The sequence below is a fragment of the Methanomassiliicoccales archaeon genome (genome assembly GCA_026394375.1).
GTDB lineage: Archaea > Thermoplasmatota > Thermoplasmata > Methanomassiliicoccales > UBA472 > JAJRAL01.
In genome coordinates, this window is the sequence record JAPKYJ010000013.1 from 114,457 (window position 1) to 172,127 (window position 57,671).

54 protein-coding genes and 1 tRNA gene (1 of these 55 running past the window's edge) are annotated in these 57,671 nt (G+C 59.5%); 28 read left to right on the forward strand and 27 right to left on the reverse strand.

Annotated elements, in window-relative coordinates; all coding sequences use genetic code 11:
- Positions 1-797 precede the first annotated feature (797 nt).
- Positions 798-1,196 (forward strand): hypothetical protein, encoded by a 399-nt coding sequence (locus NT137_02465; GenBank protein MCX6652200.1) that lies wholly within the window; start codon positions 798-800, stop codon positions 1,194-1,196.
- Here NT137_02465 and NT137_02470 read toward each other — a convergent pair.
- Genes NT137_02470 through NT137_02485 form a run of 4 tightly spaced genes read right to left on the reverse strand, consistent with a single transcriptional unit; the run spans position 1,193 to position 3,639 of the window.
- A complete protein-coding gene (locus tag NT137_02470; protein MCX6652201.1) occupies positions 1,193-1,477 on the reverse strand; it encodes a hypothetical protein in 285 nt (94 codons plus the stop codon). The two genes, NT137_02465 and NT137_02470, sit on opposite strands and share 4 nt — an antisense overlap.
- 1 nt (position 1,478) lies before the next feature.
- Positions 1,479-2,012, reverse strand: coding sequence for an AAA family ATPase (locus NT137_02475; GenBank protein MCX6652202.1), 534 nt, complete (start codon positions 2,010-2,012; stop codon positions 1,479-1,481).
- A gap of 13 nt (positions 2,013-2,025) precedes the next feature.
- Positions 2,026-3,297 carry a hypothetical protein gene (locus NT137_02480; GenBank protein MCX6652203.1) on the reverse strand — a complete coding sequence of 424 codons (1,272 nt, stop codon included), beginning with the start codon at positions 3,295-3,297 and terminating at the stop codon, positions 2,026-2,028.
- Positions 3,298-3,639, reverse strand: coding sequence for a 4Fe-4S binding protein (locus NT137_02485; protein ID MCX6652204.1), 342 nt, complete (start codon positions 3,637-3,639; stop codon positions 3,298-3,300).
- A gap of 231 nt (positions 3,640-3,870) precedes the next feature.
- On the opposite strand from NT137_02485, the gene NT137_02490 reads away from it, so the two are divergent.
- Positions 3,871-4,242: a roadblock/LC7 domain-containing protein gene (locus NT137_02490; protein ID MCX6652205.1), complete on the forward strand. Its 372-nt coding sequence runs from the start codon at positions 3,871-3,873 to the stop codon at positions 4,240-4,242.
- 3 nt (positions 4,243-4,245) lie between these two features.
- Here NT137_02490 and pyrI read toward each other — a convergent pair whose 3' ends face one another.
- The 3 genes from pyrI to NT137_02505 all read right to left on the reverse strand — a co-directional run bounded on the left by pyrI (position 4,246) and on the right by NT137_02505 (position 6,068).
- Positions 4,246-4,704, reverse strand: a complete 459-nt coding sequence (gene pyrI, locus NT137_02495) for an aspartate carbamoyltransferase regulatory subunit (protein ID MCX6652206.1) — start codon at positions 4,702-4,704, stop codon at positions 4,246-4,248.
- On the reverse strand, positions 4,701-5,633 hold the full coding sequence (gene pyrB / locus NT137_02500; GenBank protein MCX6652207.1) for an aspartate carbamoyltransferase: 933 nt from the start codon (positions 5,631-5,633) through the stop codon (positions 4,701-4,703). Before pyrB ends, pyrI begins: the two co-directional genes overlap by 4 nt.
- A gap of 63 nt (positions 5,634-5,696) precedes the next feature.
- Positions 5,697-6,068 (reverse strand): helix-turn-helix domain-containing protein, encoded by a 372-nt coding sequence (locus tag NT137_02505; protein MCX6652208.1) that lies wholly within the window; start codon positions 6,066-6,068, stop codon positions 5,697-5,699.
- 106 nt (positions 6,069-6,174) lie between these two features.
- Here NT137_02505 and NT137_02510 point away from each other — a divergent pair, with 106 nt between their 5' ends.
- From NT137_02510 to NT137_02535, 6 genes are all read left to right on the forward strand, one after another.
- Positions 6,175-6,408, forward strand: coding sequence for a sulfurtransferase TusA family protein (locus NT137_02510; GenBank protein MCX6652209.1), 234 nt, complete (start codon positions 6,175-6,177; stop codon positions 6,406-6,408).
- 39 nt (positions 6,409-6,447) lie between these two features.
- Positions 6,448-6,858, forward strand: a complete 411-nt coding sequence (locus NT137_02515) for a DsrE/DsrF/DrsH-like family protein (protein MCX6652210.1) — start codon at positions 6,448-6,450, stop codon at positions 6,856-6,858.
- A gap of 25 nt (positions 6,859-6,883) precedes the next feature.
- Entirely contained in the window at positions 6,884-7,165 is a 282-nt protein-coding gene (gene tusB, locus NT137_02520) for a sulfurtransferase complex subunit TusB (GenBank protein MCX6652211.1), read from the forward strand.
- Positions 7,166-7,175: 10 nt separating this feature from the next.
- Positions 7,176-7,535 (forward strand): DsrE family protein, encoded by a 360-nt coding sequence (locus tag NT137_02525; GenBank protein MCX6652212.1) that lies wholly within the window; start codon positions 7,176-7,178, stop codon positions 7,533-7,535.
- 5 nt (positions 7,536-7,540) lie between these two features.
- Positions 7,541-7,900 carry a DsrE family protein gene (locus NT137_02530; GenBank protein MCX6652213.1) on the forward strand — a complete coding sequence of 120 codons (360 nt, stop codon included), beginning with the start codon at positions 7,541-7,543 and terminating at the stop codon, positions 7,898-7,900.
- Between the two features lie 88 nt (positions 7,901-7,988).
- Positions 7,989-9,722 carry a DUF5591 domain-containing protein gene (locus tag NT137_02535; GenBank protein ID MCX6652214.1) on the forward strand — a complete coding sequence of 578 codons (1,734 nt, stop codon included), beginning with the start codon at positions 7,989-7,991 and terminating at the stop codon, positions 9,720-9,722.
- 330 nt (positions 9,723-10,052) lie between these two features.
- Here NT137_02535 and NT137_02540 read toward each other — a convergent pair.
- A tRNA-Gly gene (locus NT137_02540) sits at positions 10,053-10,124 on the reverse strand.
- A 204-nt stretch (positions 10,125-10,328) separates the two neighbouring features.
- Between NT137_02540 and NT137_02545 the strand changes: the two genes are divergently transcribed.
- On the forward strand, positions 10,329-12,188 hold the full coding sequence (locus tag NT137_02545) for a GNAT family N-acetyltransferase (GenBank protein MCX6652215.1): 1,860 nt from the start codon (positions 10,329-10,331) through the stop codon (positions 12,186-12,188).
- Here NT137_02545 and acs read toward each other — a convergent pair whose 3' ends face one another.
- The gene (acs, locus tag NT137_02550) at positions 12,189-14,180 is read right to left on the reverse strand and encodes an acetate--CoA ligase (protein MCX6652216.1); all 1,992 of its coding nucleotides are present in this window, start codon (positions 14,178-14,180) and stop codon (positions 12,189-12,191) included. It abuts the gene before it with no gap.
- Positions 14,181-14,407: 227 nt separating this feature from the next.
- The gene (locus tag NT137_02555) at positions 14,408-14,650 is read right to left on the reverse strand and encodes a hypothetical protein (GenBank protein ID MCX6652217.1); all 243 of its coding nucleotides are present in this window, start codon (positions 14,648-14,650) and stop codon (positions 14,408-14,410) included.
- 303 nt (positions 14,651-14,953) lie between these two features.
- Between NT137_02555 and NT137_02560 the strand changes: the two genes are divergently transcribed.
- Complete coding sequence (locus NT137_02560; GenBank protein MCX6652218.1) at positions 14,954-19,249, forward strand: tetratricopeptide repeat protein; 4,296 nt, start codon at positions 14,954-14,956, stop codon at positions 19,247-19,249.
- A gap of 9 nt (positions 19,250-19,258) precedes the next feature.
- Here the strand turns inward: NT137_02560 and truD are convergent, their stop codons facing one another.
- From truD to NT137_02590, 6 genes are all read right to left on the reverse strand, one after another.
- Positions 19,259-20,611, reverse strand: a complete 1,353-nt coding sequence (truD, locus tag NT137_02565; GenBank protein ID MCX6652219.1) for a tRNA pseudouridine(13) synthase TruD — start codon at positions 20,609-20,611, stop codon at positions 19,259-19,261.
- 3 nt (positions 20,612-20,614) lie between these two features.
- A complete protein-coding gene (locus tag NT137_02570) occupies positions 20,615-20,890 on the reverse strand; it encodes a DNA-directed RNA polymerase subunit L (GenBank protein MCX6652220.1) in 276 nt (91 codons plus the stop codon).
- A 91-nt stretch (positions 20,891-20,981) separates the two neighbouring features.
- Positions 20,982-21,617: an acetate uptake transporter gene (locus NT137_02575; GenBank protein MCX6652221.1), complete on the reverse strand. Its 636-nt coding sequence runs from the start codon at positions 21,615-21,617 to the stop codon at positions 20,982-20,984.
- An 86-nt stretch (positions 21,618-21,703) separates the two neighbouring features.
- The gene (locus NT137_02580; protein ID MCX6652222.1) at positions 21,704-23,464 is read right to left on the reverse strand and encodes an ATP-dependent DNA ligase; all 1,761 of its coding nucleotides are present in this window, start codon (positions 23,462-23,464) and stop codon (positions 21,704-21,706) included.
- Between the two features lie 225 nt (positions 23,465-23,689).
- The gene (locus NT137_02585) at positions 23,690-25,291 is read right to left on the reverse strand and encodes a helicase-related protein (protein ID MCX6652223.1); all 1,602 of its coding nucleotides are present in this window, start codon (positions 25,289-25,291) and stop codon (positions 23,690-23,692) included.
- A gap of 51 nt (positions 25,292-25,342) precedes the next feature.
- Positions 25,343-25,675, reverse strand: coding sequence for an iron-sulfur cluster assembly accessory protein (locus tag NT137_02590; protein ID MCX6652224.1), 333 nt, complete (start codon positions 25,673-25,675; stop codon positions 25,343-25,345).
- Between the two features lie 136 nt (positions 25,676-25,811).
- Between NT137_02590 and NT137_02595 the strand changes: the two genes are divergently transcribed.
- Together NT137_02595 and NT137_02600 are read left to right on the forward strand one after the other, a co-directional pair.
- Positions 25,812-26,306, forward strand: coding sequence for a GNAT family N-acetyltransferase (locus NT137_02595; GenBank protein MCX6652225.1), 495 nt, complete (start codon positions 25,812-25,814; stop codon positions 26,304-26,306).
- 82 nt (positions 26,307-26,388) lie between these two features.
- On the forward strand, positions 26,389-28,722 hold the full coding sequence (locus NT137_02600; protein ID MCX6652226.1) for an amino acid permease: 2,334 nt from the start codon (positions 26,389-26,391) through the stop codon (positions 28,720-28,722).
- Here the strand turns inward: NT137_02600 and NT137_02605 are convergent.
- Positions 28,706-29,680, reverse strand: coding sequence for a DHH family phosphoesterase (locus NT137_02605; protein ID MCX6652227.1), 975 nt, complete (start codon positions 29,678-29,680; stop codon positions 28,706-28,708). The genes NT137_02600 and NT137_02605 overlap by 17 nt on opposite strands.
- 63 nt (positions 29,681-29,743) lie before the next feature.
- Between NT137_02605 and NT137_02610 the strand changes: the two genes are divergently transcribed.
- Together NT137_02610 and NT137_02615 are read left to right on the forward strand one after the other, a co-directional pair.
- Entirely contained in the window at positions 29,744-30,598 is an 855-nt protein-coding gene (locus tag NT137_02610) for a DUF45 domain-containing protein (protein MCX6652228.1), read from the forward strand.
- A 12-nt stretch (positions 30,599-30,610) separates the two neighbouring features.
- Entirely contained in the window at positions 30,611-31,654 is a 1,044-nt protein-coding gene (locus NT137_02615; protein MCX6652229.1) for an HD domain-containing protein, read from the forward strand.
- Here the strand turns inward: NT137_02615 and NT137_02620 are convergent.
- Positions 31,651-31,920: a YkgJ family cysteine cluster protein gene (locus tag NT137_02620; GenBank protein ID MCX6652230.1), complete on the reverse strand. Its 270-nt coding sequence runs from the start codon at positions 31,918-31,920 to the stop codon at positions 31,651-31,653. The genes NT137_02615 and NT137_02620 overlap by 4 nt on opposite strands.
- 690 nt (positions 31,921-32,610) lie before the next feature.
- Between NT137_02620 and NT137_02625 the strand changes: the two genes are divergently transcribed.
- The 3 genes from NT137_02625 to NT137_02635 are packed head-to-tail and all read left to right on the forward strand — an operon-like array spanning position 32,611 to position 36,641.
- Positions 32,611-33,495 (forward strand): DUF72 domain-containing protein, encoded by an 885-nt coding sequence (locus NT137_02625; GenBank protein ID MCX6652231.1) that lies wholly within the window; start codon positions 32,611-32,613, stop codon positions 33,493-33,495.
- Positions 33,496-33,549: 54 nt separating this feature from the next.
- The gene (locus NT137_02630; protein MCX6652232.1) at positions 33,550-35,649 is read left to right on the forward strand and encodes an acetate--CoA ligase family protein; all 2,100 of its coding nucleotides are present in this window, start codon (positions 33,550-33,552) and stop codon (positions 35,647-35,649) included.
- Positions 35,646-36,641 carry an AAA family ATPase gene (locus tag NT137_02635; protein MCX6652233.1) on the forward strand — a complete coding sequence of 332 codons (996 nt, stop codon included), beginning with the start codon at positions 35,646-35,648 and terminating at the stop codon, positions 36,639-36,641. Before NT137_02630 ends, NT137_02635 begins: the two co-directional genes overlap by 4 nt.
- A 6-nt stretch (positions 36,642-36,647) precedes the next feature.
- On the opposite strand, the gene NT137_02640 is transcribed toward NT137_02635, so the two are convergent.
- The 3 genes from NT137_02640 to NT137_02650 form a co-directional block, all read right to left on the reverse strand.
- The gene (locus NT137_02640) at positions 36,648-39,053 is read right to left on the reverse strand and encodes an SMC family ATPase (GenBank protein MCX6652234.1); all 2,406 of its coding nucleotides are present in this window, start codon (positions 39,051-39,053) and stop codon (positions 36,648-36,650) included.
- A 5-nt stretch (positions 39,054-39,058) separates the two neighbouring features.
- On the reverse strand, positions 39,059-40,177 hold the full coding sequence (locus NT137_02645) for an exonuclease SbcCD subunit D (protein MCX6652235.1): 1,119 nt from the start codon (positions 40,175-40,177) through the stop codon (positions 39,059-39,061).
- Positions 40,178-40,246: 69 nt separating this feature from the next.
- Positions 40,247-42,022 (reverse strand): cation:proton antiporter, encoded by a 1,776-nt coding sequence (locus tag NT137_02650; protein MCX6652236.1) that lies wholly within the window; start codon positions 42,020-42,022, stop codon positions 40,247-40,249.
- 275 nt (positions 42,023-42,297) lie between these two features.
- Between NT137_02650 and NT137_02655 the strand changes: the two genes are divergently transcribed.
- Positions 42,298-43,227, forward strand: coding sequence for a hypothetical protein (locus tag NT137_02655; protein MCX6652237.1), 930 nt, complete (start codon positions 42,298-42,300; stop codon positions 43,225-43,227).
- A gap of 5 nt (positions 43,228-43,232) precedes the next feature.
- On the opposite strand, the gene dph5 is transcribed toward NT137_02655, so the two are convergent.
- Entirely contained in the window at positions 43,233-44,063 is an 831-nt protein-coding gene (gene dph5 / locus NT137_02660) for a diphthine synthase (protein MCX6652238.1), read from the reverse strand.
- Here dph5 and NT137_02665 point away from each other — a divergent pair.
- Positions 44,050-45,054: a class I SAM-dependent methyltransferase family protein gene (locus tag NT137_02665; protein ID MCX6652239.1), complete on the forward strand. Its 1,005-nt coding sequence runs from the start codon at positions 44,050-44,052 to the stop codon at positions 45,052-45,054. The genes dph5 and NT137_02665 overlap by 14 nt on opposite strands.
- On the opposite strand, the gene dcd is transcribed toward NT137_02665, so the two are convergent.
- Positions 45,022-45,522: a dCTP deaminase gene (gene dcd, locus NT137_02670; protein ID MCX6652240.1), complete on the reverse strand. Its 501-nt coding sequence runs from the start codon at positions 45,520-45,522 to the stop codon at positions 45,022-45,024. The two genes, NT137_02665 and dcd, sit on opposite strands and share 33 nt — an antisense overlap.
- Before the next feature lie 327 nt (positions 45,523-45,849).
- Here dcd and NT137_02675 point away from each other — a divergent pair, with 327 nt between their 5' ends.
- Genes NT137_02675 through NT137_02710 form a run of 8 tightly spaced genes read left to right on the forward strand, consistent with a single transcriptional unit; the run spans position 45,850 to position 53,467 of the window.
- Complete coding sequence (locus NT137_02675; protein MCX6652241.1) at positions 45,850-46,944, forward strand: ABC transporter substrate-binding protein; 1,095 nt, start codon at positions 45,850-45,852, stop codon at positions 46,942-46,944.
- Positions 46,945-46,971: 27 nt separating this feature from the next.
- Positions 46,972-48,018, forward strand: coding sequence for an iron ABC transporter permease (locus NT137_02680; GenBank protein ID MCX6652242.1), 1,047 nt, complete (start codon positions 46,972-46,974; stop codon positions 48,016-48,018).
- Positions 48,008-48,796: an ABC transporter ATP-binding protein gene (locus NT137_02685; protein ID MCX6652243.1), complete on the forward strand. Its 789-nt coding sequence runs from the start codon at positions 48,008-48,010 to the stop codon at positions 48,794-48,796. Before NT137_02680 ends, NT137_02685 begins: the two co-directional genes overlap by 11 nt.
- Positions 48,797-48,839: 43 nt before the next feature.
- On the forward strand, positions 48,840-49,925 hold the full coding sequence (locus NT137_02690) for a histidinol-phosphate transaminase (GenBank protein ID MCX6652244.1): 1,086 nt from the start codon (positions 48,840-48,842) through the stop codon (positions 49,923-49,925).
- Entirely contained in the window at positions 49,922-50,926 is a 1,005-nt protein-coding gene (locus tag NT137_02695) for a cobalamin biosynthesis protein (protein MCX6652245.1), read from the forward strand. The genes NT137_02690 and NT137_02695 overlap by 4 nt, the downstream gene beginning before the upstream one ends.
- 5 nt (positions 50,927-50,931) lie before the next feature.
- Entirely contained in the window at positions 50,932-52,059 is a 1,128-nt protein-coding gene (gene cbiS / locus NT137_02700; GenBank protein ID MCX6652246.1) for a bifunctional adenosylcobinamide hydrolase/alpha-ribazole phosphatase CbiS, read from the forward strand.
- A gap of 2 nt (positions 52,060-52,061) precedes the next feature.
- Positions 52,062-52,865, forward strand: a complete 804-nt coding sequence (gene cobS / locus NT137_02705) for an adenosylcobinamide-GDP ribazoletransferase (GenBank protein MCX6652247.1) — start codon at positions 52,062-52,064, stop codon at positions 52,863-52,865.
- Entirely contained in the window at positions 52,841-53,467 is a 627-nt protein-coding gene (locus tag NT137_02710) for an NTP transferase domain-containing protein (protein MCX6652248.1), read from the forward strand. Before cobS ends, NT137_02710 begins: the two co-directional genes overlap by 25 nt.
- On the opposite strand, the gene NT137_02715 is transcribed toward NT137_02710, so the two are convergent.
- Together NT137_02715 and NT137_02720 are read right to left on the reverse strand one after the other, a co-directional pair.
- Positions 53,464-54,573 (reverse strand): TIGR00303 family protein, encoded by a 1,110-nt coding sequence (locus NT137_02715; protein MCX6652249.1) that lies wholly within the window; start codon positions 54,571-54,573, stop codon positions 53,464-53,466. The two genes, NT137_02710 and NT137_02715, sit on opposite strands and share 4 nt — an antisense overlap.
- A 143-nt stretch (positions 54,574-54,716) precedes the next feature.
- A complete protein-coding gene (locus NT137_02720) occupies positions 54,717-55,760 on the reverse strand; it encodes a hypothetical protein (GenBank protein MCX6652250.1) in 1,044 nt (347 codons plus the stop codon).
- Positions 55,761-55,880: 120 nt separating this feature from the next.
- On the opposite strand from NT137_02720, the gene NT137_02725 reads away from it, so the two are divergent.
- Entirely contained in the window at positions 55,881-56,519 is a 639-nt protein-coding gene (locus tag NT137_02725) for a hypothetical protein (GenBank protein MCX6652251.1), read from the forward strand.
- 26 nt (positions 56,520-56,545) lie between these two features.
- Here NT137_02725 and NT137_02730 read toward each other — a convergent pair whose 3' ends face one another.
- A complete protein-coding gene (locus tag NT137_02730; protein MCX6652252.1) occupies positions 56,546-57,031 on the reverse strand; it encodes a carboxypeptidase-like regulatory domain-containing protein in 486 nt (161 codons plus the stop codon).
- Between the two features lie 82 nt (positions 57,032-57,113).
- Positions 57,114-57,671, reverse strand: partial view of a carbamoyltransferase HypF gene (gene hypF, locus NT137_02735; protein ID MCX6652253.1) — the end only. The gene runs 1,632 nt beyond the window's last position; the window shows 558 of its 2,190 coding nt (coding positions 1,633-2,190); the start codon falls outside the window, past its right edge; it ends in the stop codon at positions 57,114-57,116.

Here is a 57,671-nt window from a genome sequence, read left to right on the forward strand (position 1 = left end):
CGTTGACAAAATCATCGGTATTGGTGCTTGTCAATCCGCGGCACACCACGGCAATGTCGTCCCTGGGTTGAGATCCGTTTGTGCTCCCGCTCACTCTTACTGCCGAGAGGGCTTCGGGTTGATCATATGTGGAAACGGGATTTGGCGTATGCGACGGGTCATAATTGAACTGCTCGAATAGTATCACCACGTCCGACTGAGCCCCTTTCATTCTGCTGAGGGCGATGTCAGAGTTGCCATCGCCATCAAAATCCCCGACTGCCATGTCTCTTATGTCTGTTGAATCAGTGAGTATGGTTTTCCAGGGCCTCTTCTCGAATGATCCATTTGAATAGCCTATGAAGATCTGGACGTGATAGGTTGTCGAGTATGAAGGTGAGTAAGCAACGGCAATATCAAGGACTGAGTCTCCGTTGAAGTCGCCGAGTTCCGCGTCGACTGGGTGTGGTCCGATGGTCAGAAGGGTCGCGAAGTCATCGAACACGGTGCCGTTCTTGAACAGCAAGGTCGGATCGTACTGCAGCGATGGCTGGACCGAAGGCGCCGCAAGTCCGCTCTGTGGAACGAAGGCAGCGCCGGAGGGAAGGAGCATGGACACTACGACAAATACAATTACCACGAGCATTACTGCCCTGCCCCGCCTGTGCATTACGCCCATCCCTTGAGAGAGAATCGTCACGGGGCGATATAAATGTGCGCTCGTCTGGCTGAACTCTGGCCCCCGCTCCTCCAAAAGCCTGGCCTACCTGCTGCAGAGAAGTGATATCGATCGAGAGACTCACTTGGGGTAATCAGTCTTGAGAATCACATCTCAGGGCGTAAATAGGCACATGCGGATGGAAAGGCTGATGGGAAGACCTGGACTGGAGTTCGCCATCACCCGAATGGCCTTCGACGAACAGGTGAGGATGATCCTCACTCTAACCTCCTCAAGACCTATGACGGTGAGGCTGATCGCTGAAGGGGTGAGCCTCCCCCTCGACCGGGCCTATCATCTTGTCCGAACCATGTCCTCATTGGGGATGCTGCGGAAGGTCCGGCTGCCTAATTCCCATGTCAATACCTACACAGCCAACGTCAAGACCATCGACTTCCGCATTGAGCAGGATTGCCTGGGCATCATGGTGGTGTTCGAGGATGGAGGAAGAACGAGCATGGAGATCGGCACCTCCAAGGCCCAGGTCGATGCTCTCTAGGTTCGGTGACCGATGATGCTTTCCAGCGATGCATAGAATCGGCTGGCCATGTCCTTGGCCTCCTCCTTATCGGATGCGGGCTGGAGCATGAGCCTGCCGTTGGGGTAGAGGGTGTATTCCTTGCCCTTGGCGCGAGCGATCAGCATCACTCCCTGGTCCTCCACCTGGAATCCTAAGCTCTTCAGAAGCTCCGCAGCCTTTTCCAGGTCGACCCGAACGCTCTCCTGAGGCACCGCCGTCAGGGACTTCGATTCACAAAGGCGCAGGAGCTTGAAGCGCATCCTAGCCCTGCTCCTGCAGATAGCGTAAGGCGCTCGTCCGGAACTCATCCAGCGTGCCCTCGTTGATGATCATGCGGTCGGCCACGGCGATCAGCCCTCCCAGACCCCAGCTCAGCTCGCGCAGGTCCCGCTCCAAGAACTCCTCCCAGCTGCCAGGAGCGTCCGCCCTCCCCCTCCGCTGCAACCTCTGGAAACGTGTGCGGGGGGAGGAGTGAACGGCCATCAACTGCACTTCCTCTCCGAAGGCGTTCTTGAAGATTCTCAGCTCGTCCAATCCTCGGCTGCCGTCGATGATCGTCAGAGGTGATCTCACTCGCTCCACGCACCTCTTCGCCCAGATGTCGTAGCCGAGGCGCTTTCTCTCGTCGTTCGCGAACCTTCCAACTGCTTTGTCGTTGGGCTCCAGACCTTGCTTCGAGGCCCATTCGCGCACCACGTCGCCCATGCGCACGACCTCGTATCCGATGCTCAGGGCCACGGAGACGAACTCCTCTTTCCCTGCTCCAGGCATGCCGGTGATGACGATGACCTTCACAATATTCTCCTCCTCACCCCAGCAGCTTCCTGGCCGCCTGCAGTAGGTCCGGGCCGCGCACTTCGAGCTCCGTGGCCGTAGCCATCAATTCCGAGTAGACGTTCGCATCCAAGCCTGCCAAGGCCGCATATCGGGGGCATATGCCGAGCAAGTAAGCAAGAGCGATATCTTCTTCCCTGCCCCCATTGGGCGCGAAGGGGCTGAATATGTCGGGCCGGAGGCATCCTTTGACATCCGCCACACCTGTTACATCTGACCTTGATCGTGCCAGCTCGTCCGCTTTTGCTTTGGCAACATCGAGGTCCAGGCCGCGCAGGCGAGAAGCTAGAGCCACAGGCTCCAATCCCAGCCGGCTGGCCTTCTCCAGCAGCTTGGCCGCACCAACCGCATCGAAACCCACAGAGATGAATGCGACGTAACCGGAAGCATCGATGACGAGCATCCCTGGCTCCTTCAGTCCCTCTTTGAGCACGGTGGGAGGTTCATTGTACTTGACGAAGGTACGGCAAGGCCAAGGACAACCAGAGCAAGCTGAGTCGCGGTGTCGAATATCGGCCAGGTTCTTGAAATCTTGATCGGGCAGGAGTGAGTCGATGCCGTGCCTTCCATGCACCTTTTCCCGAGCAGAATCCATCAGCCTCAGGCAAAGTTCGTAGGTTGCATCGGGATTGGCGATCTCCAGCTCGCCCATGCCCCTGGCGCCTACCGCCTTGAGGTTCATGGCGCCCAGCCTTGCCCCGAATCCCACCTTGTCACCTTCGGACCAATAATCCACCACCGCCTGAGCCATCGTTCCCTGCCCTTCCCCGGCGGGACCGACGGAGATGACCTGGATGCGGTCCTCTCCTTGCTCTGAGCGGACGAAGTCCACCGTCTCCCAGGTGTCCTTGCCCCAGATCTTGCCCGCAGGCAGGATGTCCGCGATCTCATCGTGAAGCCATAGGTACACAGGCGAGGACGCTTTACCATGCAGGACCAGATAGTCGAACCCGGCCAGCTTGAGCTCCGCTCCGGCGAAGTTCACCAGGGGCGAGTGCATGATGCGACCGGTGATAGGTGAACGTGCGCTCACCACCGCCAAAGCGCTGCCGGGAACGGCGGTGGCGGTGAGCAGCCCGGTCCCTACCACCACCGGATCGTTCTCCCGGAACTGCTCGTGAAGTATCAGGTTAACACCAGCCCCTCCCAGCCCAGTGCGGACCCATTCGTCCTTCAGCTCGAGCTCCTTTGTCTCGCCCTTCGCAAGGTCGACCACCAGGACGTTGCCGGTGCACAGGTAGTCCATTCAATCACCCTCCGAAAGGCATCTGGTGGGGCAGATGCGGATGCAGTAGGGTTCTTCGTCCCCGCACTCGTCACAGGGCTCGCGGAGCATGATGGGCTTGGCCCCCGCGCCATCATCACCGGAGGATTGCCCGGCCCTCTGGACCTCCAACCCCTCTGGCCGCGCCAGCACCAGATCGTCGTCGGGCAGCTTGATCATCATGCCGAAGTAGTTGCGCTTGTCGTCCAGGTGCAGCATGATGCTGGATCGCATGGCGGTGAACACCCGGTCGCGGCGGAAGCTGCAGGCCAGCTCGCACAGTCCGCATCCGGTGCACTTGAGCGTGTCGACATTGATGGGCATCCAGACACCCGCGTTCGAATCCCCGTTCGGGATAATAAACAGTTGCTCAGGGTGCCAGTCAGGGAATGACCGCCATTTCCGGGGCGTGGGGCGTGCTTCCGAAACCCGGCTCTCTACGAAGCATCATCTTTCCCAAAAGGATTAAGCTACAAAATGCTTACCTGCATCGTCCGGGCCCTAGGATAGCGCGGTCATCCAGAAGGAGGGGAGCACACGCAACAGACGAAGTCCGTGGAAGCGATCCTTGAGGAGATACTCCAACAGGAGTTCACCGCCGACCCCGGGGTGCAGAGCGCCTCCATCGTGTCCAAGACCGGGCTGCTGATTGCTGGCAAGACTGCTTCCGTCTCTAAGCCAGAGACGTTCTCGGCCATGGCCGCCATCATGTACTCCAGCGCCGAGGCCACGCGCACCGACGTCCTGAAGGACAAGCTCGAATACATCGTTGGAACCTTCCGTTCCTCCAAGCTGATCATATCCGAGGTCTCTTCTTCCCTGCTCATAGTCGTCACCGCCGAGCGGACGGCCGACAACGAGAAGATCCTGGAGAACATGAACAAGGTGGTCACCAGGACGAAGCAGGAACTGGTCTGGCTACGCTGAAGCTCAGATGATGTGCTCTGCGGTGTCCTCTAGTATCCGATCGCAGTAGATGCACCTGAGCGTGGGCGGGTTCCTCGCCTCCACCATGAACTCCGGCTCCACAGGCTCCTTGAGGTTGGTGATGCAGTTGGGGTTGCCGCAGCGGACTATGCCGCGCACCACCTCGGGCAGCTTGACGGTGTACTTCTCCGCCACGTTGAAATCGCGGATGATGTTGATGGTGGCCCGGGGCGAGATGAGGGCGATCTTGTCTACCTCCCTTGGATCTAGCTCCCGATCCTCGACCTTGAGCACGTCCTTGAACTCCGTCTTCTTGGAGGGCACATGCATGAGCACGCTGATGGGCGATTGCACGTTCGTTCCAGAGACCCCGATGATGCGCAGCACCTTCAACGCCATGCCGCATTCGATGTGATCTATCACCGTGCCGTTCCGGATGGGCGTGACCTTGAACTCCTTCATGCCAGCTCGCCTCCCAGCACCAGTAGCAGGAGGGCCATCCTCACCGGCACCCCGTTGAACGCCTGCTCGAAGTATTTGGCATGGGGCGTGGAATCCACCTCCGGAGCGATCTCGTCCACCCGGGGCAGGGGGTGCATGATCGTGAGGTCCTTCTTCGCCTCCCGGAGCAGGACGTTGTCGATGCGGTAGCATCCCGCCACCTTCAGGTACTCGCTTGGGTCCGGGAACCTCTCCTTCTGGATGCGAGTGATGTAGAGCACATCCGCCTCGCGGATGACGTCCTCCAGCTTGGAGGTGAGCTTGGGCTTGCCGCCCAGCTTCTCCATCTGCTTGACCGTTTCCCGAGGCATCTGCAGACTAGCTGGCGCAACGAAGGTCACCTCCGCTCCGAAGAGGGTGAGGGCCTCGGCGAGCGAGTGCGCGGTGCGTCCATACTTGAGGTCGCCGACCAAGGCCACTTTGACGTTCTCGATATGCCCCTTCTCCCGGCGGATGGTGAACAGGTCCAGGAGCGTCTGCGTGGGATGTTGCCCGGCGCCATCTCCGGCATTTATGACCGGCTTGGAGGAGAAGTGCGCTGCCAGCCTGGCCGCCCCTTCATGCGGATGTCTGAGAACGATGACGTCGGAATAGGATTCGATCATGCGCACCGTGTCCGTAAGGGTCTCGCCCTTCACCACCGACATCATGGAGGGATGGGACATCTCCAGCGTCTTGCCTCCCAGTCGGGCCATGGCGCTCTCGAAGGACATGCGCGTGCGGGTGGAAGGCTCGAAGAACAGGTTGGAGAGGATGCGCCCCTCCAGCGCCTTGCTGTGCGCCTCGCCCTTGGCATAGGGGACCATCTTCTCCGCCAGGTCCATGACCTGCTCGATCTGCTCTCGGGAAAGGTCCCTGATGGAGACGATGTCCGACCCCTTGAAGCTCATGCTACCCTCGGCTCTGAATAACACCAAATCCTATAAGTTAGCTTCGACCTGGAAGGGAGCCAGTCAGGCTTTGGCTTGGCCGGTCTGTTCGAACTTCTCGAGCACGTCCTGCATGCGTGCGTACCAGTCGTTGACGCAACGCTCGAGCTTCTTGCGCAGCATCTCCCGGCTGATCCCCTTGTAGATATGGTAGTAGCCGCCCCGGTCAATGCTCTTCGTCTCCCTATAGGCCATGCCACAGCTCATGAGCTTCTGCAATGCCCGGTAGACGGTCGAGCGGTCCTTGCCCATCTTCTCCGCCAGCTCGTCCGCCCGGACCGAGCCCAGCTCCGTCAACTGGTAGTAGACCTCCACCTCGAAAGCTCCCAAGGAGAAGGCGCACTGCACCAGGTCGTGGCAGGTGGACACCTCACCGATTATCTTCTCAGGCAACATTGGAACATCATTCTCCGTGTCTAGTCAGCTCTTGTTCGAAAGACTTATAAGCGAAGAGGTTTTTATAGTTGTCGCACAACCGTGCAAAACCGTTAACGGTGATCACATGAACAAGGATGAGAGTTTGGACTGCAAGGGGCTGATGTGCCCCATGCCCATCGTCAAGCTAGCAAAGAAGATGAAGGAGATGCAGGTGGGCAAGGTATTGGAGCTGGTGGCGGATGATCCAGGCTCGAAGGAGGATGTGCCTGCATGGTGCAGTCGCACCGGGAACGAGCTCGTGGAAATGAGGCAAGAAGGCAAAGTCTTCTACTTCTACATCCGGAAGAAGGCGGCCTGATCTGGCAGCTCAGGCGACACATAACAGTGGTGATTGGTTATGGCAGAGAAAAAGAAGGTAGTGATCGTGGTGTCCGAGAGCACTTTCGACAAGGCGATGATGTCCCTCATGATCGGGAACACCGCCGCGAGCATGGGAATGGAAGTCCATATCTTCCACACGTTCTTCGGGCTGAGCCTGATGAAGAAGGGTGCGAACCCGAAGGCGCCGGGCATGTACCGGCTCTTCACAGGCATGTTCAACAAGAGGATGTTGGCGGTGGGCGTGGAGGGTTACGAGGCGCAGAAGAAGATGGCGTTGGAGCTAGGCGTCAATATGTACGCCTGCAGCACCACCATGTCCATCATGCACGTGAAGGAAGAGGATCTGGACAAGGGGGTCAAGCTCCTGGGAGCGGCGGCCTTCCTCAATATCGCAGCGGATAGCGACATGCAGTTCTTCATCGGGTGATCGTTTGTCCTCCGTCCTATTCATAATGACCAGGTCACCTCACGAGTCCACCGGCCTGGAGTTAATTCCGGATATCGGGGGCAGCGACAAGAAAGGCGTCATGCTCTTCGAGGACGCCGTGTACTTCGCGGTGGACAAGAAGGCGGGCAAGCATCTGTCCGAGCATGCGGACGAGGTATTCGTGCTCAAGGACGATTTGGCTGCCAGAGGGTTCAAGGGCTGCGCCACCGGCAAGTTCCAGGAGATCGACTATCAACAGGCCGTGGACGTCATCATGGAACGATACGACCGGTCGGTGACCATCTGAGGTGAGGGAGTTGCCAAAGACGCTGTTGATTCATTTGCGATCGGGCTCCATGATGAACATGGACTCGAACTGCGCGGTCAAGCTGATGTCCGCTGCCCTGGACAAAGGGTATAACGTGCGCCTCTTCGGATATGGCGAGGGAGTGACCGTCATCAAGGAGGGTCAGGACCCGAAGCGTTTCCCCAACGTGGGGAACGAGCTGAAGAAGCTTGCGGAGAGAGGGGCGACCGTCGTGGTTTGCGAGACCTGCTGCGCCGCTCGGGGCATCCACCGAGGCGAAGAGATCCAAGGCTCCAAGATAGGGAGCTTGACCAACCACCTGTCCAAATTCGTATCCGAGGCGGACCGCATGGTAACGTTCGCGAGGTGATCAAAATGGCAGACAGCATTCTCATTCTGTGCACAAGGGCGCCTTACGGAACGGAAGAAGGCTTCGCGGGGCTGAGGTTGTCGCTGGCCATGCTGGCCAGCGGTCTGGTCGGCCGTTCGAGCGTCCTGCTGGTGGGAGACGGCACCCTGAACGCCGTGGCTTCGCAGGAACCGACCGCCATCGGCATGCCTTCGAACGTGGAGGCCATCAACGACCTGGCGGACTTCGAAGGGGAGGTCTTCGTGGTCGAGGAGGACCTGAAAAGCCGGGTGGGGGACGTGCCCATCCTCGAAGGGGTGAAGAAGGTCACCTGGGACCAGGCTCGAACGATAATCAAGGACCACGCGTTGGTAACGACTTTCTGAGAACCATTCTCTCTGGCCGGCGAAGAGCTGGCCATATCCTATCCCTTTTCTGCAAAGTTATTAATCCGGAGCGGTGATTGGCGACTAGATGATCGAGAACCTTTCCCGCTCAGGTCTCGCCAGGAGAACGACCTGGACCGTGTACGATCACCGTGTCACGACCCCCAACATGGTCTTCCTGCGGAGCGAGAGCATCAAAGCGCCCGATGGTGCGGAAATCGTGGCCTTGGCCGCGAACGGGCTCCGATGGACGCTTCCTGATGGCGAGAGCACGTTGTTCGAGTTCCCGGAACGGTTCTATGCACCCCCGGCCCTCGAAGACCGGGAGGGAGAAGAGGACGCATGTCATTCCACCCAGGACGAGACCGAGAAGGGAAATGAGGGACGAGCCCATGAGGAAGGAAAGGAGCTCGTCGTCCTCGAAGGCGCATTCGAACTGCGGCGCGATGCCCGCTCCTTCGTCAGCCAGGTGACCGCCCTAAGGCAGCAGGTCGGACCGCGACCTCTGATATTCGCTCCTGGAATGGCGGACGTTTCGAACCTAGCCCTTCTAGTATATGCCGGGATCGATTTGGTCGATTCGTCCTTGCTCATGTATCAGGGCCTTAGAGGACACCTCTCCACGCCAGAGGGATGGTTGCCGGCGGACAAGGCCGCTTGGCTCGTCTCCAACGCCTCGCCCGATAAGCAGGTGGCCTTCAACCTGAGTTCGGCGTGGAAAGAGCTCCAGCTGGTCAAGCACATGATCGAGGCAGGCAGATTGAGGGAACTTGTGGAAACGCGCTCGAACGCATCCCCCTGGAACGTGGCAGCCCTCCGCCTTCTCGACCTGCAATGCTACGATCTGCAGGAGCGTTTCACCCCGGTGGTCGGCTCGAGGTTCTACGCCAACTCCAAGCAGTCACTGAACAGGCCGGATGTCGTCCGTTATCGAAAGCGCATCTGCGAGCGTTTCCGGCCCGCCCCGCACAAAAAGGTCCTTTTGCTCCTACCTTGTTCGGCGAAGAAGCCCTACTTCACCTCCAAGAGCCACCGGGCCTTCCGGTCGGTCCTCACCAGCGTTGCCAACCACTACGTGGTACAGGAGCTCATCGTGACCTCGCCGCTGGGAGTGGTACCGAGGGAACTCGAGCTCTTCTACCCCGCGGCCCAGTATGACATCCCGGTCACTGGTCACTGGGACCTGGAAGAGAAGAAGATGGTGCAGGAACTGGTGAGGCACGTCTCCTCGCTCGGCTTCGAGCAGGTCATCTCCCACCTCGGTCCAGAGAGCGAGTTCGTGCGCGAGGTCGTGGACTGCACGGAGACATCCAACGGCCGGCCTACTTCGTCCACATCCCTGGCGGCGCTGGAGAGCGCGCTGCGTCAAGCCTGCGAACCTTACGAAAACGTGTCCGGAGGAGCGGAACGTGCCGCGTCCCTAGCCTCGGCGGCTCGCTGCCAGTTCGGAGAGGGCGGGGAGCGTCTGCTCGAAGGATGCTCCGTGTCAGGCAACTATCCCTACTCGAGGATCATGAGCCAGGGTGTCCAGATGGGCATGCTGACCCAGGAGCGGGGAATGATCTCCCTCACGCTGGATGGCGGGGAACGCCTTCAGCCCATCGGCAAGCACTGGGTGGAGATGGAGGATTTCGATCTCAAGGGCAACCTCTTCTGCAAGGGAGTGCGTTCGGTCGACCCTGGCATCCGGGCGGGGGACGAGGCTTTGGTGCTTCGAAAAGGAGAGCTGGTGGCGGTGGGCGTGGCCGCGGTCTGCGCGGATGACATGCTTGCCAGCGAGCGCGGTCAGGCGGTTGCGGTCCGGCACAAGCGCAAGAGCTGACTCCGCGTCCGAGCACTTTCGGAAAGGCCAGCTGCTCTTTCCTCTTCGACTTTCGCTCACCTCTCCTGCTCCGCTATTTAAATAAGCGCCACGTTCACAAGAACAGTGATGCGTCTTGGATACGGATGCCGAACACTACAGCTGGGAGGATGTCTATCACCTTTATGGTGTTCTCGTTCGGATGCACGATGCACAGCCATCCCACGGTGAGCCGGGGAGTAGCCCCACTCCCCCCACCGATTTTTCTGCCATGAACAGGTGGTTCTAGATCGAGAACTGGATCGAAGGATCAACGCCTTTTGAACTGCGCGAGGAGCGATGCGCGAAGAGTGCAGGTGCCGGGATTCGAACCCGGGTGTTTAGCTTGGAAGGCTAAAATCCTAACCGCTAGATTACACCTGCGCGGGCGACCTTATCACACTTCCTCATTTTAAAGCTTCTTCGTGCCACCTCAGGGAACGATCCAATCTGGCTTCACCCCCTTTGTATCTTCTCGCTCGCCTCCGATCCTCGAGGGCAAGCATCCCACTATTGAATCAAGGTCAAGACCGAACTCGAGAACCAATTCCTCAAGCTTAAGTCGTGGCCTGCCCATTTCCGAAAAGGATGTCAGTTCCCGCCGAATCCGATTTCCAGAGGTACAAGCGTAGGGCCGTCAGCCCACGCGAGGCGGTGGACATGATCGCTCGCGGCAAGACCGTCTTCATCGGCACCGCCGCCGGGGAACCTCAGACCTTGGTGAAGGAGCTTGGGGCGAGAGCGAGCGAGATGGCGGACAACGAGATCATCCAGGCTCTGTCCCTCTTCCTCTCCCCGGTGGACCATGACCGCTCGAAGACCGGCTTCCGGCTCAACGCCCTCTTCGTCGGTCCAGAGGTTCGCGGGGCGGTTCAGGAAGGGCGGGCCGACTACACTCCCGCCAACCTCTCTGAGATTGCTGACCTGCTGGAGAGCAACATCATCCACGTGGACTATGCGCTCATCCAGGTGGCTCCACCGGACGAGAACGGCAACTGCTCGTTGGGCGTGAGCGTGGACATCACCAAGAGCGCCGCCAAGGCGGCGGAGACGGTCATCGCTCAAGTGAACCCGAGAATGCCGGTGACCGGGGGCGATTCCATGGTCCACGTCTCCGAGATCGATGCCTTCGTGTATCAGGAGGAGCCGCTCCTGGAATGGAAGAGACCGCGGGAGGACGAGCCGGAGGTGCAGGCCATCGGCAAGCACGTGGCGGCGCTGGTGGAGGACGGCTCGACCATCCAGATCGGCTACGGCTCGATCCCGGACGCGGTGGTGCACTCCTTGATAGGAAAGAAGGATCTGGGTGTGCACACGGAGATGTTCTCCGACGGGCTGATAGAGCTCATCGAGGCCGGCGTGGTCACGGGACACAAGAAGACCTTGCACCCTGGCAAGGTGGTGGCCTCGTTCGTCCTGGGCAGTCAGAAGCTATACGACTATGTCGATCGCAACGACACCTTCGAGTTCTATCCCAGCTCCTACACGAACAGTCCATGCACCATCAGGCAGAACCGGCACATGGTCGCCATCAACTCCGCCCTTTCCATAGACCTCACGGGCCAGGTGTGCGCCGACCAGCTGGAGCATGAGTTCTACTCCGGCATAGGAGGATTGGCGGATTTCATGAGGGGAGCTTCCATGTCCAAAGGTGGCAAGTCCATCATCGCCATTCCTTCCACGGCCCAGAATGGCAAGGTCTCGCGCATCGTTCCGGTGCTCCCGGAGGGAAGCGCGGTCGCGGTCAATCGCTGCGACGTGCACTACGTGGTCACGGAGTTCGGCATCGCGGAGCTGCGCGGAAGGACCATAGGGCAGCGAACCTTGGAACTGATAGATGTCGCGCATCCCAAGTTCCGCGCCTCTCTGCTGGAGGAGGCCAAGCGTCTTGGTTACTTGAGAAGAGAGCGTTCGGCCGCCCCCTATGCGGGAAGGCCGTATCCAGCGGAACGGCAGATCATCACCAAGGCCAAGGGCATCGGCGTGCGCATCCGCGCCCTGAAGCCATCGGACGAGGAGATCCTCAAGGAGCTCTTCTACTCGCTGTCGGAAGAGAGCGTGCACGAGCGCTTCCTCTCCTACGAGAAGATCATGCCTTCGGAGATCCGCAACCTGCTCAATCTGGACTACGATGCGCGAATGGCCTTCGTGGCCCTTATCCGTGAGGAGGGACATTGCGAGGCCATCGGCATCGCCGCCTACGACACGGACCCAGTGACAGGATTGGCGGAGGCCTCCTTCGCGGTGCGGGACGATTTCCAAGGACAAGGGCTGGGCACAAAGATGTTCGGCATGCTCGTGGAATACGCAAAAGATGTGGGAATAAAGGGTTTCACGGCGGAGATCCTCCCCACCAACATCCGCATGCTGGACATATTCCACCGCTCCGGTCTCAAGGTGGAGACCAAGCTGGTGGAGGATGTCATCGACGTGCGTGCCCTCTTCTAATCACTTCTTGGGCTCGCACGTGACGCTGATGCGGTTCTCTGCCAGCCTGTCCACGACGGACGGGTCGGCGAGGGTAGTGGTATCTCCGATGTTGTCCAGGTCCCCCGTGGCTATCTTCCTGAGGATACGGCGCATGATCTTGCCGCTGCGGGTCTTCGGTAGCCCGGGAGCGAACTGGATGACCTCTGGAGAAGCGATCGGACCTATTGCCGTCCGCACATGCTTCACCAGCTCCTTCTTGAGCTCTTCTGAATCCTCCACTCCCGCCTTCAGGGTGACGAAGGCGTAGATGGCCTCGCCCTTGATCTCATGGGGCATGGGTACGACCGCCGCCTCCGCGACCTTTGGATGGGAAACGAGCGCGCTCTCCACCTCTGATGCGCCAATGCGGTGTCCGGACACCTTGATGACGTCATCCACCCTTCCCATGATCCAGACGTATCCGTCCCGGTCCTTTCGGGCTCCGTCTCCGGTAAAATAGATGCCCTTCCAGCGAGAGTAGTAGATCTCCTTGAAGCGCTCGTGCTGCCCGTAGACCGTGCGCATGATGCCCGGCCAGGGCTTCTTGATCACCAGATAGCCGCCTTCGTTCGGCCCTGCCTCAGTTCCGTCCTCCTTGAAGATGGCCGGCTCGATGCCAAAGAACGGCAGGGTGCAGGAACCCGGCTTGGTGGTGATGGCCCCCGGCAAGGGAGTCACGAGTATGCCCCCCGTCTCCGTTTGCCACCAGGTGTCCACGATAGGGCACTTCTCGTGGCCCACATTGTGATGGTACCACATCCAGGCCTCGGGGTTGATGGGCTCGCCCACCGTCCCCAGCAGACGCAGCGATGATAGGTCGTGCATTTCGGGCCACTTCTCCCCTTCGCGCATGAGCGAGCGGATGGCCGTGGGCGCGGTGTAGAAGATGTTCACCTTGAACTTCTCCACGACGTGCCAGAAGCGATCTACCTGGGGGTAGGTGGGCACGCCCTCGAACATGATCGAGGTGGCGCCAGCGGAGAGAGGCCCGTAGACAATATACGAATGACCGGTGATCCAGCCTATGTCTGCGGTGCACCAGTAGGTGTCCTCGTCCCGGTAGTCGAAAATATACTTGAACGTGGCGGTGGCGAAGAGCATGTAGCCGCCGGTGGTGTGCAGCACTCCTTTCGGCTTGCCGGTGGATCCCGAGGTGTATAGGATGAAAAGAGGGTCTTCTGCGTCCACGTGCTCCGCCTCGCAGACGGCGGACGCGTCCTTCATCTCATCGTGCCACCAGAAATCACGTCCGGAGACCATGTTGACATCGAGACCTGAGCGTTTCACGACCACTACCTTTTCCACGGTCGTGCCCTTGTTCAAGGCCACGTCCGCATTCTGTTTCAAAGCGATGCTCTTGCCGCTGCGGTAGGAGCCGTCGGCGGTGATGAGGAGCTTGCAGTCAGAATCGTTGATGCGATCTCGCAACGAGTCGGCGCTGAAGCCACCGAAAACGATGGAATGCACGGCACCGATGCGGGCGCAGGCGAGCATGGAGACCGTCAGTTCCGGTATCATTGGCAAATAGATCGATACCCGGTCCCCTTTCCGCACACCCATCTTCTTCAGTACGTTGGCGAACTTGCACACCTCGCGATGAAGTTGCTGGTAGGTGAAGGTGCGAACGTCCTCTTCCGGCTCCCCCTGCCATATGATGGCCGCCTTGTTCTTGCTCGGCCCTTTCAGATGACGGTCCAGGCAGTTGTAGCTGGCATTGAGCTTGCCTCCTTCGAACCACTTTATGACCGTGTTCTCCTTGTCCCATGAGAACGCCGTCCTCCAGGGAGAGAACCAATGAAGCTCCTGCTTAGCCAGTTTCTCCCAGAACGCTACCGGGTCGGCGATCGATTCTCTGTACAGTTGCTCATATTCCTGCATGCTCTTGATCCTGGCCTTCTCCCTGAATGCGGGAGACGGTTCGAACCTTCGGTCCTCATTCATCACCGACTCAATGGTCTTACCATCGTTCATTCTCGGTCCTCCGGCTGGCCTTCTACCTCCGCGTCCTTGCCAGGCGTCGGCAAGTCGTTCGCGGGCGTAGGGATGTATGACCGATATTCATATAACCGTTACGGAAAGAAGGGCCGACAATCAACGAAATAGATACTAATTGCAGCGATGATTACGAAAATCGTATCCGGATAAAGGTTCGGAAGGAGGGGGCAGAGGTGGCTGACCCCCTCCTTTGATCGTGAGTTCTAGGTTGGGACTGGCTCAGCTGGCATGGCCACTGCGTAGTGGCCGTGCACCTTGTGCTTGTCGAAGTCCTTCTCGATGGAGCGCAGTTCTCGGTAGAATCCCTCGAGATCCTCCGCGCCCTCTCCGTGTTCTTCAACCTCGTGCGCCAGCGCTTTTACCTCGCCGACGGTGTGCGTCTTCATCCAAGCCTCCACGCCCGGCTCGAACTCCATTCCCACGATATACACGTCTTGCAGCTTCATCGTCGCATCCCATCCCTAAGGTGTTTGTGTGCATCCCATCCCTAAGGGGTTTATTTGTGTGTTTGTCCGACTTGTGTCAGACGCTTTGAGTAAATGTGTCATACACTATATAATCCTTTCTTCTGAACTGTCCAGCACGAGGTCTTCGCATCGGCAAGTGTCATATTCCATCAATCTGGGTCATTCGAGAAGCGAGTCGTCCGACAATCACCTTCTATACTCCCAGAGCCAGACATATGAGGCGGGTGAGAAGTTATTTGTTGGTAATAATCAATAGGAGCCTCGTTCGATGGGGGTGCCACGGTGGGGTTCCTCGACTCACTTACTGACAAAGAGGCCAAGTCGCTCAAGAAAGCACAGAAGCTCATAGAAGTACCAGAGGGCAGCGTTCCCACGGTGGAGAATCTGCTCAAGGCAAAGGAAGCGCTGTTCGAGAACGCCAGCGATCCGAACCTTGCACACAAGCAGGAGTACTCCGACACACTAGCCAGGTTGAGCGACCTCCTTCTTCGGGCAGGTGTCCCGACAGAGGCCGCGCAGGTGGCGGACAAGGCCATCATGATCCTGCCCGAGAGCGTGCTGGCCATCTTGGCCCGGGCCCGAGCCATCGCAGCCATGGGTTCTGTGGATGATGCCATCGGCACCCTGGATTGGGCCATCAACCGCAGCCCGTCGGAGAAGGGCCTGTGGATGGAGAAGGGCTGGATCCTGGATCGCGCAGGCAGAGGGCAAGCGGCCCTGGATTGTTGGAAGAAAGCCTCCGAACTGGATCCGGCGGACATCTACATCTATGATGTCCTGGCCAACAAGACGCGAGACAAACCCTATTGGCTGAAGCGCAAAGGAGAGGCGCTGATGGCCAAGGAGATGCACAAAGAAGCGGTGGTGGCCTTCGACGAATCGCTGGCGGTGGAACCTAACAACGTCAACGTCATGATCGAGAAGGGCAAGGGCCTCATGCTCCTCAATCAGTTCGATGAGGCGGGGGTGGTGTACGAGGACGTGCTCAAGCTCGACCCGCGCAACTATTTCGCCCACCTGAATCGCGCTCGGGCCCTCAGGCAGAAGAACGACTTCCAGGGCTCGATCCAGAATTACAAGGAAGCGCTGCGCTCCAACCCGGCGGACAAGCGCACCTGGGTGGAGGTGGCTTCATTGCTCGAGTCCCTCAACCGCAACGACGAGGCGCTCAAGGCGTACGAGCGATCATTGGAACTGGATCCGGAGTTCATACCCGGACTAGAGGGAAAATGCAGCGTCCTGCGCACCCTGGACCGTCAGGAGGACGTGGTGGCCTGTTCCGCCCGCATCCTGACCTTGAAGAAGGACGATATGGTCATGCACTCCATGCTCATCGGGGCGCTCGTGAAGCTCGGCCGCTTGGAGGATGCCCTCGCCGCCATCGATGAGGCGCTGAAGATCGCGCCTCGCGACCGCGATCTGCTGGAGAGGAAGAGGGGAGTGCTCAAGGAGATGGGCAGGCACGAAGAGGTCATTCTGGTGGCCGGGGACATAATCACCTATCACGACGAAGACGCCGGCACGCTCTACGACCTGGGCATGGCCTTCTTCCTCACTGGCAAGTACAACGAAGCGCTCCGACCTCTGGAGCGAGCCCTCAAAATGCAGCCAGACAAGGAGAGCGCCCTGGTGGCCATGAAGGAATGCTACAAGCACTTGGACCAGGACAAGGAAGTGCTGAACACCTGCGATCGCATCCTGACCCTCAATCCGCGGAACAAGGACGCTCTGGAGGACAAGGCCATCGCCTTGGACCGCCTGGGAAAGAAGGACGATGCCATCGAAGTCTACGAGAAGATCATCGAGATAGACCCGTACGACGAGGACATCCTGGCCGACCTGGCCGTGGCCTACTTCGCCAAGGAGAAGCAGGAGGAGGCGCTGAACAAGGCGAGCATGGGGGCGGAGCGGTTCCCCCAGAACCCGCTGTTCTGGATGATCAAGGGCGACGCGCTCTTTGCATTGGGACGGGCGGGCGATGCGGTGGAGGCCTTCACGAAAGCGGTGGAGCTCAAGCCCAACGACAAGCGCCTGCTCTACTCAAAAGGTCTGGCGTTGGAAGCCTCGCATCGTTGCGAGGAGGCCATCGCCTGCTACGACGAGGCTTTGCAGATGGACTCCACGGACAAGAACCTGTGGATATCCAAGGGCGTGGCATTGGAATGGCTGGAACGCTACGACGACGCTCTCAAATCCTACGATCTGGCGCTTTCCCTCGACCCGGAGAACGCATTCACCCACGTGCGTCGGGGCCTAGTACTGGCCAAATTGGAGCGCCATGACGAGGCGGTGGTCGCCTTCGACAAGGCCATTGAACTAGGCACCAAGGAGATCGAGGTGCTGGAATCCAAGAAGGAGTCCCTCAAGGTCCTTGAACGGCACGACGAGGTCATGAAGGTGGCCGAGCGCATCGTCAAGCTCGACCCCAAGAACGTCAAGGCCTGGGTGGACCGCGGTCTTTCGGCCCAGGAGCTGAACGACCTGGATGAGGCGGAACGCTGCTTCGACCGCGCCCTGGAACTGGAACCAGAGAGCCTGGAGATACTGGAGCTCAAGAAAACGGCGGTGCTACGGAAGGGGGAGATGGAGAAGGTGGTGGAGGTCTGCACCTCCATACTCCGGATCGATCCTCGGAGCAAGAGCGCTCATGTGGACCTGGCTCTGGCCTTGGAGAAGCTGGGGAAGTTGGAGGGGGCGGTCATTGAGTTCGATATCGCTCTGCAATTGGACGAGAACGACCGGCAACTGTACAACAAGAAGGGGCTGGCGCTCATCGCTTTGGGCCGATACGGTCCGGCGGTGGAGGCGTTCGATGCCGCCTACCGCCTGGACCCGGAGGACCCTCGCACCCTGGACAACAAGGGACGGGCCCTGCTCCTCCTACACTCGTATCAGGAAGCCTTGGAAGCTTTCGAGCGCTGCGTGAACATGTCCCCTGACACCGTTCAGTACCAAAGTGATCGCGGACGGGGATTGGCCTCATTGGAGCGCTTTGACGAGGCGGTGGAGGCGTTCGACGCCGCATTGAAGATGGACAAACGCGACGGGCAGACCTGGAAGTACAAGGGCACGGCGCTGTTCAAGCTGGGCCGCCACGAGGAGGCGGTGGGCTGCTTCAACAAGGCCATCGATCATGGGGCGGAGGACCAGGCGGTCTACAAGTCCAAAGGGCGCGCCCTGGAGGAGCTCGGGCGGGTCCAAGACGCCATGGAATGCTACCAGAAAGCCCTCACATACGATGACAAGGACGCGCAGCTGTGGGCCAGAGTGGGAGGGCTCTACGCCAAGCTGGGGGACGTGGAGAGCGCCGCATCGGCCGTCGACCGGTCGTTGCAGATCGACCCTAGGAACCAGAAGGGCTGGATGGCGCGAGCCGATCTCATGGAGAAGCTGGGCAAGAACGAGGAGGCGCTCAAGAGTTACGATAGCGCCATCGGCATCGATCCCTCCGACCCCTTCGCCTGGAACGGCAAGGGCATGGTGCTGCTGCGATTCGGCTCCAACGACCTGGCCAAGCGGTCGTTCGAGAAGGCATTGGAGCTCAACCCGTCCATGGAATCGGCCACCGAGGGCCGGCGCATCGTGGACCGCAAGCTGCATGAAGGAGAGGTGGCCGGCTTTGCACTCAAGGTGCTGGAGGCGGAATACCGCACCGGTGGAGAGATATCCAAGGAGGACGCGTTCCGCGAGTGCGGTGTGCCCTATTCGCACCTGGATGAGGTGTTCACCTACCTGGAGCAGCCCGAGCCCATCGACATCAACTCCATGGGGGAGGCAGAGTTCTCCGAGTACGAGGAGATGTCCCGTCGAGTGCTGATGGCCGCCTACCGGAATCCATCCGTCGCCAGGCACGGTCTTCGCTTGGCCGATGTGCTCATGAACCTTCCTGAGCGGGACATCGCGGTGGCGAAGAAGGTGCATTCCTACGTGGAGCGGGTGAACGAGATGGAGTTCCGTACCGGCCCGCCCGACCCCGAGACGGAGAAGCTGCTGCGCACCGCCCTCGCCCTCCCGGATGACAAGCGGTCCGCAGTGGGCATCATGGAGAATCTGGGCGTAGGAATATACACGGCGCGCAAGCTCATGGCCATGATCCAGAAATTCCATGGCGCAGGGTACAAGGCGGCGCCGGTCCGGATCAAGGAGCTGCACGCCGAAGAGGACAAGGTGGAGCTCGAACCCCGTCCCCAGAAAGACCTGGTGGACCGGGCGACGGAGCGAGCGGCGAAGGCGGAGTCCCGGCCGCCGCCCAGGAAGCCCTCGCCATACGAGGCGCCGGAGCTATACGTCAGATCGCAGCGGGAGAAGAAGGAGGCCGAGCCTAAGGAAGAGGGCGCCCCTGAGGTCAAAGGCAGGCGTTGTCTATTCCACGGCGGGCTGGCGGTGATGAAATGCCCCTCCTGCAATTCCGTCCTGTGCCAAGAGTGTACATCCTCGGGAGCGTGCCCTCGGTGCAAAGCGCCATTGGGCACCGGACCGGTGAAGAAGCCCCGGGATGACGCGGAGGGCTCATCAGAGAAGGGCGATAGGTCAGAGGGGAAAGGCCCGGAGCAGCCTCGGGATTGGAGCAGGCTCTAGACGCCTGGATCATCGCGCTTCGTTCGGTCGTTCCTCGTCGGCAACAGCGAACGCGGCGCGGTCCGCTTCAATCTGGTCGGTCTTGATGAACTCCCGGAGCAGGGAGGTGGCGTAGCAGCCCTTTCCCAGGACAAATGAGAAGCAGGCGTCATTGGACTCGACCGAGCACTGGAAACGGTCGAACTTCGCCACCAGCTCCCGTCGGCTACCCCGGGAACTGCACTTCTGGAGCTGGGGAACGATGAAATCGTTCGCTTCGACACGCTCCTCGCTCAGCACCAGGCGCTCGATCTCTCCAGGAATTCCTTCGGCGAGAAGGCTCTCCGAACCGAAGAGCAATCCGCCGACGTAGGCCCGTCCATTGCGCACCTGCTGTGCCACCAAATCGAGGTTACTCCAGTTCACAGGCACCGGCTTCTCGTGGTCTGGTAGCCCATCCTTGTCGACCGGGAGCACCAAGTCCCCGATCAGAGGCTCGTTGAGGGGCAGCCCCCGGCGCACCCTTTCGCACAGCATGCGGTTGAAGAGATAGGATTGGTAGGCGTGCACGAACATCATCTGCAGGTTCGGCGGCAGCACGCCAATGGCCCCGGCGTAATCACCTGGATTGCGAGCCAGATATCCGACCATCATCCGTTCGAAAGTGAGCACCCGGGGGAAGAGAGGCAGTGCGCCCTGGAAATCCCTGGTCCGGTCCACATAGCCGCGGGCTTCCTTGGCCTGGGGGTTTTCCTGCTCCACTGGCTCCCCTACATACGCCATGCAGGCCCCCTCCATGTCCCCTCGGATGATGTGCTTGCCCACGATGTGCGTTATCGGCCGCAGGGAGCCGAAGCGCTGCACTCCGAAGAAATTGGGGAAGCCGCCCAAGAGGTTCAGCTGCTGCAGAGTATCCTCGGTCTCTCGTCTCAGCTCATCCTCCTTCACGCGACAACCGCGCACCCAGATGCGGAACGAGTTGCCGATGAGGTCGCCGATAGTAATGTGCTTGCGCGAGCGGTAAGCATTCGTTATCGACACGTCATGGACGCCGATCTGTTGCACCGCCTCCAAGGATGCCTCGAAGGACATCAGCTGGGAGGTCACTCCCCTTTTGTCCTTGGTGCCAGCGAAGGTGATCCGGTTCCGGCTCATGTGCATCGCCTTCCCGAGCTGTCGCACCAGGCGGTTCGTTTCCCAATTGGTAGAGGTGACGGTGGCGATGACGAATCCGCCTTCCTCGTCCTGGGGAGGAAAACGGGAGACCTCGTCCACTACGAAGTCCTCCGGTACTTGCTTCAGCGCGCCCGCTATGCCCTGGCTATCAGTAAAAAAAAGCTCCAGTCCTATGGCCTTTTCCGGACCGAGGCTTTCCCGAGGCATGGATCACTTCAGATCCTTGACCAGCTTATCCCTGGCTTCCTTGTAAGTGTTGGAGAGGGACTTGGCCGCCCGCTTGAGCGCGGTCTGCGGTTTGCCGGCGCTGACGCGCACGTACAATGTTGGTATGTCGAGCTCCGGGTGGCCGGTGGTGTACTTCACCTCGCTCACCTGCTCATCATCCAGGAGCACCTTCACCAGGGGAGAGATCAAGGTCATGTCCGCGTCCTTGATCTGGATCCTAATGGAATCCTTGTCCTTCTCGATGAGCTGAATCTCCATGCTCGGTGGCTATATTAGGCGCGTTAATAAAGGTTTTGATATCTTGGGGATGAGGGGAGACCAGACCCAGTGGTATTTGGCTTTCCTTTCATCACTTGCCCGCAATGTCCATCTCCGGGCTCGGTGCCAACTCCTTCTTCTTCACCCCGAACAGAGGAAGCAGCTCGTAGCCATAGACCTCGTTGAGCACCTGCGCCAAGCCCGTGTACATGGCTGATAGTCCACACACTATGCCCAGGTACCCCGCCGCCTGGATGATGGTCGGCTCGTTCAGACCGTTGCCCAGGGCCAGCATGAAGAAGAGCAGGGCCAAGGTGGCGAAGACGAACTGCAGCGCTCGGTTCATGCGCAGCGTGCCGATGAACATGACTGCGGTGAACACCCCCCACAATCCGAGGAACCAGGCCAATGCATTCTTGTCGGTCGCGGTCCCGATACCCATGCTGGGAAGGAGGAGCAGGCCAACTAGCGCCAGCCAGAAGAAGCCGTAGGAGGTAAATGCGGTGGTTCCGAAAGTGTTACCCTTCTTCCATTCCATCATGCCAGCGACCACTTGCGCCAAGCCGCCGAAGAAAATACCCATCGCCAAGATCACGTTCTGCATGCCGAAGAAACCGGCATTGTGCAGATTCAGCAACACCGTGGTCATTCCAAAACCCATTAGACCCAATGGTGCTGGATTCGCCGTTCTGTCACTGGTGCTGACCTGAATGGCATGCTGTGACATGGCAAACAACTTCGGAGAGAATCGAGGTATCCCCTACATCAAGCAATCGCTTCTCCGCCACGTCAGTAATACGGCATTTGTCGAAATCAGCTCTCGATCTTCTTGAGCTGTTTGGAGTACATCTGCTCCAGTTCCGCAGTGGTGGTAGCCTCCCTCGGCCCCTTGTCCTCTCGGAAGCGTCCTGTGAAACGAGGGAATCTGATCGCTAGGCCCGCATCCTTCCGCACTTTCGAGAATGCGGCGGTATGGATCGGGCTCACGGTGATCTCTGCGCCCAATACTTCCAGTACCAGGCCCGGTTCGAACCAGAAGTCCGCCTCCATCTTGGAGACCAGATGGGAGGGCTTTGCATTGGCACGATATTGTTCCAGCATCCCTGGCAGTTTGGCCAAGGTCACATCGTCGAAGCCGCTGCCCAGCTTGCAGACGGTCTCGAACGTATCATCGTCCGAATTGTATGTGGCCATGAGCAATGCGCCGTAAACTCCCTTGCGCTTGCCCCTGCCCGCGAAAGCGCCTGCGACCACTAGGTCCACGGTATCCGTCATCTCTGACCGGTACTCCTTCTTGTATTTGATCCAGAGGTATCCTCGCGCCCCGGCCCGATAGAATGAATCCGGCCCGACCGACTTGGCCATGAGGCCTTCGCAACCATCTTTCAGAGCCGCCTGGAAGAATTGGTCCACGTCCGCCTCGTTGTCGAGCACCCTCATCTCCGAGAAACGCACGTCCTCGCTGCCCTCAAAGCTCTGCTGCAGCGCGTCCCTTCTGTCAAGGTAGGGAAGCTGGGTCATATCGTCGTCATCCTTGAGCACGCTGTCGAAGAGGAACACCGTTACTGGGTAGTCCTCGATGGCATCCTGCAACCCATGCTTGCGACCGCGTCGGTGGGACACCTCCTGGAAAGGAAGCATCTCGCCGGTGTTCAGGTCCACTGGAACGCACTCTCCCTCCACTATGGCGGTCCGCGCTCGGAAAGCCTTGCCTAGGGCAGCCACCACATCGGGGAACTGGGACGTCAGATCCTCCAGTCTCCTGGAGTAAAGGGTGACCTTGCCCCCCTTGATATGCGCCTGGACCCTCACGCCGTCGTACTTGTACTCAAAGGCGCACCTCCCGCCCATGCGCGTCAATATCTCCGCCGGAGAAGGAAGACGCTCAGCTAGCATGGCCCTCAGGGGCGAGCCGACCTCCACCTTCATCTCCTTTACCGCCAGGATCCCCCGGCTGGCTAGTGCCTCGGCCACCCTCCCCATGTCCGAAGAGATGTTGAACGCCCTCTCCACCGCATCCCTTTCCTCCTTGCTGGCGAAAGCCACCGCCAAGGCATCCACCATCGTCATGCCCGCCACGCCCAGGCGCATCCTCCCGCTGACGATGCGGCTTATGAACTTGGCCTCGGCCGGTGCGGCGTCGTTCAACAGGTCCGCCAGCAGCTTCATCTTCGTTTCCTGCGAGCCTGGCCCTTCCGCCTTCGCGATCCTTTCTAGATTCTCATAGACCCGCTCCACGGTCAACGGCTCGCTGAAGAGGGTGCTTTGTCTTCGGACCTGGAATATCTTCTGGGCCACCAAGCCAGGATCTCCTTCCGTCAGCCAGGTCTGGTGGATCTCCTCTTCTCCAATTCCTGAGCACATGGCCAGGGTGCGCAGGAGCAGCTTGTCGGCCATTCCCAGCTTCTGCGGGTAGAAATCGGGGTAGAGCTGGCCTTGGGTGAGATAGACGATCTTTCGCAGGTCGTTCACCTCCGCACGGCGCAGCAGGTCGGCCAAGATGTCGGTCATCTCCAGCCGGCTGGACCGGGCCTCGATCTGGTCGTAGGCCTGCACAAGCTCTTGGAAGAGCATCAAGCCAGAGACGATATCGGCACTATTAAAGAATGCGCGGGCAGGTCATCGATGAGGTCCTGCTAATCAAATTCCGGGGGCTCCGACCGTCAGAGCCATTAGGATACGTATCGCCTCCATCATCAGCGGGAGGGGTCCACCCCTGACGAACCTCCTCCATCTAGACCACACCCAGATGGCAATTCTTCTGGTGTGGGTCCCTCCTGACCAATAGATCGTGAGATTCTAGAAATCGAAGATCTGCTTTTGACCTTTCTTGGGGGGGCTCTTGGGCTGCGGTTCCGGTTCTGCCTCTAGTCTCTGCTCGATGCGCATCTTGCGCTGGATGTTCACTATCTCCTTCTTCATGGCGCGCTCCTTGTTCACGGCCGCGTAGAGGGATGCTTCATCCCGGGTGCCTCTCGTGACCAGGACCGCCACCCGCCCAGAGCGTCTCCTCCCCGTCCGGCCGCGTCTCTGGATAGAACGTATCTCAGAGGCCACCGGCTCATAGAAGATGACCAGGTCGGTGCTGGCCACGTCCAAGCCTTCCTCTCCCACGCTGGTGGCCACAAGCACATTGAATTGGCCGTTGCGGAACCGTTCCAGCACGCTCACTTGCTCCTTCTGCTTGAGCCCCCGTTCCCCGCCGCTTCTGTCCGCCTGGCCCACGAGCTTGGCCACCCTTGCCCCCTCGATCTCGGCAAGTTTGGTGGCGACCAATTCGCACGTATCTCTGTAATGAGTGAAGACGATGACCTTCGATTCAGGCTTCTCATGCACCAGGCGGGATACGATGGTCATCACCCGGTTGAGCTTGGGATGCTCGAACTTCATGGCCTGGACAAGTTCCAGCGCCTTGATGAACTCGGGCGCTTTGACGATGGTGCGGGCCGCCTTCGTGCCTTCATCCGACTCCGCCTCACGCTGCAGCTTCTCCAGGAAGAGGCGGAGAGCCGTGACTCCTTGGGTCTCGCCCATTTCCAGAGCATGCCCCACCTTCAGCGCCATGGCCTGCACGCTCATGGCCGAGAACAGGTTCCGATGGCGCTCGCCGCTCCTGTGGCGCCTCTGCAGGGTCTGCCCGACCTCAAGCAGGTACTTGGTGTTCGCCGGACGCTTGGAGTCCATCACGCCCAGACGGACCAGTTCTTTGATGTAGGATTCCTGCATTCCTTTGAGGAGGAAGATGACCCGTTTCATCTCCTGGGGCACGTCCACCTCGATCCAATCCATCTGGATATCGTGCATGTATTTCGCAACATCTGGATCGTCCTCTGACCGGGCCTCGATGCTCTCGATGCCCAGATGATCGCGGACCTCCTTGATCTTGGAGCTGCTGGCGCCGGGGGAGGCGGTCATGCCCAGAACCAGCCCATCGTAATGCTTGTACTCCTCCCCGATGGCCACGTATGCGTAGTCTCCGACGGCTCGATGCGCTTCATCGAAGACTATGAGCTTCACGTCGCGCAAGGAATAGTTCTCTCTTCTAATGTCGTTGGAGACCACCTGAGGGGTGGAGGCGATGACGTCGTTCTCCAAGAAGACCAGGGCCCGCTCGTCCGGCGCCACCTCGCCGGTCATGACGCCCACCGTCCTATCCACGAGAAGCTCGCGGAGCGAGCTTGCGTGCTGCTCCACCAGTGGCTTCGTTGGGGCTAGGAACAGCACCTTTCCTTTCTTTCCTTGGAGCACATCCGCTATGACCAGGAGGGCGATGATGGTCTTCCCCAAGCCAGTGGGCAGCACCAGAAGGGTGGACGTGCATGTCGCCGATTTGGCCAGCGCGATCTGGTATTCTCGTTCCTCGACGCTGTCCTTCTTGATCAGAGGATGGTCGACGTACACGCCTGAGCGATTCGAATAGGATTAGAAAAGTATTGTGGACGGGGCGTCGAATCAGTGGCAGCCGCCGCCGCATGTGTTGCAGCCTTCCGCGTTGGGGTTGTTGACCATCAGGCCGGACCCGTAGGGGGTCTCGATGAAATCGACCGTACACTGGTCCAGCAGGGTCTTGGTCTCCTGGTCATAATAGAGAGAGAAGCCCTCTGCCTGCTGTTCCATGTCCCCATCCTTCTTGCCCTGTTGAAAAGACATGCCGAACTGGGGCCCGGAGCAACCCATGCCTGAGAGGTAGATCTTGATGCCGTAGCCCTGTTTGCTGTTCTTCTGAATGAGATCGCTGATGTACTTGGTAGCTTCCGAGGTGATGCTGACCATTTTCTTTTTCACCGCTCTGAACAACGGCATTCGGTATTTAAAGGATTCTCTTCGAAGTATCGTTTCTATCGTTCAATTCCTTCCTAGCCAGATGCAGCAGCTCCCGACGAAGCGTTTAAGTGCGTCGTCGGCCTATGCGCCGCTCGCCATGAGCGCGCCACGTATCGAGAGGCTCACTCGGGGGGACATCGCTCCCGTTCTCCGCATGACGAGGGAGAACATGTCTAGCATCCTTCTCTCCGCCTGGGGGTTGGAATGGAGCGACGAGACGCTGCTGGATGCAATACTCGATCGTAGAACCTACACCGAGGTCGCAAGACTGGGAAAGGAGATCGTGGGCTACTTCACAGTGGACCAAAAGGGCGAATACGCCTTCATTGTCTCGCTCCAGGTCCGGCGCGATTGGCAGGGGAAAGGGCTGGGCAAGTTGATGATGGATAGGATCGAGGACCTTGTTCTCATGGCCGGTCTGGAGGGAGTGGAGCTGTGCGTGCAGACCACGAACAAAACGGCCCGGGGATTCTACGAGCACCTCGACTACCGCTTCGTTTCGAAGGTGCGAAGCAACCTGCTCATGCGGAAGGAGGTTCAGGAAGCGTCAAAAGCACTTCCGCCTCGTTTGGTGCTCGCCAACTCCTTCTAGAGGTTAGGGTCAGAGCGCAGCCAGCATTTTCAATGACAGGCAAAGCATTATTCATCCACCGTTTTATAACGCCCATTTGACCATGACCGAAAGGGTCGAAGTCGGGGTCGAGACCAGCAAAGTCTCTAGCGAGGTGCAGGTCGCCCTTCGCCGCGACCTCGGCCTGCTCGAAGTGCTGATGATCGGCATCGGACCGAATATCGGCTCCTCGATTTTTGTCCTTATCGGCATCGCCGTGGGGATCGCTGGACCGGCGATCCTTCTGGCGTTTTTCCTCAACTTCTTCGTCACTCTGTTCACCGCCATGGCCTACGCAGAGCTGGCCAGTGCCTTTCCGGAGACCGGGGGTGGCTATCGATGGATCAAGGAAGGGCTGTTTCCGCCGTTTGGCTTCCTCGGGGGCTGGATGTCCTGGATCGGGCATTGCATCGCGTGCGCGGTGTACGCCTTGGGGTTTGGCGTGGGCGTGACTGCCCTCTTCCAGCAGTATGGGTTGGACTTCTTCGGCATCCCCGTCGAATGGGTGGGCAAGCTCTTCGCGGGCCTCATCTCTGCAGCCTTCATCTACCTGAACTACAGGGGGGTGAAGGGGGCGGGAAGGTCGGAGATCATCGTCTCCGCCTTCCTCATCGGCATCATTGTCATCTACGTTCTCTTCTGCATTGGCTATGTCCTTGGGTTCGGGGTCGCCTCGGATGCCTACACTCCATTCTACGCCTACGGGCTGATGAGCATAGCCACTTCCATGGGCTTCACCTTCATGATATTCGAAGGGTACGAAGTGGTGGCCCAGACCGGCGAGGAGGCGAAGAACCCGGAGCGAACGGTCCCTAAGGCCATGTTCCTGTGCATCATCATCAGTTGCGTGCTCTTCGTGGTCATCGCCATCGTCACCTTGGCCGTGCTTGGATATCAGCAGACCGCGAGCTCGGGGGCCTCAGCCCTGGTGGTAGCCTCCGACAAGGTCGTCCCGGTGCTAGGAGGGGCGCTCATCTCGATCGGCATAATCATTGGATCCATCGCGGCTGTCAATTCAATAGTGTTCTCGGCCTCCCGGGTGTCCTTCGCTATGGGTCGAGATGGCAACCTGCCAGGCTCCTTCGGAAGATTGCATCGGAAAAACCAGACCCCTTCCACAGCCCTGTTGGTCAGCGGGGCGGTCATCGTCTTCGCCACCGTGGCGCTTCCATTGGACCAGGTGGCCTCGGTGGCAGACATCCTCATCCTGCTGCTTTTCACGCTGGTCAACGTGGCAGCGCTGACGCTGAGGAAGAAGCGGCCGGACGTGAAGAGGCACTTCATCACCCCCTTCTTCCCGGTGATCCCGCTGATCGGAATAGGAACCAAGATGTTCCTGGCCGTCACCCTCTTCAGCTATGAGCCTTTCGCCTGGTATCTGGCCCTGGCGTTGATATTCGCCGGTCTGCTGTTGCACTACTTCGCGAAAGGCCGGAAAGAGATCGAGCGGATCGAGGTGCCCGAACGCGCCCCGCTGACCAGAGCGGAGCGGGAGAGATACCGGGTGCTCATCCCCGTCGATGATCCCAAGCACATTTCCCTGATCGAGGTGGGTGGCATCATCGCCGCAAAGCACAACGGAGAACTGCTGCTCACTTCGGTCGTGGAAGTGCCCACGGCCGTTCCCCTCGATGCGGTGGACCGCAAGCTGGTGGAAGAGCGCAGCCGCATGCTGGAGAAGCTCAAGCGCTTGGCCGAGAGCAAGGGCATTCCCACCCGGGCCATGGTCTCTATCTCTCACGACGTGGTCACGGCAGTGATCGATACCGCCAAAGAAGAGGCGGCCAACATGATCGTCATCGGCTGGAAGGGATATACCAAAACGCAAAAGCGCGTTCTTGGCCTGAAGATGGACGAGATTCTCAGGCAGACCCCCTGCGATGTCATCGTACTGCACGCCGAGGACAAGCTCAAGGTGGAGAACATACTGGTGCTCTCAGGCGGCCTGTGGCACGTTTCCGCGGCGACCGAGACCGCGGCGCAGATCGCCAAGGCGGAGAGCGCTCGCGTGACCATCCTCAACGCCATCATCAACGATGCGCACCTGGCCAAGGCCAGGGAATATGCCCGCCGCCTGACCAAGATCGTGGAGGACGAGGGAGTGCCGGTCATCACCAAGGAAGTGCATCCGGAGACCATCGTTGGGGGAGTGGTGGCGGAGAGCATGGAGTACGACCTGCTGGTGATGGGCGCAAGCGCCGCGCGCAGATGGGAGCGTTTCGTCTTTGGCCCGATCCAGGACAAGATCGTCAAGAACTCCAAGTGCCCGGTCCTGATCTACAAGAGGGTATTCGCGAAGGCACCACAAGAACTGGTGCTCAAAGAAGATGAGGAGCGGGAGGAGATAGAAGAGGAGAAGGAAGAGAAGGCCAAAGAGCGCGCTACCGGGATGCGATAGAGATGAAGTCATCAAGGAACATGTCCGTCGCTTCCACCGGGATGCGAGCGCCGGCGCTGGTGGGATGACCGCCGCCATCTACTCCATGCTCGTTGGTGAAATCCTCCACGAACGTGCCCAGGTTCACACCGTCCCTTGTGAGCCCTCTCAATGAGATGGCCGTGTGCATCCGACGTTGGTTGAGCATGACCGCGTAGTCGCATCCTCTCTCCTTGGCGACCTCCACCAAAGCTCGAGTGCCGAAGCCATAGAGTGAGCGGTTCTTGTCTTTGCATTGCAGGACGCAGGCCGGGCCGTGGATGCGCATCTGGCTCTCCACTCTGGCCAAGGCTTTGGGCCAACGCTGCTCATTGACCACCTGCAGGTAGCGCCTTCTGATCGGACCGATCTCAGATGGCCAAGCACCATTGGAAAGATGCAAGCAAGCTTGAGTGCGGAACAGATCGTCATCGATGTCCAGGCGCCAGGAGAAGTCCAACGTCATCGCTTCCTCCGTGATCCGACGCTGGCCGTGGATCTGCATCTGCTCTTGAAGCAGGTCCGTCTCGCAGAACTCCACCAGGTCCGCTATGGCTGCCAGCTTGCGCATCCTCCCGTTCAGGCCAAAGTGATGGTAGAGCACGGAGGCAGCGCTCATACCTTCTCGGACGATGAGGAGCTTATCCAGATCGCCCGATATCCAATGCGGCTGATGATGGTCGAAGGCCAGGACCTCCGCCCTCTGGGATACTTGCCGGAGGTTGATCTCCAGCTCCGGGACGATGGCCAGGTCTGCTAGGAATATCTCGCGCGAAAGGTGGTCCATGGCCATGGTCCTGGCACCTGCCGTCGGAGAGGTCACGAAAGAGACCTTGGAGCCCGGAAACGCACATAAGAACATGGCGGCGGAGAGGATGCCATCTACGTTGCCACGGGTAATAAGATGCTTTTCCCGGTCGTCCCTGGAGAAGCTGTCCATCCCTTCCGAACGAATATTGGCCAGATGAGTATTTTAAATGTGCTGACCTATTTACATGGTGGGATGGGCCTGGGATTCAAACTAGGAGCGGGGGATTCCGAGTCGGAGAGCGACGGACCGTATCTGCGGGCCGACGCAGCCTGCCTGTATGCTCATCGGTTATGCGGCGACCAAGGAACTAGACTTCATGCGGAGCAGGAAGAACGAAGACCTTCCAACGCACCCGGTGAGCATATGATGGGCGAAGGCCAGAGGATTGAAGACTCATTTCGGACCGTCGGAAGCAACTATGGCTACGAACTTGTGAAGGCGGAGTTCCGGCCCTTCAAGGAGTTCAAGACCACCTGGGAACGCTGCGGCGCTCAGGCGGATTTCAAAGTGACCGACTATCTGCAGGCGGCGAGCGACGTGGTGCTGGAGGATTTCGCCCATTGCATCTTCAAGCGGATCCAGAAGCGGCGCAGGGAGGTATACACCGACCGGCTGCGCGACTGGCTACGCTCTCAGGAGTTCGTGAGCCGCAACCGGCCGTTGTACCTGGATCGATCTCGCAATCTGAGGATGAGCTCCAAGGGCGAGAACTATGACCTGCAGGCCATGGCCGAGCACCTGAGGTCGCAAGGTCTCATCGCCGACTGCCAGGACGCTTACCTCTCATGGACCGATAGACCCAATCGTTTCCGCATGGGCTATTGTAGCCTTCTTATGCGGGTGGTGGCCATCTCCTCCGTTCTCGACTCGGTCAAGGTGCCTGACTTCGTGACCGAGTACGTGCTCTATCACGAGCTGCTGCACTTGGAACGGGGGATCGACTCGCTCCGGAGCCAGCACGACGCCGCCTTCCGTCGAGCGGAGCGCATGTACCCACGTTGGCGCGAGTCCGAGGACTGGCTGAAGAAGATCGCCTCCGGGCGTTGAACGGGTGTCCTCATGGCCAAAGCTCGCCTCCTCTTCGCTCCTTTCGACATGGATATCTCCTCGGCCGTTCATTCTTCCGTCATGAAGGGGAAGGAGAGGAAGTACCTCAAGGACCTGAAAGAAGGAGATGAAGTCGATCAGTCGGTCTCGGTGAAACAGAAACGCCCTCCCCGACCTTACGCAGGAGGCCGCTTCTTCGAGCTGCGCGTCTCGGACCGCAGCGCTGAGATGAACTTGAAGTTCTGGGGTTCTGGGGACAAAGGTTCATTGGACCAGGTCTACGCATCCTTCTGCGCGGGGGATGTGGTCAAGGTGAGAGGGAACGTGGGCAGATATTGGGACGCGCTTGAGATCTCCGTCTCCCCGGACAAGGGTGGTAGGCTAGAGAAGCTCGCGATGAGCGAGGTGGTGCGGGAGGATTTCGTGGCCCGGAGCGAGCGCGAGCCGGAACAGCTGATGGCCGCCCTGAATCTGCATATACGAGGTTTGAAAGACGAGGGACTGCGAGCCTTGTTGACCGTCTTCTTCTCCGACGAGGAGTTCGTGGAGCGGTTCCGCAACTCCCCTGGTTCGATGTGGATGCACTGCAATTGGATCGGGGGGCTGGCGGAGCACACCCTCAAGGTGGTGGAGATATGTGAGTTCCTGACCAAGGAATATCCTAAGCTGGACCACGACCTCCTCATTGCCGGTGCACTGTTGCATGACGTCGGCAAAGTGAGCGAGTACGTGGTAACGACGAACATAGATGTCACACCGGACGGCATGCTCCGGGGGCACATCGCCATCGGGGCGGAGATGATCTCAAGGGCCTGCGACAAGGTGCCAGCCATGAGCGAGAATCTCAGGCTGAAGGTGGTGCACATGGTGCTATCCAGTCATGGAGAGCTCGAGTTCGGCTCGCCCAAGAAGCCCCAGTTCCCGGAGGCGTATGCGCTCAACTTCGCCGACGACCTAGATGCCAAGTTGGAGCAGTTCATCAAGATCAAGGAGGAGGCCAGGACCGAGGACCCCTGGATATTCGACAAGCGCTTCGGCCAGGTGTATCTGCGCTAGTCCGCTTGTCCCTCGAACCAGTAGGAGCATCTCTCCAGACCTCTCAGGTTGTCGGGATGCCAAGGGAAGGCGCGGCAATGGTCGCTGCGTGAAGAATGGATGGTGCAGGTCCATTGCCCATCCTTGAGGGTTAGGAACTGGCACTGTCCGTTCTCGGGCAATCCATTGTCGTGGTAGAACTCCTTGGCGTCCTCGTCCACGAAAAAGCGCGGCTTGCAACAATCCCCACATCGGTTGCAGTCTCCGTGACGGACCAGCGCCGGCATGCGAGGGAGATGTGCTTAACGGGCTAAACCTTTTTCTGTTCTTGGGCGACGCTCATCTCGCCCTGGGCCATCTTCTCCGGTGCTTGGCTGGACTCGGCCGTGGTGTGTGGTCTTAGCACAACTCCTATGAAGCCATAGGACCGGAAAGCGGCCACCACCGGAATATTGGAATAGCTGGTGGAAGCCGCATGCTTCCCTTCCGGTTCGATAGCGTCCTGAGAATGGATCAAGCGAACAACGACTGATGGAGTGCTAGAACTCCTTTCCATTCCCCGGAGAACATAGCCGGACAAAAAAGCAATCGGAGAGCGGGACCAAGATCGATGCCATTGTCCAAGAAGAGGATGGCCAGTGTGCCCCGGCCGAAACAGATTGGTTCATGGACGGGCGGTGCCCGGATCTCCCCACACTGACCCTGGCCGGGGGTGTTTGTCGTGCACCGGGGTTGTCCTCCAGTCATGACGCGATGTCACATCGCAGTTCCTGCAGGGACCCATATTACGGCGCACTGTGCGCCTCCAGCATTCTGAGGGATCACTGGTCACCCTCGGATTTTTCGGAGGCAGGTCCAACTACGCGCATCCAGTATTTATCTGTTCTCTGCTCGCACCCGAATACCGCCCAATCCATCGTTGAAGGCGGTCCCGAGGGCAAGCATTTTCTCCTCTGCCTCCCAATGATAGGAACAAGATGATAGCGGTCGGTTGCAGTGGTTGGTCCTACGATGACTGGGTCGGGCGCTTCTATCCCATGGAGCTGGCCAAGAAGAAAGGGGATTGGTTCGCCTACTACGCCCAGTATTTCCGCACCGTGGAGATCAACAGTACGTTCTACCGGCCACCGAACGAGTTCATGGTGCGCTCTTGGATTACCAAGTCCAAGGACCTGAAAGGGTTCGAGTATTCGGTCAAGATGCCTCAACTGGTGACGCACGAATCCCTGGTCAAAGGCGAAGTGCAGAAGGCCTGCGAGCAAGCGGCCTCCTTCGAGCGTATCTGCATTCAGCCCTTGGCGGAGGCAGGGAGGCTGGGATGCGTGCTCCTTCAGCTCTCACCCTACTTCAAGAACGAGGGCGACTCGCTGTTGAACTTGGTCAGAATGCTGGATACGGTCAGAACCGCAGAGCATGACTACGCGGTGGAATGGCGTCACCGCTCCTGGCTGGATGAGGGTGGACGAGAGGTGAACGCCGCCGCTCTGGAAGCGCTCAAGGAGAGGAACGTGGCCAACGTCCTGGTCGACGGTCCGGGCTTCCCCGTCACCCAGGTGGAAACGGCCGATCATGCATACGTGCGCTTCCACGGCCGCAACTACGATATCTGGTATCGGGACGAGCCGGAGGACGATCATCGCCTCAACCGCTACGACTATCTCTACACCGATGAGCAGCTTGGCAAGTGGCAGCCCCGGATCAAAGAGGCGGAGAAGAATGCGGATCGGGTGCGGGTCTACTTCAACAATCATGCTTCTGGCAAGTCCACCAAGAACGCCTTCCGCATGATGGACCTTCTGGGCATCGAGCACAAGGAGAAGGAGATCAAGCTCCAGGAGCAGCACAAGCTGGGCGGTTTCTGAGCCGCCGACAACGCAAGTTCTTATACGGCGCCCATCAATCCGAACGCGGGGAACATGAGGGAGCTTTTTGAGCCCAAGGCCATCGCGGTCATCGGGGCCGCCCGCGAGGAGATGAAGGTGGGGCACATCGTGCTCAAGAACCTCATCGATTCGGGGTTCGAGGGTCCACTGTACCCCATCAACCCCAAGGCGGACGAGATCCTGGGGCACAAGTGCTTCCCCTCCGTTCTGGACGTTCCAGGAGAGATCGAACTGGCCGTGATCGCCGTGCCCAACGTCTACGTTCCTCGGGTCATGGAGAACTGCGGAAAGAAAGGGATCAAGGTAGCTATCATCATCACCGCCGGTTTCAAGGAGACTGGAAAGGTGGGGGCAGAGCTGGAGATGAAGGTGGGAGAGATCGCTCGTTTCTATGGCATCCGCGTCCTGGGGCCGAACTGCCTAGGCCTCATCAACCCTCAACACAAGATGAACGCCACCTTCACGAACAATTATCCGCGCGAAGGCTCGATAGCCATCACCTCGCAATCCGGTGCCATCTGCTCGACCATCCTGGACTGGGCGGAGCACATCAAGGTGGGCTTCTCAAAGTTCGTGAGCGTGGGGAACAAGGTGGACCTGGACGAAGCGGACATCCTGCGATTCCTGCGCGATGATCCGTCCACCAAGGTCATCGGCATGTATATCGAGGGCGTGAACCGGGGAGTCGAGTTCATGCGTGAGGCCTATCTGACCTCGGCCAACAAACCCATCCTTGCCTTGAAGGCGGGGAGGACCAACACCGGAGCGAAGGCGGCGTCCTCGCACACCGGTGCTTTGTCCGGGAGCGACAAGGTGTACGGCGCAGCCATGCTTCAGTCCGGCATCGTGCGGGTGCAGAACATCGAGGAGTTGTTCGACCTTCTCTTGGCTTTCGCGACCATGCCCCTGCCCAAAGAGGGTGGGCTGGCGATCGTCACCAACGCCGGCGGACTGGGGGTATTGGCGGCGGACGCCTGCAGCGACCATGGTCTGAACATGGCATCCTTCACCGCTGAGACCATCGCCAAGCTGAAGAGCAAGCTGCCAGAGGAGGCGAACTTGTATAATCCGGTGGACGTGGTGGGGGATGCACGGACTGACCGCTATGAGTTCGCTTTGCGTACTGTCATGGACGATCCCAACGTCTCCTGCGCACTGGTGATGCTGGCGCCCACCGACCTGGTGGACATTCCTTCGGTGGCGCAGTTGGTCGCCTCCTTCGCTGGCAAGACATCAATGCCTCTGGTGGCCACGTTCGTGGGAGGGGAGGACGTGGCAAAAGGAGTGACGATTCTGAGAGAATCCGGAGTGCCAAGTTATGAGTCCCCGGACCGGGCCATCCGTGCTCTGGCAGCGATGATGGAGTACCGCCGGGCGGTCGAGTCTCGGACCAGCAATTCGTTCCTTCGGGTTCCAGGGGATGGAGATCGGGTGCGCGCCCTGATCCGGAGCGCAAGGGAAGAGGGCCGTGTCAGCCTCTCGGAGAAGGAGGGCAAGGATATCTTGGTGGCTTACGGCGTGTCCGTTCCCCAGGAAGGCGTGGCGAAGAGCGCTGAGGAAGCGGCGCGCATCGCTGAAGACATAGGCTATCCGGTGGTGATGAAGATCGAATCCCCGGACGTATTCCACAAGACGGACGTGGGAGGCGTGGCCGTCAATATCGCCAGCGGGGACGAGGTGAGGAAGCAGTTCGATCTGATAACCACCAGGGTGCGCACCCGCATGCCTCAGGCTCGCATCCAGGGCATCTCGGTGCAGAAGATGCTGGTGGGACGAGAGGTCATCGTGGGAATGGTCCGGGACCCGCAGTTCGGTCCGGTCGTCACCTTTGGCCTCGGGGGCATCTTCGTGGAAGTGATGAAGGACGTCGTTCAAAGGATCGCCCCCTTGACCAAGGAGGACATAAGCAACATGATACGCTCCATCAAAGCCTATCCGATATTGGCCGGGGCGAGGGGCAAGAGGCCGGCGGACATCGAGGCCTTGAAGGACGTCATCGCCCGGGTGGCCCAGATCGGGGTCGACTTCCCGGAGATAGCGGAACTGGAGATCAACCCGGTCATCGTCGGGGACGAGGGCCAGGGATGCAGCGCGGTGGATGCGCTTGTGACAATTGGGAGGGAAAGGGAATGAGAAGTCTCTTCATGGGTTCGGTTGTGGAACGATCTGGTAAGAGCATGATCACGCTTGGAATAGCGCTCAATTGCGGCAGGCGGCTCGGCTACTTCAAGCCGTTCGTGGAGAAGCTCATCAACGGACGCGAGTCGTTGGTGGACCAGGACGCCTATCTGATGAAGAGGGCGCTCAAGCTCAAGTCAAAGGAGGAGGAGCTTTGCCCCTTCGTCTACGACGTGCTCAGACCGGTCCCCATGTCCTCGATCGTCGAGGCGTACGATCGTCTGAGCAAGGACTGCGAGTTGATGCTGGTGGAGGGGACGAGGGACATAGTCACCGGCTGCTTGCACGGGGTCTCGGGCATGGCCATAGCGTCCGCCGTGGGGGCGGAGGTGGTACTGATCTCCACCCCGCAGCCTTCAGCGCTGGACAAGATTGCCATGCTGGTGCGCATGATGCAAGCTCAGAACATCCCGTTCAAAGGGGTCATCTTGAACATGTGCGACGACCCGGCGATCAAGCTCATGCTCGAGGACAAGGGAGTGAAGGTCCTGGGGGTGGTGCCCGAAGTACCAGAGCTCAAGCGCTTCACGGCCCGCGAGGTGCGGGAGGCCGTCAATGCAGAGCTAGTGGTGGAGAACGGCCTGGACAACGTGGTGCAAGAGGTGATGATCGGTGCCATGACCCCCGAGACCGCGCTCACCTACATGCGCCGCGTGCCCAGGAAGGCGCTCATCACCGGCGGCGACCGGGCGGACATACAACTGGCAGCGCTCTCAACGGACACATCTTGCCTGGTCCTCACCGGAGGGCTGTATCCGGCCAAGCAGGTGGTGGCCAAGGCCTATGAGGAAGGCGTCCCGATACTGCTCACGCGCTACAACACGCTGGAGGCGGCGGAGATGGTGGACCATCTCATCGCCCGCATCGACCCTGACGACAAGGAGAAAGTGGAACGCATAAGGAAAGTGATCGGAGCATCCGTGGACATGGCCGCCCTCTTGAAATGATTAGCCTCAACTCGTGACCAGGACCTCGCTCGAGCCATCCTCCTTCTCCCGCACCAGGATGGCGCCGTTTATGAGGTCCTTCATATCCTCCACATGGGTGATCAGCACGATCTGGCTGAACTGCTTGGAGAGCTGATCGAACGCGTTCACGATGTTGCGCTTGCGCACCTGGTCCTGGGACCCGAAGATCTCGTCCAGGATGAGGAAGTTGAGGGCGTTCCCGGAACGCTCGCTGATCATCTTGGATATGGCCAGGCGCAGGCAGAGATTGGCCAGGTCTGCTTCGCCCCCGGAGAAGCGGTCCAATGGATACTTCTTTCCCCCGTCCAGGACCTCGATCTCGTATTCGTCGTTCAGCTCCATGCCCGCGTACTTGGATTCGGTCAGCTCTTGGAACAGCTTGGAGGATATCTGGGAGAGCGCGGGGGTGATGCGGGCGATGACCTCCGACCTGAAGACCCGCATGGCATCGCTGAGCGCGCTCTGCTCCTGAAGCTTCCTGGTGCCGGCGGAGGTTCTCCTCTCGATAGCTTCCACTTCCTCCAATTGCCCTCGGATCGCCGCGGCCTCGTTCTCCTTGCCCGAGAGCTCCGCCTGCTTTCGGGCGATCTCCTTGCTCTTGAGCATGGCAGCATCGGCCGCTCCGTCCACCTCGGACTGCGCTCGCTCCAGGTCGCCCTCGTGGTAGCCTATGCTCTCGACCTTGGTAGTGGTGGATCTAGCCTCTTGTCTGAGGACCTCCAGAATCGTTCTTGCGTTCTTCAGCGCCTTCTCCAGCTCGGTAGTGCGCTGTACCTGCGCCTTCAGTTCCTGGCACCGGTCCGCGGCCGCCCTGAGCTTGGTCAAGCTGCCTTTGAGCTGCAGGTATCTAGCTTCGTCAAAATCGATCTCCCCTATCTCGTTCGCTCTGCGCAGCAGCCCCTCCCTCTCCACCTCCAGTTGTGAGCGTTGAGCGGTCCGCTCCCGCAACCGGGATAGCAGTTCCACCTCTCTTTCCCGGTCTGCGACCAGCTTCTTCCTCCTCTCTTCCAGGGCCTTGGCCCTTTGCATCGATTGCTCGGCCTGCGTCTGCAGGCCAGATCTCTCTAGGTCCAACTGCTTCCGCTCGGCGCTCTTGCCGCTCAGTTCCTGACCAAGCTTGGTCAGGAGGGATGAATGCTGGTCCCCCATCCGCCGTTCGCAGGTGGGACAACAGCTCTCCGGCCCCAGCCGGGAGATCTCTTCCATCTTCTTTTTCAGCGCATCCATCTCCCTTTGGAGGCGGCGGGCCTCGCTCTCCTTTCCCTTGGCACCCTCCGACCGGTCCTTGGCCTGTTCCAGGAACTCGCTGAGATTCTTCTCCACGCTAGCAAGGTGGCCGGATGGGTCCTTCAGCTCCTCGAGCTCGATCGCTGTCCTCTTGCAGTCCTCCTCGATGCGCAGCCGGTCCCGGTCCACGACGCTCAGCCTTGCCTGGATGCCCTTCCTCTCCTCGTAGGAGCGCAGGACGTTCTCGAACTTCTCCTTCTCCTGCACCGCCTTCTCATATTCCTCCTTGATAGGGCGAAGCCTGGCCAGCTCCTCCTTCTTCTCGCCCAAGGAGCGAAGCTCTCCTTCCAGCTCCGCTTCGGATCGCTCCTGTGCCTTCAGTTCCATCTCCTTGCGCATCAGGTCGTCGCGGGCGGAGCGATAGCGTTCCTGGATGGCAGAGATAAGAGAGCGATCCCCTTTCTTCTCTTCGACCTTCGATTCAAAGGAGATGAGCTGCGTCCTCAGCTCTTCCATCTCGGATCTCAGCTTCTTGCGCGATATCTCGACCGCCTCCAGGTTCAGGAGGAGCGATGGGTGCTTCATCCCTCCATCGGATTGGACGAGGGAGGCCTGCAGCCCTTTGAGCTCGCTCTCTATGAGCCGGGCGTCCTTGTCGATCTCAGTGACCACCTTGTCGAGCACGTCCACTTCCAGCATGCGGCGCACCAGCTTCCTGCGTTCCTCAGCGCGCAACGAGCTCAGTGCGTTCAGATCTTTCTGTTTGGCGAACACCGAAACGAAGAAGGCGCGATGGTCCATGCCCAGCCTCTCGATCATGGCGTCTGTTACTGCGGTATCTCCTTTCGCCAGTAGCTTGCCGTTCACGGTCAAAGAGGCATCGAGCGCGTTCCTCTGCCCCTTCATGATGCGCTGCAGACGGTAGCTCTCACCCTCCAGCTCGAATTCCAGGGTCACGGAGCAGTCCTCGTTGGGCCAGGCTCCGGAGAACTTGACCCCTTCCTTGCCGGTGCGGACGATGCTGCCTTCGTTGCCGTAGATGGCCCAGGCGATCGCCTCCACCAGCGACGATTTGCCTGAACCGTTGCGGCCGATGATCCCTACGATGCCTTCGGGGAACTCCACCGCGGCCTGGCGGAACTTGCGGTAGTTGCGCAGCTCCATGTACCTCAATCGGATTCTTCCAGCCCCCTTTGCAGATACTCCAGGCCTTTGCTGCGCAGTCTCTCCTTGTCAGCCTTCTCCACTGGATAATGATCCAGGAAGGAGACGAACTCCTTCTCCAGCGAATCGATGTAGGTGCTGGCGCTCTGAAGGGAGACGCCCTCCTGCACCACCTCGAAGCGGGCGTCGAAGTGCATGGCCTTGGCGGTTGCGGAGCGGAGCCAGGTATGGTCGATCGCCCGGTAGACCGGCGATGCCACGTTCCTCACTATCAGGCGGACCAGCTTGCCCTCCAGCTCTTGTGATTCGATCTCATTTTTCAGTTCCTGACGCAGCTCGTCCGCGTCCTTCCTCTTGGCGTCGATGAGCGGAAGATCGAGCATGGGACGAGAGCGCAGGGGCACGAACTCCTTCTTGCCCTTCGCCAGGTCAACCATGACGAAGCCTTTCTTGTCCCGCGCCTCTGAGAAAGAGAGCCGCTCCGTCGAGCCAGAGTAGGTAGCGTTCCTGGTCACGTGCACGAAGCCGTGATAATGGCCGAGCGCAATGTAGTCCAGTTTCTCGTTCAAAGCGGAGACGGGCAGCATCAGCTCGTTGAACTCCCCCATGCGGAAATCCTGGATGCTTGCGATGCCGACATGCATCATGCCCACGTTCAGGTGCGAGTCGGATGGTCTCATCTTCTCCGCTTCCCTTTGCAGCACCTCCCCTTCGCAGTGGGGCAGGGCGTGCACCATCAGCCCGCCCAGCTCGATGCTCTCATATTCGCCCTTGAACACCGGATGGACGTCCTTCAAGTGCTCGAAGACCTTGAACACGCTACCGGTCTCCCGCAACTTCGGAGTGGAGTGGTTCCCGGCGATGACCACCACCGGGATGCCCGCCTGGGAGACGCGCGCGAACTGATCGAGAGCGAACGACAAAGCTCGATTCGACGGGCGCACGGAATCGAACAGGTCGCCCGAGTGCAGGAGGGCGTCCGGCTTGAGCCGAACGACCTTGTCCACGCATTCCTCGAACGCCCGATAGAAATCCACCTCCCGCAGGTTCAGCCCGGACTGCTCGTCCACTCTGCCGAAGGCCGAGTAGCCCAAATGCGTGTCGGAGACGTGGGCGATCCTCATCTGTGCACCAGTTCGCCCCCAACAACGGCATGCGCTCTAAAAGGGATTTCTCAGACCGTCCCGAAAGTGCTAGGACCGTTTCTCTTCCTGGCCTTCGACGATGTTCGCAGCCAGCGCATCCTGCAGCCGCATGTACCCAGAATGGAAGAAGTCCCAGAGCAGGTAGCCGAGGAGGACGCCGATGAGCACGAAGATGAGCACCAACCATGACTGGTATTGATCGAACACATAGGCGAAGGGCACGATGGCGAGCAGTATCACCACCACCACGAAGAGCCGCACCAACTTCTTCAGCATGCGGTAGACCAGGGTGCCGCTTAAGACCTGGTAGGATCTGGTGTCCAGGACGCTGGCCGCCAGCAGTCTGACGACGTTGCGCATCTTGTTCACCATGCTGATCACCACCGGCATCGATAGGGCGATGGTGATTACCAGTGCCAGCACCGAAGGGATGATACCGATGGCGCGCGCGATCGGGTCGAGCACCAAGCTGAAAGCCAGAAGCACGCTGCTCAGGAACGAGATGAGCACTATGATGATCAGGTCCACGAAGATCCAGAAGAGCTCCCGGCGGATCTGCTTGCGTTTCTCAGCGGACAATGCCAATCGTCTTCGCACGTCCATGCGCACGCCTTCGATGACGCGCATGGTGCCGAGGACGCCTTTGGGAGTGTGCGTGACGAACCAGTTGAACCACTTGGGAGCGCGGTTGACGCACACCGGAAGGAGAACCATGGTGATGAGCGCCGCCCCTATGACAGCGGAGTAGAAAGCGTCGGTGAGCGCCCCTGCCTCGCTGCCTTGTTTGGCGATGATGAAGGAGAACTCACCCATGGCCACCATGCTCGCACCTGCCAGGAAGGACGTTCGCACAGGCAGGTTAGAGATATAGGATCCCAGGGTGACCGCGAACATCTTGCCCAAGATGAACACCAGAGCGATGACGATAGCGGGAACGATGTTCTTCAGCACCAGCAATGGCTGGACGAGCATGCCGATGGAGACGAAGAACACGGCCAGGAACATCTCCTTGATGGGCGCTACCTTCTGCTCCACGTGCAGATGCGCCCTGGCATGTCCAATGATCACGCCCATGATGAAGGAACCTATGGCCACGGAGAGCCCGATCTGGTCCGCCACCAATGCCATGCCGAATGACAGTCCCAGCGCCACCAACAAGAGCGTTTCGCTACTGTAGCCCCGGTCCACCCGGTCGATCAGCTTCGGCACGACCGCCAGACCGAGCACGAGGGAGAAGCCGATGAAGAGCAGGATCACCACCAGGATGGTGATGGTGGCGGAGAGCCGGGGCACTTGCCCGGTGAGAAGAGGAGAGGTCATGGTGAGCAGGATGACCGCCGCCAGGTCCTCCACGATGAGAACGCCGATGAGCGATTCCACGTACTCCTCCTTCAGCTTGCCCAGTTCTTTTAGCACGCTGAGAATGACGGCGGTGGAGCTTATGGAGAGTATCGCCCCCATGAAGATCGATTCCACGAAGGAGTAGCCCATGGCGTGGCCCAACGAGTAACCGATGCCCAGCATCGCGCACACCTCCACCCCCCCGGCCAGGATGGCGAAGGAGCCGATCTTGCGCAGGCGGTTCAGGTTGAACTCCAGTCCGATGGAGAACATGAGCAGCACGATGCCCAGGTTGGCCAGGAAATCGATGGTGTCCATGTCGAACTGCAGCACCGATCCGATGCCTCGCGGACCGAGAATCATTCCCGCCGCGAGGTAGCCGATGACCGCGGGAAAGCGGAGCTTGGTGAACACCACTGACGAGATGCCAGCGATGACCAGGATGAGCGCGATCTCGAGCAACATGTGCGTGCTATTGTCCATCGCTCTCTCCGTCCGGCGCCAATGGTCCCAGGCCTAAAAGAACTTCCTGTCTATGGTCGGCTTTCCGGGGTTCTGAGTCTCCCTGGCCTCCGCTTGGGTGATCTCCGCCTGCACGCACTCCTCGTACAGATGGATCTTGACCAGCACCGCGAAGGGCGTGAAGGGAGAAGCGAATGTAGTGAAGATCCGAAGTCCCTTCTCCCGAGTTCGCTCCTGCTCGCTGCCCTCTCCTCCACCGAAAAGTTATTTCAATCACTGGTGGATAAAGCCGCGCGATGAGTCCAGCCCCGCAGCGGTTCGGCACGTCAGAAAAGAAGACCCGACCTAGGGTCAAAGTCATAGGCGTTGGCGGAGCAGGCTGCAACGTCGTGGCCGAGGGGCCTTTGGAGGCGGTGGCCGTCTGCAAGCTGGAGGAGGGGCCTGGAGCAGCTCGATTGCGGACAAGATGCGTGCTGACCAGAGACCATGTTCGGCTGTTCAAGACCACCTCTCCCCAGATGTTCAGCGCCATCGGGGGGGACCTGAAGAGCGGCCTGTTCTCGCGCATAGGGGAGGCGGACATCATGTTCCTCTTCGCCGGCCTGGGCGGAGAGACCGGAAGCAACGTCACTCCCGCTCTGGCGAACATCTGTCGCCGGCACTGCAAATTGGTGGTGGTCTCCGCCGCCCTGCCCTTCTCCGTGGAAGGGGGAGAGAGGCATTACATCGCCACCCAGTCCATGGAGAAGATCCTCGAGCACTCGGACATGTTGATCTCCTATGCCAACGACTGCCTGCTCAGGATCGCTCCCAACCTGCCTTTGAGGAAAGCTTTCAGCGCCATGGACATGATCATGATGGCGCCGGTGCTGGAGCTGGCTTCAGCTCTCACCCTGGAGGACCTGGGCCAAGTGCGCTCGGACTTCTCCTCCTGCAAGCACGTCCGCGCGGGAATAGGCATCTCCGGCGAACTGGACCGCGAACTGCGGGCAGTGGAAGAGGCGTTCACTTCCCCCTGGTTCGATTTTGAGTTGAAGGACGTCAAATCCGCGCTCACCGTGATCTCGGCATCTTTCACCGACGAGGGGCTGCAGGCCAAGATCGCCCAGGACATCGCTTATCGCGTTCCGAACGCGAGGGTCAGGTTCGTCGGGCGCTTGGACCCGGAACTGGGAGACCGCATCCGGGTCCTGGTGCTGCTGGGCGTGGGCCAGCGAAGACCTTAGCCCTTTCATTCTTTGATGATCTCGGGCGGCGCCCCGGCCATCTTGACCAACGCCTCCGCCTCCATGAAATGCAGCTTACCCGGGACGACCAGGGTATGCAACGGCGGACCCAGGTCAATCTTGACCACTTCCGCAGCATAGCCGGCCACGAGCTTCTCCGTCGGCGAACCGACGCGGGCGGCGGCGCATACGATGCTGTCTGCCTGCATCAATCCGCCTCCCAGTCTCTTCTCCGCATCCAAGAGCCATTGCACGCCTTCCGAAGCGGACATGAAGCGATCCTCCGCCTCCCGGATGTCCAGGAGCACGAGCGAATGCAACCCTCGCTTCTTGTTCTCCAGGATGTTCTCGTACGGGCTGGCGGGCAAGAAATTCTTCTCTGGGAAGGGCAGGGTGATGGTTCGCCCGAATTTATAGGGCTGCAGGCCGAACGCGGCGGCGCAGGCGGTGAATATCGAGACCCCGTGCACGAGGGAGGTGGAAATGCCCTCCTCCATCGCCCTCAGCCTCATGTCCACGTGCGTCGTGGCCGCCATGGTGTCCCCGGCGGTGACGAACGCCACCTTCCTGGAACGGGCGGCCTCGATGACCTCCTCTCCCTCCTCCACGTCCATCCGCTCCAGGACCTTGACCTCCTTTCCGATCAAGCGCGAGAGCTCGTCGACGTTCGAATCGATCAGCTTGGAGGTGTAGAACTCCGCGAATACCAGATCACATCCCCTGAGAACCTCGAGCGCCCTTAGGCTCATGTCCTGGACGCTGCTCAGCCCTAAACCGACAAATACCAATTCGCCCATGCCATTCACCGTGCGGTCCCTGTGCTTGAAGGTTCCCAAGGGAGAAGGGGAGTCGGTTCGTAAAATACTTTTAGAGAGCGGGCTGCTGGACATCTCTCTGAAGGTCAGGCGGGTCGACGATCACATTCTTTTCCCTCTCCTGTCTGCCGAGGTGGGCAGGCTTGACCACGAGGTCCTGGAGGAGGATTTCGAGGAGAGGAGCGTGGCAGAGGCGGACTTCGCTCGCCTTGCACACGTCCCGGAGCAGCTGAGAGATCTCATCCCTTCCTCGTTCGACGTCATCGGGGACGTGGCGATTATGAAGCTGCCAGAGGAGCTGCTTCCTTATTCTAAAGAGGTCGGGGGAGCGCTGAAGCAGGCGTTCCCTAGGCTGCGCACCATCGCATTGGACAAAGGGGTGAAAGGCGAGCTCCGGGTGAGGGACCTGGAGGTGATCGCTGGGGACGAAGTGCTGGAGACCGTGCACACGGAATACGGCATCAAGTTGCTCGTCGACCCATCTAAGGTCTATTTCAATCCCCGGCTGGCGAATGAGCGCATGCGCGTCGCCTCTCTTGTCCACGACGACGAAGTGGTCCTGGACATGTTCGCTGGCGTGGGACCTTTCGCCATAATGATCGCTCGGCACGCGAATCCAAGCATCATCTTCGCCGTCGATCTCAACGCGGACGCGATATCCTACATGAGGCGCAACATCGAGCTCAACAAGGCGGACAAGGTCATGGCCATCGAGGGCGATGCCAAGGAGGTCATCTTCGAACTGCCGAACGTGGACCGCATCGTCATGAACCTGCCGCACTCCGCCATGGACTTCTTCCCCGATGCGCTCACCAAGCTCAACTTCGGAGGCACCATCCACCTCTACCACATCTGCGAGCGCGACGATATCGATCGAGTGCTGGACGAGCTGCTCACTCGGGCAAGAGGAATGGGCGCGATGGTGGAACTGGTGAGGCAGGAAGAGCTGAAGACCTACTCGCCGTCGATGAGCGTCTACTCACTTGACCTTGTCCTTAGCAAGTGGTGCTAGGATGATGCCTTTCTGCCCCTGGTAGTTGCCGCTTCGCTTCTCATAGGTCATCTGCACCTTGGAGTGCATGGTCTCGAAGCACATTTGCACGAAGCGAGAGCCAATAGGTATCTCCACCTCCACGCTGGAGGCGTTGAAGCCTGCGAAGGTAAGCGTTCCATGGAAGCCAGCATCGATCTTGCCCAGCCCGACCAATATTCCTTTTCTGATCCACGACGTTCGAGTCCAGAGCTGCGCCGCCAGGTCGTCCGGCAGTTCGACATATTCCACGGTCGAGACATAGAACATGGCCTTGGGCGGCACCTTGGCCTTGCCTTCTTTGAACGAGATCCCAAGCTCGGGCAGCGAGAGCTCCGCGATCCTGAGATCGTAGCCATTGGGCGTGAGCGAGCCTTCGTGATAGTCGCGGATCCGGAGCGTGCCCTCCTTCATTCTTGCCAGGATCTCGTGGTCGGCGAGGATGCACATGCCTGCCGCATGGTCGAGCGAAGCCTTAATCGTTGCATTTCTTCTGGAGCCTGATAGGCCGGATCCTCTTGTGGGCGTATCGGTCGTTCGGAGTCGCACCAGTAGTCCATTTCGATTCGAAGTAGGCCAGCATCGATAGGCTTGGATGTGGGAGCAGAGTCACCATTGAGGAAACAACGGACGATTTTGTCGCAATGATTCCGATTGGGTCGTTTTTCTGCAAATCAATAAATACCGCCCTGTCCATCATATGTCAGTTGGATGATACATCCAACTATGCTGGGCTGAGCTTAAGCATCACTAGTAGGACATCCTGGAGGGAGGAGATTGGAATCATCGAAGCGTATGATCATCATCGCCATCGCGGTCGTGGGCATCCTTGTGACCGCGGGCTTGGTCGTGCTCGTGGGCAACAAGCCTGCGTCGGGAGAGAACTTCAACGTCACCATGACCGACGCTCTGGGACGCAAGGTCAACCTGACGCACCAGCCGGAGCGCATCGTCTCCTGTGCTCCTGAGATCACCGAGCTGGTCTATGCCATGGGGCAGGGAAGCAAGCTGGTCGGCGTGACGGGGTATTGTGACTACCCTCAGGATGTAGTGGACAGAAAGGCGGCCCAGACCGTCAAGGATATCGGGGGATTCTCCACGCCCAAGGCAGAGGAGATCGTCGACCTCACCCCTGACCTGGTGCTCGTGACCGCCTCGATGTCGCAGCACGTCGAACTGGCGAATCAGCTTGAGGGTCTCGGTCTGTCGGTCGTCGCCCTTTACGAGGGAGCGACGATCAACCGCGTCTACGACAATATCCGCCTGGTCGGTTCCGCTCTTAAGATGGAAGGACAGGCGGCGAGCCTGGTGGGCGAGATGCAGAAGAAGATCACCGCCATCCAGGGGAAGATCGACTGGGCCAAGCCTCAGGCGAAGGTGTTCTTTGCGGTTTGGCTGGAACCAATCTACACTGCCGGTGCTGGAACGTTCATAGGCGAAGTGGTGCAGTTCGCCGGAGGCGCGAACGCGATGGCCTCCTACCCCGGCTGGGCAATGGTCTCCAAGGAGGACGTGATCGCGGCTTCACCAGACATCATCTTCGTTAGCGGCACCATGATGGAGATGACCCCCGAACAGATCATCACCAGCATGGAGACCGACCCAGTGTGGAGCATGACCCCCGCGGTGCAGAACCACAAGGTGTTCGTGGTGACGAATCAGGGTGAGAACGTGTTCGTCCGACAGAGCGTGCGCATCGTGGAGGCGATCCAGCTCATGGCGGAGGTCCTGCAGCCCTCGGCGTTCGGGGCGAACGTGCCCAACATCATAGGGAGCGAGTATCAGGATTACCTAACACCCCTAACCTCTTCCAGCGGCCCGGCTGCCGATGTCCAATCGGTAGCTCTGGCCGTTCCGATCAAATGGGAGTGAGACGTTTCGGATGGCCGGGGAGAACCGATGAACGGATCGACCGTCAAGAGCAGCAAAATGAAACTGGCCCTCATCCTCGTAGTGGGGTCGGTGACGCTCTTCCTTCTTTTCATTCTTTCACTAGTTGTCGGTTCAGTGGACATGAGCTTCACTGACGCATTGGGGGCGCTGTGGGGTTACATCACCAAGTTGGGGGATGTCAGTCGGCTCACTCCTGACGAGAAGATAGTTGGTCTATTGCGCCTTCCGCGAGCGGTGGCCGTGGTGGGAGTGGGCATCGCCCTTTCCGTCGCCGGTGCGGTCATGCAGGCGCTCATACGCAATCCGCTGGTCGACCCGTACATCACCGGCGTCTCCTCAGGAGCGGCGGCGGGGGCGGCCGTGGTCATGCTCATGGGCATAACGGTGACAGGGGTGGGGCTGTTCGCCGTTCCGGTGGCCGCGTTCATCGGAGCGATCGGCGCCTTTTTCTTCACATTGCTGCTGGCCGAAGCCTCTGGAGGTAGAGCGCTAAACTACGTGCTGGCGGGCATCGTCACCGGCACCGCTCTCTCCTCGCTCACCTCGCTCATCATGACCGTCAGCGGCAACCAACTTCACGGTATCGTCTTCTGGATGTTCGGCAGCTTCGCCACCATCACCACGGACAAGGCCCTGCTCATCATCGTGCCCACCATCTTCCTCTGTCTCATCGTGCTGGTCATGGCCCGGGAGCTTAACGTCATCCTGCTAGGGCATGAGCAGGCCTGGCAGCTGGGCGTGGATTCGCGCTCCTTCAAACGCCTCATGATGGTGCTCACCTCCATCCTCACTTCCATCGCGGTGGCGTTCACAGGCATCATCGGCTTCCTCGGACTGATCGTCCCGCACATCGGTCGCATCCTGGTCGGAGGGGACCACCGGCTCCTGCTCCCAGCGAGCATGATATTGGGCGCGAACGTGCTGCTGGTGGCGGACCTCGTCTCTCGCACGGCCATGCAGGGCGAGCTGCCCGTCGGGGCGATCATCTCTCTCATCGGGGCGCCGTTCTTCGGCTACCTGCTGGTCAGGAGGGGGCGGGATTATGCCGGATGATAAGATGGTCATCCGCATCGAGGGATTGGAGTTCCGATACGACGCCTCCAGGACCTTGGATGGCGTGGCGTTCGAATCCAACCGAGGGGAGTTCCTCGGTCTCATTGGACCAAACGGTTCAGGAAAGACCACGCTCTTGCGCTGCATAAACGGCCTGCTCAAAGCGGACGGAGGGGTCGTCTACCTCGAAGGAAGAAAAGTGAGCGAGATGAAGCTGGCGGAGATCGCCAGGGTATGCGCTGGCGTCCCCACCGACATCCCGGAGGATTTCAACATCACCGTCGAGGACTACGTCTATCTGGGGCGCTATCCTCACGTGCAAGGTCTGTGGTGGGAAGCGGAGAAGGACGAAAAGCAGGTGGACGAGGCCATCGCCTCTTTCGAGCTGGGGAAGTTGCGCAAGCGCAAGCTCTTCGAGTTGAGCAGCGGCGAGAAGGAGAGGGTGATGTTGGCCAAGGCCACCGTCCAGGAACCGAAGGTCATGCTGGTGGACGAGCCCTCGGCGCATCTGGACCTCAAGTACAAGCTGGAGGTCATGGAGTTCCTGCACGAGCTCTCTCGGAAAGGCATAACGGTCATCGTGGCCTCTCACGACATCAACCTCCTGGTGCGCTACTGCGACCGGGTGCTCATCATGAAAGAGGGGAAGGTGGTCAAGTGCGGCAAGCCAGTGGACGTCATGACGGAGCAGCTCATCCGCGAAGTCTACGAGGTGGAGGCAGAGGTGCTGCATCATTCTGGCGAAATATTCGCCTTGGCGAAAAGGCCTCTGAGGTGATGGCACGGACCTGACGAAACGCATGCGGCAAGAGGTGGCGAGGATGGAGCGCCCGCAGCACGGCGGTGACGGCTGGCGCTACAGCGGGCTGGAGGACTTCAGTGCCAACCTGAATCCTTTCGGTCCGCCTCCCGGTCTGCAGGAAATGCTGCTTGCGGCGTCCAAGCAGCTCGATCACTATCCCGATGACTCGAGCGACCGCTTCCGCAGGGCGGTGGCCGATCATCATTCGCTCGTCAAAGAGAACGTAGTGCCAGGGGTCGGTTCCTCCGAGATCATCCGCCTCTTTCCCGAGGTCTTTCTGGAGCGGGGGGACAAGGTGCTCATGCCCCGGCCCACCTTCGGCGAGTATGCGTTCGCTTGCAGGTTCATGGGAGCGGAGGTGGTGCCCTTCGCCCTTCCTGAAGAGGATGCTTTCCGAGTGGACGTGGAATCGCTCTTGGGTGAGCTGGACCGCTCTTTCAAGGCGGTCTATCTGTGCAATCCCAACAACCCCACGGGCATGGTCTGCCCGCGTCGCCAGGTGCTCGAGCTCCTGCAGGAATGCGAGCGCCTGAACGTCATCGTTTTCTTGGACGAGACGCTGCTGGAGCTCCTTCCCGACGAGGAACAGATCAGCCTCTCGTCGGAAGTAGAGGCTCACGACAACCTGCTCATCATCCGCTCGCTGACCAAGTCCTTCGCCATTCCCGGGCTGAGGGTAGGATACGGTTTGGCAGGGAAGGGCATGGCCGCCTGCCTGGAGAGGGGAAGGCAGACCTGGAACTTGGGACAGATCGAGCAGGAGGTCTCCGCTTCGCTGATCTCGGACCATTTCCATTACGTACGGAAAGGGGCTCAGGTGCTGGATGACGAGAAGCGGAGGGTGCACCAGGAGCTCGGCCAGTTCCGATCGCTCACGGTCCATATGCCTGACGGCTTCTTCTTTTTCCTCGATCTTCGACCCATCGAGATGACTGGAGCTAGATTCCGGGAGAGGATGATGGAGCAAGGCGTGCTAGTCCGCGATTGCCGCTCCTTCGGTCCACCTTTCGAAAGTTTCGTCCGCTTCTGCGTCAAGACCCCAGAGAAGGACGCGCTCTTGCTCAAGGCGTTCCGTGCGGTCCTGGGCAGGGAGGGCAGGACGTGAACTTCGATCCGATCATCCTCTATGCACTAGCGTTCGCGGTCGCCGCGGTCATCTTGGACCTTCTGCTGGGGGAACCGCCGAACGCCCTCCATCCAGTGGTGTGGATGGGCAAGCTCATCGGTCTCTTGGATGGAAGCATCAAGCGCCATGGTCGGGTGAGGAGGGAACGTGCCATGGGCGTGCTCGTGGCCTTGATCCCCATCCTGGTCTTCGTGCTCGGCCTCACGGTATTGATCGCGGTCCTACACAGCCTCTTCGGGATGCTGGTCTGGGCCATCGTATGCGCATTGCTGTTCAAGACGCTCTTCGCCATGAAGGCCTTGGAGCGTCATGTGTTCCCGGTCATGGAGGCGCTGGAGAAAGGTGATCTGGAAGAAGCTAGGAAGAGGGTCTCTATGGTGGTTAGTCGAGACACTAGCACATTGGACCAGGGGCACGTGGCCTCCTGCGCGGTGGAGACCGTGGCCGAGAACACCATCGACAGTATTTTCTCTCCTTTCCTCTTCTTCGGTCTGGCTGGGGTTCCGGGAGTGGTGTTCTACCGCGTCTCCAACACCCTCGATGCCATGGTCGGCTACTTGAGCGAGAAGCACCGCAACGTCGGCTGGTTCTCCGCCAAGCTGGACGACGCCACCAATTGGATCGGGGCAAGGCTTTCCCTGCCGTTCATACTGCTTGCGCTGAAGATAATGGGCAAGGACTGGAGAAAAGCCTACCGGACGGCGTTGCGGGATCATACCAAGACCGCATCACCGAACAAGGGCTGGCCCATGGCCGCATTCGCCGGAGGCTTGGGGATCCGCATGGAGAAGATCGGCCACTACACCTTTGGCGATGGGCTTCTGCCCGAGGACCCCCGCTACATCCGGGAGACGGTGAAGCTCGCCAAAGGCTCGTCCCTGCTGTTCTTCTTCCTGGTGGCGTTGCCGTTGTTCCTGGTATTGGGGCTGCAGGTCCAGCTTTTATTTGAGCAAGTCATTACGCATCTGTTGTTCGGGTGAGAGAGATGAGAAAGACGTTCAAACCGAAGGTGGAGGTGAAGGCCCTGAACGGGGGGAATGGAGCCATTGTTCACTTCCCAGAGAAGATGAAAGTGCTCGCATCCACCCTGCGCAACGGCGGGTTCGTGGAAGCGGACACGGTGCTCATCATCCAAGTGGAGCGCGGCTACGACGGTCAGGACCCAGACGAGGACATGCGCAAGACCTGCCATGGGCTGGGGTTGAAGGAGGACACGGTATGCTTCATGACCGCGGCGGACGTGAAGAAGGTCATCTCCACCACCGAGGAGGAGTACCATGGAGTCAAAGCGTCGGTCGTAGCCACCGCCGGCGTCGTCAACGCAGTCATGGCCGGGGAACTGGTGCCGGATGCGATCCTGGCCACCCTGACCAAGCCGGGCACCATCAACATCGTGGCCGCGGTCAACGTCCCTCTTGAGCCGGCCGGTCTGGCGAACGCCATCATCACCATCACCGAAGCAAAGACCGCCGCCATGATCGATTGCGGCGTGAAGGGTACGGGGACCACGAGCGACGCCGTCGCCGTGGCATGCCCGAAAGGCAACGGAAGCCACTACGCCGGCACGGCCACCGACGTCGGCATCGCCCTGTCCAGGGCGGTGCGCAAGGCGGTGGGGCAGAGCATCCGCAAGTGGTACAACGGGACGGCTCCGCTGGACATGCTCTCCCGCCTGCAAGAGAAAGGAATCAGTCTCGATGATCTCTGGAACGCGGCCAAGGAACTCTACTATTCCAACCCTCAGTGGGAGACCGAGATGATCCACCAGCGTTTCATGGCGCACATCAAGCTTCTGAACGACGACGTCAACGTGAACGCCATGGTGCAGGCGGCGCTGCTGATGGAGGAGCAAGGGGGTCGGGACAACATCCACGGCCTGGGGAAGGGCGAGTTCGCAAAGGACCCGGTGCACCTGCTGGCGGACGAGCTCATGGGCATCGCCTTGGCGGAGTACATCTCGGGTACTAGGGGGCTCTTCGAGTACACCCGCTACGATCGCAAGAAGCCGGGCATCATCGGCGAGCTCGGTCCCTTCATGGACGATATCGTGGGCGCGTTGGTCGGAGGAACGATGTCCAAGGTCTACACCGACCTTCTGGGGGCGGGAAGATAGGGGTGCTCTCCATCCTCAAGGCGCAGTTCTCCCTCTTCACCATCATTCCAGCCGATGCCAGCGGTCAAGAGGTCGATGCTTTGGCGCATCGCTTCTGGTCGGTGCCTATCGTCGGATTGTTCTTCGGTTGCGTTGCTGGCTTGGTATTCCTCTTGGCCGATCAGGTGTTCTCTTCGCTTGTCGCCGCCCTTCTGGCACTGTTGTTCGTGCACGGCCTCAACCGCTTCCTGCACATCGACGGCCTGAGCGATCTAGGCGATGGCCTGCTGGCCGGCGGAAGAAAGGAGAAGAAGCTGGCGGCCATGAAAGACAGCCGATCCGGCGCTGGTGGAATTGCCTACCTCTTCTTCTTCGAATCGCTCTCCGTGCTCGCCCTAGCCATGTTCGCCAACCAGCCCCTGGCCTTGCTGTTCCTCATCCCCCTGATGGCGGAGGTGCTGGCGAAGAACGCTCTGGTGGCATGCGCCTCCGTCGGGAAGCCATCGGAAGGCATGGGGGGCATCTTCGTTCGCAACGCCAAGGGTGGCACGGCCCTCGCCTCTGCCGTCCTGTCGTTCTTCATCATTTTCGTCCTCGGCTATTTCCTCAAGCCCTACTCCGGATGGAGCGACATCTGGGTAGTGGTCATCGGCCTTTCCTTGGTGCTCGTCAGCTCCCTGGTCGGAGCGGTGCTGGCGAAGCTTGCCATGCGCTCCTTCGGCATCGTGAACGGAGACGTGCTGGGAGCGACGAACGAGATCGCTCGACCGATAGTGCTGATGACGCTGGTATTGGTGATCAGATGCCTCGAGTCAGTGCGGTGGTGACCGCTGGCGGCAGGGGAACGAGGATAGGCGAGCTGAAGCAAGAGAAACCGCTGATCGAGATCCTTGACAAGCCGATGGTCGATCATGTGCTGGAGGCGCTCAAAGGCTCGAAGGAGATCTCGGAGATCGTGGTCTCGGTGAGCCAGAACACGCCCCGCACGGAGAAGCACGTCCAATCCCAGGGATACAGGTTCGTGCGCACCCCCGGCGAAGGCTATGTCCAGGACCTTCGCTATGCCATGTATTTGCTCTCCACTCCCTACATACTGGTGGTGCCAGCGGACATGCCTCTCCTGCGGACATCCTCCATCGACGCCGTGGTCACGGCCTTCTATCGGTCCAAGAAATCATCCATTGTGGTCGGGGTGCCGGTGGAGGTGTTTCAGAACATGAACGCGGAGCCGACCTTCACCATGGAGATGAACGGCCAGATGGCCGTTCCCTGTGGCATCAGCATCGTGGACCGGGACATGATGCTCCGCAACGAGTACCTTGATGAGGCATACATGCTCACGGAGCTGGAGGATTTCGCCGTGAACATCAACACCGTCGCCAATCTGAGGTTCGCGGAGAAGGTCCTGAAGAAAAGGAAGAAAGTCTAAGCCTTCCTGGCCATCAACCTCTCGTAGTTCTCCTCGATCTCCTGCAGCAGGGCGGCCGCGTCCACTCGTCCTCTGGTAGTAAGCATGGCAGCGATGGACGAGCCACCGGCCCCCACGCCCTCCTTGACCAGGCCGGTCTCGTAGATGCGCAGCCCTTCATGTTTCGAATGGCCGAAATCCAGATCGGCCGCGATCACGGGCACCGGTGCGATCTGCTGCACCAGGCTAACGATGCTCGAGCCCTTGTCCTGCACGATCCATCTGGTGGTGCCGATGGCCACGTTACCGAGAACGCCCTTATCCATGCCTTTGACCACCGCCAGAACGGCGGCCATCTGGGTGCCGCCGGCCATGATGACGGGAACGGAGCGTGCCGCTCCTACGACCACACCTGCCGCAGCAGGGATCATCGGATCGCCCATGGCCGCCAGGGCAGCCATCGGGTCCTTCCGCATCTGCTCCATGGTCAAGGGCGCGTTCTTCAATCCTTCGCGCACGACCTGCGCTTTGAGAGAATGGGGGTTCTCCAGAAGGCTGCTGGACACTTTGCCTTCCGCATCATAGCCCATGGCCGCCAATACGCCTAACGCCGTGGTGGTTCCCCCGGCGATGGATTCCCCCACGACCAAGTAATCGGAGATCCTGGCCAGGGCCTTGCCCACTTCCACAGCGTGGTCGAAGACCTTGCGTGGATCGTCCAATGCCTTTCCCGTGCGAATGTCCTTGCCCGGAGTTCCGCCAAGCTCGAAGTAGGGGGAGTTCGGTCTGACATTCACACCTCCGTTCACTGCGAACACTGGCATGGAGGTCAGCTTGATGGCGGACATGGTGATGAGACCAGGTGTAGGGATGCCGTTGGGCGTCACTGGCACTCCATTGATGCACTTGCACCAGCCGAAATAGAGCAGTTCGATGTCTGCGGCGGGGGTGTAGTCAGTGATCTGGGGGTTCGCTCCCGCTGCAGAGATGCCAGGGATCTTGCCTGTCTCTGTGTTGCCGATGATGCAGACGTAGGTGGGCGCCTTGCCCAGCAGCTTGCGCACGAACTTCTTCCCCTTCATCTCCTCGTGGCTGAAGATGATGTCCTTGGGAATCGTTGTCGCCATAACTCTCCCTCTTCGTCAGTTGGATTATTCATCCAATTGAAGGATTGGCGGCTATATAATGATTGAGCTGAAGTGATGCATCTGGCTTGAGAAATGTGGCAACATCGGAATCGCACCGTCACCGTAATGTCGAATCCTCCGCCCTACTGAAGGATGGCGTCGAGCAGTCCGGGCAGCGGAACGAAATCCTCCTCGATCTCGCAGAACCTCTTCCCTGCCCTTCCTTTGGTGATGGCCGGACCGACCGCGAACGGCACCTTCATGATCAAATGCTCGCCGCTCAGTGAAGAGGTGCCATGATCGATGACGAAAGCCACTTTGTGCCCCTGCAGCTTCTTCTTGTTCGAGCTGAGCAACCGATCCACGTCCAACAGCATCTCCACTTTCTTCGACGGCATCCGTTTGTGGCTGATGTCGTCCGTCTCTTCGATGTGCCAGAGCACATTGCCCTCCGCCAGACGAGGCAGCGATCGCTTCAGCCCCTCGGCATAATTGCTCACTTCGTGATTCTCTAGGCCGAAATAAGAGGCCACGCCGAGCACGGACGGGCTCTTGGAGAAGAACACCATCCCTTTGCTGGATGGCAGTGGACCTCGATCCCCTTTCTTGATGAGCTTCCCTCCTCCCCAAGGCATGACCACCAATCCGCCGTTGTAAGAGCCCATTTCCTGGATGAATGGCGTTAGCTCCCCGAACTCCCTTCCTTTGATGCTGACCGGCGTGGGCGGGGCGGGGAGCTCCTCCACTCTATCGGAGCGGACCTTGAGGATGCCCTTGCCTTGGCAATAGAAGAAGAGCTGCGGATGAAGGGAGGAAATGGACTTGGAATGCTTCTTGGCCAGGAGACGCAGCTTCGCCTCGTCCTCGCACATCATCTGGTATTCCCAAGCCACTTTTCCGTCATGCAGCTTGGCCGGGCTGAGGCGATAGGCGACCTCTCCTTCCTCCAGCGGGACGCCATAGCCCATGGCCTCGATGACCCCTCTCGGCACGTTCAGAGGGCGTCCCCCGATGAACTCCAGCATGAAGAGGTGGGTGTAGCCCCGAGCGTCGGTGCATCCGAATCTGCCGCTGGATGCGACGGAATCGATGAAGCGCTTGTCCGTCGCCTCCAGTGGCGTGCGGCTCCCTAGCTCCTCGATGCGGTCGTCCGCGGCGCCATCGAGAAGAACGATCAGCGTGCTCATTGGATGACTCGTCCAACCGGCGAATCCATCTATGCGTATTGAATGATTTCGCTGCGAGAAGAGCGAGCTGGGACGGAAGCCAGAAAGGGCTATTATCCCCCAGTTTACTGAGGGTGCTTCATGAAGGGAAGGCAGAAGCGGGAAAAGACCGCCAAGGATGATACCGCGCAGGTACGGGATGTCCTGCGGACCTTGCAGGGTGCTTACGCCAAGAAGAGCGAGAAGGAGTTCGACCAGGTCATTCGCTCCCTCCTTCCCTCGGATGGAAGGGTATGCGTCATCAGCACCAGCGGGATCATGGCCGGGGACGAACGCTGGGCTCGGGAGGTGGAGGCGGCCAGAAAGCTCATCGAATCCGACTGGAGGAGCTGGGGCGACGTCTACTGGCACGTGGACCGGGCGGCGATACAGGTCGAGGGCGAAATCGCTTGGCTGGATTGCAATGCCTTCGTGGAGAAGTTGCTTCCCAAGGAAGAGGCGATCAGCAACCACCTACGATATATCAAGAAGCTCGTGGACGGCCCGATGAGCGATGAGGAGAAAGTGGCCGAGGTGGCGAGAGGGGCGTCCAACGTGCTGACCGAGTTCATGCGCGGGGAGAGGTTCGTCTGGCCCATGCGCTTCACCGCTGTGTTGCAGAGGCTCGAAGGAAAATGGCTGTTCCGCCAGATGCATTTCTCATTTCCCACGACACGCTTCCCGGATGAGCGGCTCACCGATCTGGATGTAGCGGGTGAATCACGCAAGCTGAAGGAATGAACGCTAGCTCCGACACATGACCTGCTTTACCTTCTTAGCCGTTGCCTTCGTTGCATGAGCACCGCTAGAAATGCCGCTCCTAGAACGATGGCACCCACAACGACCGCCCATAGGTAGTCCGGCACTCGTGAGATCGTCACCGTGCCCAGATCGAGAGTCTGACCTTGTGCGAGAGTGACAGGTCGTTGGTACATCTGGTAACCCGTCTTATTCACGGTCAGGTTGTAGCTGCCCGCTGTTAACGTGAACGAGAATGCCCCGTCGGATGAGGTAATCATGGCAGCCGACGTCATCGTTCCGTTCATCAGTCTTACATCGGCTTGGTCCATGATTCTTCCGTCAGCGTCCTTGATCACGCCCTTGACCGTCCCGTCGGCATACGTAGCGAGCCCGAATCGCGTTGTTGATGTACTGCTATCTGGTGAAATGGATGCCTGTCCCGCTGCTATCGCTACCAACGTCGTGCCTAGGATAATGAGCAGGACAGCAGCCACGGTCCAGAACTTGTGCATCCTATCTTCTCCGGAAATAGGCATGGTCGAGCCAATATCAATCATTTGCGCCACGGGAGCTCACCTTCGATTCCGCCGCAACTCATTTGTCGGTGCTCTTCCTCAGGGCGATGGCGCATTGACCAGTGGATATGCACCCATCCCCATTAGGCAATAGATCCGGGCAAAGAAGCTCCAGTCCCCTTTCCTTTGCCAACCGTTGAGCCATTGCGGTGATGGTGTGGTTGTAAGATACCCCGCCCGTGATGCCTATCTCCTTGAGGTTCGCGCTCTGCGCTCTGTCGGCGGCGATGTCAACCAACCCTTCGAGCATTGCCAGGACCATGGAACGAGCTTTTTCGTCCGTCGTCCCGCTAGATTCGAGCATCTGCCCGTACATGGGGACGGTCATCACCGTGCCTCCCTTGTGCACGACGTCGATCTCGAGCGATTCTCTCCCCTGCTCCAGATGCTGTTCCAGTTTCATCGCTGGCTCTCCATCGTAGGAACGGTAGTGGCAGATCCCCAGCTCATCCGCTAGGGCATCCAGCACCCTGCCGAAGCTGGTCGTTCGGGGCGCCTTCGATATCATCTTCCGTAGTATCTCCGCCTCGTGATCGGGAATGGAACTGGACCCTAGGCCGAGGGCTTCCCGGAAGGC

Bases quoted from the DNA above. Each gene is read 5' to 3' on its own strand.
- NT137_02470 (MCX6652201.1), bottom strand. From the start codon at position 1,477: ATGCGCTTCAAGCTCCTGCGCCTTTGTGAATCGAAGTCCCTGACGGCG.
- NT137_02480 (MCX6652203.1), bottom strand. From the start codon at position 3,297: ATGGACTACCTGTGCACCGGCAACGTCCTGGTGGTCGACCTTGCGAAG.
- NT137_02485 (MCX6652204.1), bottom strand. From the start codon at position 3,639: ATGCCCATCAATGTCGACACGCTCAAGTGCACCGGATGCGGACTGTGC.
- pyrI (MCX6652206.1), bottom strand. From the start codon at position 4,704: ATGAAGGAGTTCAAGGTCACGCCCATCCGGAACGGCACGGTGATAGAT.
- pyrB (MCX6652207.1), bottom strand. From the start codon at position 5,633: ATGAGCTTCAAGGGGTCGGACATCGTCTCCATCAGGGACCTTTCCCGA.
- NT137_02505 (MCX6652208.1), bottom strand. From the start codon at position 6,068: ATGTTGCCTGAGAAGATAATCGGTGAGGTGTCCACCTGCCACGACCTG.
- NT137_02510 (MCX6652209.1), top strand. From the start codon at position 6,175: ATGAACAAGGATGAGAGTTTGGACTGCAAGGGGCTGATGTGCCCCATG.
- NT137_02515 (MCX6652210.1), top strand. From the start codon at position 6,448: ATGGCAGAGAAAAAGAAGGTAGTGATCGTGGTGTCCGAGAGCACTTTC.
- tusB (MCX6652211.1), top strand. From the start codon at position 6,884: ATGACCAGGTCACCTCACGAGTCCACCGGCCTGGAGTTAATTCCGGAT.
- NT137_02530 (MCX6652213.1), top strand. From the start codon at position 7,541: ATGGCAGACAGCATTCTCATTCTGTGCACAAGGGCGCCTTACGGAACG.
- NT137_02535 (MCX6652214.1), top strand. From the start codon at position 7,989: ATGATCGAGAACCTTTCCCGCTCAGGTCTCGCCAGGAGAACGACCTGG.
- NT137_02545 (MCX6652215.1), top strand. From the start codon at position 10,329: ATGTCAGTTCCCGCCGAATCCGATTTCCAGAGGTACAAGCGTAGGGCC.
- acs (MCX6652216.1), bottom strand. From the start codon at position 14,180: ATGAACGATGGTAAGACCATTGAGTCGGTGATGAATGAGGACCGAAGG.
- NT137_02555 (MCX6652217.1), bottom strand. From the start codon at position 14,650: ATGAAGCTGCAAGACGTGTATATCGTGGGAATGGAGTTCGAGCCGGGC.
- truD (MCX6652219.1), bottom strand. From the start codon at position 20,611: ATGCCTCGGGAAAGCCTCGGTCCGGAAAAGGCCATAGGACTGGAGCTT.
- NT137_02570 (MCX6652220.1), bottom strand. From the start codon at position 20,890: ATGGAGATTCAGCTCATCGAGAAGGACAAGGATTCCATTAGGATCCAG.
- NT137_02575 (MCX6652221.1), bottom strand. From the start codon at position 21,617: ATGTCACAGCATGCCATTCAGGTCAGCACCAGTGACAGAACGGCGAAT.
- NT137_02580 (MCX6652222.1), bottom strand. From the start codon at position 23,464: ATGCTCTTCCAAGAGCTTGTGCAGGCCTACGACCAGATCGAGGCCCGG.
- NT137_02595 (MCX6652225.1), top strand. From the start codon at position 25,812: ATGAGCGCGCCACGTATCGAGAGGCTCACTCGGGGGGACATCGCTCCC.
- NT137_02600 (MCX6652226.1), top strand. From the start codon at position 26,389: ATGACCGAAAGGGTCGAAGTCGGGGTCGAGACCAGCAAAGTCTCTAGC.
- NT137_02605 (MCX6652227.1), bottom strand. From the start codon at position 29,680: ATGGACAGCTTCTCCAGGGACGACCGGGAAAAGCATCTTATTACCCGT.
- NT137_02610 (MCX6652228.1), top strand. From the start codon at position 29,744: ATGGGCCTGGGATTCAAACTAGGAGCGGGGGATTCCGAGTCGGAGAGC.
- NT137_02615 (MCX6652229.1), top strand. From the start codon at position 30,611: ATGGCCAAAGCTCGCCTCCTCTTCGCTCCTTTCGACATGGATATCTCC.
- NT137_02620 (MCX6652230.1), bottom strand. From the start codon at position 31,920: ATGCCGGCGCTGGTCCGTCACGGAGACTGCAACCGATGTGGGGATTGT.
- NT137_02625 (MCX6652231.1), top strand. From the start codon at position 32,611: ATGATAGCGGTCGGTTGCAGTGGTTGGTCCTACGATGACTGGGTCGGG.
- NT137_02630 (MCX6652232.1), top strand. From the start codon at position 33,550: ATGAGGGAGCTTTTTGAGCCCAAGGCCATCGCGGTCATCGGGGCCGCC.
- NT137_02635 (MCX6652233.1), top strand. From the start codon at position 35,646: ATGAGAAGTCTCTTCATGGGTTCGGTTGTGGAACGATCTGGTAAGAGC.
- NT137_02640 (MCX6652234.1), bottom strand. From the start codon at position 39,053: ATGGAGCTGCGCAACTACCGCAAGTTCCGCCAGGCCGCGGTGGAGTTC.
- NT137_02645 (MCX6652235.1), bottom strand. From the start codon at position 40,177: ATGAGGATCGCCCACGTCTCCGACACGCATTTGGGCTACTCGGCCTTC.
- NT137_02650 (MCX6652236.1), bottom strand. From the start codon at position 42,022: ATGGACAATAGCACGCACATGTTGCTCGAGATCGCGCTCATCCTGGTC.
- NT137_02655 (MCX6652237.1), top strand. From the start codon at position 42,298: ATGAGTCCAGCCCCGCAGCGGTTCGGCACGTCAGAAAAGAAGACCCGA.
- dcd (MCX6652240.1), bottom strand. From the start codon at position 45,522: ATGTGCATCCTCGCCGACCACGAGATCCTGGCAAGAATGAAGGAGGGC.
- NT137_02680 (MCX6652242.1), top strand. From the start codon at position 46,972: ATGAACGGATCGACCGTCAAGAGCAGCAAAATGAAACTGGCCCTCATC.
- NT137_02685 (MCX6652243.1), top strand. From the start codon at position 48,008: ATGCCGGATGATAAGATGGTCATCCGCATCGAGGGATTGGAGTTCCGA.
- NT137_02690 (MCX6652244.1), top strand. From the start codon at position 48,840: ATGGAGCGCCCGCAGCACGGCGGTGACGGCTGGCGCTACAGCGGGCTG.
- cbiS (MCX6652246.1), top strand. From the start codon at position 50,932: ATGAGAAAGACGTTCAAACCGAAGGTGGAGGTGAAGGCCCTGAACGGG.
- NT137_02710 (MCX6652248.1), top strand. From the start codon at position 52,841: ATGCCTCGAGTCAGTGCGGTGGTGACCGCTGGCGGCAGGGGAACGAGG.
- NT137_02715 (MCX6652249.1), bottom strand. From the start codon at position 54,573: ATGGCGACAACGATTCCCAAGGACATCATCTTCAGCCACGAGGAGATG.
- NT137_02720 (MCX6652250.1), bottom strand. From the start codon at position 55,760: ATGAGCACGCTGATCGTTCTTCTCGATGGCGCCGCGGACGACCGCATC.
- NT137_02725 (MCX6652251.1), top strand. From the start codon at position 55,881: ATGAAGGGAAGGCAGAAGCGGGAAAAGACCGCCAAGGATGATACCGCG.
- NT137_02730 (MCX6652252.1), bottom strand. From the start codon at position 57,031: ATGCACAAGTTCTGGACCGTGGCTGCTGTCCTGCTCATTATCCTAGGC.